Source organism: Novosphingobium sp. ZW T3_23, assembly GCF_044987305.1.
Classification (GTDB): Bacteria; Pseudomonadota; Alphaproteobacteria; order Sphingomonadales; family Sphingomonadaceae; genus Novosphingobium.
Genome location: NZ_JBJDRF010000026.1, coordinates 1 through 55972 on the forward strand (window position 1 = coordinate 1; position 55972 = coordinate 55972).

Annotated in this window: 55 protein-coding genes and 3 tRNA genes; 27 read left to right on the forward strand and 31 right to left on the reverse strand. The window is 65.2% G+C overall.

Annotated features, from left to right (window positions below; genetic code table 11):
• Both ACI3K3_RS14135 and ACI3K3_RS14140 read left to right on the forward strand, forming a co-directional pair.
• Window positions 1-1272 (forward strand): hypothetical protein (locus tag ACI3K3_RS14135; RefSeq protein ID WP_404914712.1); only part of this gene is annotated, 1272 nt, incomplete at its 5' end.
• A gap of 122 nt (window positions 1273-1394) precedes the next feature.
• Window positions 1395-1470 (forward strand) — tRNA-Thr (locus ACI3K3_RS14140).
• A 20-nt stretch (window positions 1471-1490) separates the two neighbouring features.
• Here ACI3K3_RS14140 and ACI3K3_RS14145 read toward each other — a convergent pair.
• From ACI3K3_RS14145 to ACI3K3_RS14155, 3 genes are all read right to left on the reverse strand, one after another.
• Window positions 1491-2126: a glutathione S-transferase gene (locus ACI3K3_RS14145; RefSeq protein ID WP_404914714.1), complete on the reverse strand. Its 636-nt coding sequence runs from the start codon at window positions 2124-2126 to the stop codon at window positions 1491-1493.
• Entirely contained in the window at window positions 2116-3114 is a 999-nt protein-coding gene (locus ACI3K3_RS14150) for a rhodanese-related sulfurtransferase (RefSeq protein ID WP_404914834.1), read from the reverse strand. The genes ACI3K3_RS14145 and ACI3K3_RS14150 overlap by 11 nt, the downstream gene beginning before the upstream one ends.
• A gap of 148 nt (window positions 3115-3262) precedes the next feature.
• Window positions 3263-5176 (reverse strand): ribonucleoside-diphosphate reductase subunit alpha, encoded by a 1914-nt coding sequence (locus tag ACI3K3_RS14155; protein WP_404914836.1) that lies wholly within the window; start codon window positions 5174-5176, stop codon window positions 3263-3265.
• Between the two features lie 1088 nt (window positions 5177-6264).
• Between ACI3K3_RS14155 and ACI3K3_RS14160 the strand changes: the two genes are divergently transcribed.
• The 3 genes from ACI3K3_RS14160 to ACI3K3_RS14170 all read left to right on the forward strand — a co-directional run bounded on the left by ACI3K3_RS14160 (window position 6265) and on the right by ACI3K3_RS14170 (window position 6983).
• A complete protein-coding gene (locus tag ACI3K3_RS14160; protein WP_404914716.1) occupies window positions 6265-6510 on the forward strand; it encodes a GlsB/YeaQ/YmgE family stress response membrane protein in 246 nt (81 codons plus the stop codon).
• A 72-nt stretch (window positions 6511-6582) separates the two neighbouring features.
• Complete coding sequence (locus ACI3K3_RS14165; protein ID WP_404914718.1) at window positions 6583-6777, forward strand: DUF4169 family protein; 195 nt, start codon at window positions 6583-6585, stop codon at window positions 6775-6777.
• Complete coding sequence (locus ACI3K3_RS14170) at window positions 6777-6983, forward strand: hypothetical protein (RefSeq protein ID WP_404914720.1); 207 nt, start codon at window positions 6777-6779, stop codon at window positions 6981-6983. Before ACI3K3_RS14165 ends, ACI3K3_RS14170 begins: the two co-directional genes overlap by 1 nt.
• Window positions 6984-7178: 195 nt before the next feature.
• Here the strand turns inward: ACI3K3_RS14170 and ACI3K3_RS14175 are convergent, their stop codons facing one another.
• Window positions 7179-7679 (reverse strand): hypothetical protein, encoded by a 501-nt coding sequence (locus tag ACI3K3_RS14175; protein WP_404914722.1) that lies wholly within the window; start codon window positions 7677-7679, stop codon window positions 7179-7181.
• Between the two features lie 116 nt (window positions 7680-7795).
• Window positions 7796-8872, reverse strand: coding sequence for a L,D-transpeptidase family protein (locus ACI3K3_RS14180; RefSeq protein ID WP_404914724.1), 1077 nt, complete (start codon window positions 8870-8872; stop codon window positions 7796-7798).
• A 143-nt stretch (window positions 8873-9015) separates the two neighbouring features.
• On the opposite strand from ACI3K3_RS14180, the gene ACI3K3_RS14185 reads away from it, so the two are divergent.
• The 5 genes from ACI3K3_RS14185 to ACI3K3_RS14205 are packed head-to-tail and all read left to right on the forward strand — an operon-like array spanning window position 9016 to window position 13463.
• On the forward strand, window positions 9016-10179 hold the full coding sequence (locus ACI3K3_RS14185; RefSeq protein WP_404914726.1) for an aminotransferase class I/II-fold pyridoxal phosphate-dependent enzyme: 1164 nt from the start codon (window positions 9016-9018) through the stop codon (window positions 10177-10179).
• Window positions 10176-10796 (forward strand): alpha/beta fold hydrolase, encoded by a 621-nt coding sequence (locus tag ACI3K3_RS14190; RefSeq protein WP_404914728.1) that lies wholly within the window; start codon window positions 10176-10178, stop codon window positions 10794-10796. The genes ACI3K3_RS14185 and ACI3K3_RS14190 overlap by 4 nt, the downstream gene beginning before the upstream one ends.
• On the forward strand, window positions 10793-11557 hold the full coding sequence (locus tag ACI3K3_RS14195; RefSeq protein WP_404914730.1) for a methyltransferase domain-containing protein: 765 nt from the start codon (window positions 10793-10795) through the stop codon (window positions 11555-11557). Before ACI3K3_RS14190 ends, ACI3K3_RS14195 begins: the two co-directional genes overlap by 4 nt.
• Window positions 11554-12213: a dethiobiotin synthase gene (gene bioD, locus ACI3K3_RS14200; protein WP_404914732.1), complete on the forward strand. Its 660-nt coding sequence runs from the start codon at window positions 11554-11556 to the stop codon at window positions 12211-12213. Before ACI3K3_RS14195 ends, bioD begins: the two co-directional genes overlap by 4 nt.
• Window positions 12210-13463, forward strand: a complete 1254-nt coding sequence (locus ACI3K3_RS14205; protein WP_404914734.1) for an adenosylmethionine--8-amino-7-oxononanoate transaminase — start codon at window positions 12210-12212, stop codon at window positions 13461-13463. The genes bioD and ACI3K3_RS14205 overlap by 4 nt, the downstream gene beginning before the upstream one ends.
• Window positions 13464-13597: 134 nt before the next feature.
• On the opposite strand, the gene ACI3K3_RS14210 is transcribed toward ACI3K3_RS14205, so the two are convergent.
• The 3 genes from ACI3K3_RS14210 to ACI3K3_RS14220 all read right to left on the reverse strand — a co-directional run bounded on the left by ACI3K3_RS14210 (window position 13598) and on the right by ACI3K3_RS14220 (window position 16172).
• Window positions 13598-15823 carry a tetratricopeptide repeat protein gene (locus ACI3K3_RS14210; RefSeq protein WP_404914736.1) on the reverse strand — a complete coding sequence of 742 codons (2226 nt, stop codon included), beginning with the start codon at window positions 15821-15823 and terminating at the stop codon, window positions 13598-13600.
• A 151-nt stretch (window positions 15824-15974) separates the two neighbouring features.
• Window positions 15975-16049, reverse strand: a tRNA-Gly gene (locus ACI3K3_RS14215).
• 48 nt (window positions 16050-16097) lie between these two features.
• A tRNA-Gly gene (locus ACI3K3_RS14220) sits at window positions 16098-16172 on the reverse strand.
• Between the two features lie 213 nt (window positions 16173-16385).
• Here ACI3K3_RS14220 and trxA point away from each other — a divergent pair.
• A complete protein-coding gene (gene trxA / locus ACI3K3_RS14225; protein ID WP_404914838.1) occupies window positions 16386-17288 on the forward strand; it encodes a thioredoxin in 903 nt (300 codons plus the stop codon).
• A gap of 2 nt (window positions 17289-17290) precedes the next feature.
• A complete protein-coding gene (locus tag ACI3K3_RS14230) occupies window positions 17291-17905 on the forward strand; it encodes an LON peptidase substrate-binding domain-containing protein (RefSeq protein WP_404914738.1) in 615 nt (204 codons plus the stop codon).
• Window positions 17906-18053: 148 nt separating this feature from the next.
• Here the strand turns inward: ACI3K3_RS14230 and ACI3K3_RS14235 are convergent, their stop codons facing one another.
• The 8 genes from ACI3K3_RS14235 to ACI3K3_RS14270 all read right to left on the reverse strand — a co-directional run bounded on the left by ACI3K3_RS14235 (window position 18054) and on the right by ACI3K3_RS14270 (window position 23585).
• Window positions 18054-18425: a hypothetical protein gene (locus tag ACI3K3_RS14235; RefSeq protein ID WP_404914740.1), complete on the reverse strand. Its 372-nt coding sequence runs from the start codon at window positions 18423-18425 to the stop codon at window positions 18054-18056.
• A 69-nt stretch (window positions 18426-18494) separates the two neighbouring features.
• Window positions 18495-19130, reverse strand: coding sequence for a MarC family protein (locus ACI3K3_RS14240; RefSeq protein ID WP_404914742.1), 636 nt, complete (start codon window positions 19128-19130; stop codon window positions 18495-18497).
• A gap of 5 nt (window positions 19131-19135) precedes the next feature.
• On the reverse strand, window positions 19136-19858 hold the full coding sequence (locus tag ACI3K3_RS14245) for a hypothetical protein (protein WP_404914744.1): 723 nt from the start codon (window positions 19856-19858) through the stop codon (window positions 19136-19138).
• Window positions 19855-20751: a bifunctional methylenetetrahydrofolate dehydrogenase/methenyltetrahydrofolate cyclohydrolase FolD gene (gene folD, locus ACI3K3_RS14250; protein ID WP_404914746.1), complete on the reverse strand. Its 897-nt coding sequence runs from the start codon at window positions 20749-20751 to the stop codon at window positions 19855-19857. Before folD ends, ACI3K3_RS14245 begins: the two co-directional genes overlap by 4 nt.
• A gap of 1 nt (window position 20752) precedes the next feature.
• Entirely contained in the window at window positions 20753-21037 is a 285-nt protein-coding gene (locus tag ACI3K3_RS14255) for a YggT family protein (RefSeq protein ID WP_313434016.1), read from the reverse strand.
• A 307-nt stretch (window positions 21038-21344) separates the two neighbouring features.
• On the reverse strand, window positions 21345-21896 hold the full coding sequence (locus tag ACI3K3_RS14260; RefSeq protein ID WP_404914748.1) for a hypothetical protein: 552 nt from the start codon (window positions 21894-21896) through the stop codon (window positions 21345-21347).
• A 47-nt stretch (window positions 21897-21943) separates the two neighbouring features.
• Window positions 21944-22843, reverse strand: a complete 900-nt coding sequence (gene argB, locus ACI3K3_RS14265; RefSeq protein WP_404914750.1) for an acetylglutamate kinase — start codon at window positions 22841-22843, stop codon at window positions 21944-21946.
• Window positions 22844-22907: 64 nt separating this feature from the next.
• A complete protein-coding gene (locus ACI3K3_RS14270; RefSeq protein WP_404914752.1) occupies window positions 22908-23585 on the reverse strand; it encodes a queuosine precursor transporter in 678 nt (225 codons plus the stop codon).
• A 103-nt stretch (window positions 23586-23688) separates the two neighbouring features.
• Here ACI3K3_RS14270 and ACI3K3_RS14275 point away from each other — a divergent pair, with 103 nt between their 5' ends.
• From ACI3K3_RS14275 to ACI3K3_RS14290, 4 genes are all read left to right on the forward strand, one after another.
• Entirely contained in the window at window positions 23689-25014 is a 1326-nt protein-coding gene (locus ACI3K3_RS14275) for a NupC/NupG family nucleoside CNT transporter (protein ID WP_404914754.1), read from the forward strand.
• 96 nt (window positions 25015-25110) lie between these two features.
• Window positions 25111-26529 (forward strand): metalloprotease TldD, encoded by a 1419-nt coding sequence (gene tldD, locus ACI3K3_RS14280; RefSeq protein WP_404914756.1) that lies wholly within the window; start codon window positions 25111-25113, stop codon window positions 26527-26529.
• Window positions 26530-26649: 120 nt separating this feature from the next.
• Complete coding sequence (locus ACI3K3_RS14285) at window positions 26650-27060, forward strand: hypothetical protein (RefSeq protein WP_404914758.1); 411 nt, start codon at window positions 26650-26652, stop codon at window positions 27058-27060.
• Between the two features lie 121 nt (window positions 27061-27181).
• Window positions 27182-27652: a methylated-DNA--[protein]-cysteine S-methyltransferase gene (locus ACI3K3_RS14290; RefSeq protein WP_404914760.1), complete on the forward strand. Its 471-nt coding sequence runs from the start codon at window positions 27182-27184 to the stop codon at window positions 27650-27652.
• 62 nt (window positions 27653-27714) lie between these two features.
• On the opposite strand, the gene guaA is transcribed toward ACI3K3_RS14290, so the two are convergent.
• On the reverse strand, window positions 27715-29295 hold the full coding sequence (guaA, locus tag ACI3K3_RS14295; RefSeq protein ID WP_404914762.1) for a glutamine-hydrolyzing GMP synthase: 1581 nt from the start codon (window positions 29293-29295) through the stop codon (window positions 27715-27717).
• Between the two features lie 531 nt (window positions 29296-29826).
• Between guaA and gyrB the strand changes: the two genes are divergently transcribed.
• Together gyrB and ACI3K3_RS14305 are read left to right on the forward strand one after the other, a co-directional pair.
• Window positions 29827-32391 (forward strand): DNA topoisomerase (ATP-hydrolyzing) subunit B, encoded by a 2565-nt coding sequence (gene gyrB / locus ACI3K3_RS14300; RefSeq protein ID WP_404914764.1) that lies wholly within the window; start codon window positions 29827-29829, stop codon window positions 32389-32391.
• A 252-nt stretch (window positions 32392-32643) separates the two neighbouring features.
• Window positions 32644-33231, forward strand: coding sequence for a lysozyme (locus tag ACI3K3_RS14305; protein ID WP_404914766.1), 588 nt, complete (start codon window positions 32644-32646; stop codon window positions 33229-33231).
• 13 nt (window positions 33232-33244) lie between these two features.
• Here ACI3K3_RS14305 and ACI3K3_RS14310 read toward each other — a convergent pair whose 3' ends face one another.
• Together ACI3K3_RS14310 and ACI3K3_RS14315 are read right to left on the reverse strand one after the other, a co-directional pair.
• Window positions 33245-34084 carry an arginyltransferase gene (locus tag ACI3K3_RS14310; protein ID WP_404914768.1) on the reverse strand — a complete coding sequence of 280 codons (840 nt, stop codon included), beginning with the start codon at window positions 34082-34084 and terminating at the stop codon, window positions 33245-33247.
• A gap of 349 nt (window positions 34085-34433) precedes the next feature.
• Complete coding sequence (locus tag ACI3K3_RS14315) at window positions 34434-35687, reverse strand: threonine ammonia-lyase (protein WP_404914770.1); 1254 nt, start codon at window positions 35685-35687, stop codon at window positions 34434-34436.
• Between the two features lie 211 nt (window positions 35688-35898).
• Here ACI3K3_RS14315 and ACI3K3_RS14320 point away from each other — a divergent pair, with 211 nt between their 5' ends.
• The gene (locus ACI3K3_RS14320; protein WP_313434044.1) at window positions 35899-36795 is read left to right on the forward strand and encodes an NAD(P)-dependent oxidoreductase; all 897 of its coding nucleotides are present in this window, start codon (window positions 35899-35901) and stop codon (window positions 36793-36795) included.
• Window positions 36796-36842: 47 nt separating this feature from the next.
• The gene (locus ACI3K3_RS14325) at window positions 36843-38513 is read left to right on the forward strand and encodes an amidohydrolase (RefSeq protein ID WP_404914840.1); all 1671 of its coding nucleotides are present in this window, start codon (window positions 36843-36845) and stop codon (window positions 38511-38513) included.
• Window positions 38514-38559: 46 nt separating this feature from the next.
• On the opposite strand, the gene tatC is transcribed toward ACI3K3_RS14325, so the two are convergent.
• The 9 genes from tatC to ACI3K3_RS14370 all read right to left on the reverse strand — a co-directional run bounded on the left by tatC (window position 38560) and on the right by ACI3K3_RS14370 (window position 46944).
• Window positions 38560-39378: a twin-arginine translocase subunit TatC gene (gene tatC / locus ACI3K3_RS14330; RefSeq protein ID WP_404914772.1), complete on the reverse strand. Its 819-nt coding sequence runs from the start codon at window positions 39376-39378 to the stop codon at window positions 38560-38562.
• Window positions 39379-39411: 33 nt separating this feature from the next.
• Complete coding sequence (gene tatB, locus ACI3K3_RS14335; protein WP_404914774.1) at window positions 39412-39846, reverse strand: Sec-independent protein translocase protein TatB; 435 nt, start codon at window positions 39844-39846, stop codon at window positions 39412-39414.
• A gap of 24 nt (window positions 39847-39870) precedes the next feature.
• A complete protein-coding gene (locus ACI3K3_RS14340) occupies window positions 39871-40110 on the reverse strand; it encodes a twin-arginine translocase TatA/TatE family subunit (protein WP_404914776.1) in 240 nt (79 codons plus the stop codon).
• A gap of 50 nt (window positions 40111-40160) precedes the next feature.
• A complete protein-coding gene (scpB, locus tag ACI3K3_RS14345; RefSeq protein ID WP_404914778.1) occupies window positions 40161-40868 on the reverse strand; it encodes an SMC-Scp complex subunit ScpB in 708 nt (235 codons plus the stop codon).
• A 1-nt stretch (window position 40869) separates the two neighbouring features.
• Complete coding sequence (locus ACI3K3_RS14350) at window positions 40870-41682, reverse strand: segregation and condensation protein A (protein WP_404914780.1); 813 nt, start codon at window positions 41680-41682, stop codon at window positions 40870-40872.
• Between the two features lie 2 nt (window positions 41683-41684).
• A complete protein-coding gene (gene nagZ / locus ACI3K3_RS14355) occupies window positions 41685-42695 on the reverse strand; it encodes a beta-N-acetylhexosaminidase (RefSeq protein WP_404914782.1) in 1011 nt (336 codons plus the stop codon).
• Window positions 42696-42948: 253 nt separating this feature from the next.
• Complete coding sequence (locus tag ACI3K3_RS14360; protein WP_404914784.1) at window positions 42949-43707, reverse strand: SPOR domain-containing protein; 759 nt, start codon at window positions 43705-43707, stop codon at window positions 42949-42951.
• A 3-nt stretch (window positions 43708-43710) separates the two neighbouring features.
• The gene (gene argS, locus ACI3K3_RS14365; RefSeq protein ID WP_404914786.1) at window positions 43711-45459 is read right to left on the reverse strand and encodes an arginine--tRNA ligase; all 1749 of its coding nucleotides are present in this window, start codon (window positions 45457-45459) and stop codon (window positions 43711-43713) included.
• A 57-nt stretch (window positions 45460-45516) separates the two neighbouring features.
• The gene (locus tag ACI3K3_RS14370; protein ID WP_404914788.1) at window positions 45517-46944 is read right to left on the reverse strand and encodes a hypothetical protein; all 1428 of its coding nucleotides are present in this window, start codon (window positions 46942-46944) and stop codon (window positions 45517-45519) included.
• Between the two features lie 230 nt (window positions 46945-47174).
• Between ACI3K3_RS14370 and miaB the strand changes: the two genes are divergently transcribed.
• The gene (miaB, locus tag ACI3K3_RS14375) at window positions 47175-48521 is read left to right on the forward strand and encodes a tRNA (N6-isopentenyl adenosine(37)-C2)-methylthiotransferase MiaB (protein ID WP_404914790.1); all 1347 of its coding nucleotides are present in this window, start codon (window positions 47175-47177) and stop codon (window positions 48519-48521) included.
• Entirely contained in the window at window positions 48518-49219 is a 702-nt protein-coding gene (locus ACI3K3_RS14380) for an alpha/beta fold hydrolase (RefSeq protein ID WP_404914792.1), read from the forward strand. The genes miaB and ACI3K3_RS14380 overlap by 4 nt, the downstream gene beginning before the upstream one ends.
• 162 nt (window positions 49220-49381) lie before the next feature.
• On the opposite strand, the gene ACI3K3_RS14385 is transcribed toward ACI3K3_RS14380, so the two are convergent.
• Together ACI3K3_RS14385 and ACI3K3_RS14390 are read right to left on the reverse strand one after the other, a co-directional pair.
• Entirely contained in the window at window positions 49382-49966 is a 585-nt protein-coding gene (locus ACI3K3_RS14385; RefSeq protein ID WP_404914794.1) for a hypothetical protein, read from the reverse strand.
• A gap of 158 nt (window positions 49967-50124) precedes the next feature.
• Window positions 50125-50616 carry an RcnB family protein gene (locus ACI3K3_RS14390; RefSeq protein ID WP_404914796.1) on the reverse strand — a complete coding sequence of 164 codons (492 nt, stop codon included), beginning with the start codon at window positions 50614-50616 and terminating at the stop codon, window positions 50125-50127.
• A 278-nt stretch (window positions 50617-50894) separates the two neighbouring features.
• Between ACI3K3_RS14390 and ACI3K3_RS14395 the strand changes: the two genes are divergently transcribed.
• From ACI3K3_RS14395 to ACI3K3_RS14415, 5 genes are all read left to right on the forward strand, one after another.
• On the forward strand, window positions 50895-51953 hold the full coding sequence (locus ACI3K3_RS14395) for a PhoH family protein (protein WP_404914798.1): 1059 nt from the start codon (window positions 50895-50897) through the stop codon (window positions 51951-51953).
• A gap of 32 nt (window positions 51954-51985) precedes the next feature.
• Window positions 51986-52477, forward strand: a complete 492-nt coding sequence (gene ybeY / locus ACI3K3_RS14400) for an rRNA maturation RNase YbeY (RefSeq protein ID WP_404914800.1) — start codon at window positions 51986-51988, stop codon at window positions 52475-52477.
• Window positions 52478-52500: 23 nt separating this feature from the next.
• Window positions 52501-53424, forward strand: coding sequence for a hemolysin family protein (locus ACI3K3_RS14405; RefSeq protein ID WP_313434066.1), 924 nt, complete (start codon window positions 52501-52503; stop codon window positions 53422-53424).
• A 52-nt stretch (window positions 53425-53476) separates the two neighbouring features.
• On the forward strand, window positions 53477-54361 hold the full coding sequence (locus ACI3K3_RS14410; RefSeq protein WP_021233926.1) for a LysR substrate-binding domain-containing protein: 885 nt from the start codon (window positions 53477-53479) through the stop codon (window positions 54359-54361).
• A gap of 129 nt (window positions 54362-54490) precedes the next feature.
• Window positions 54491-55246: a DUF2059 domain-containing protein gene (locus ACI3K3_RS14415; RefSeq protein WP_404914803.1), complete on the forward strand. Its 756-nt coding sequence runs from the start codon at window positions 54491-54493 to the stop codon at window positions 55244-55246.
• A gap of 202 nt (window positions 55247-55448) precedes the next feature.
• Here ACI3K3_RS14415 and ACI3K3_RS14420 read toward each other — a convergent pair whose 3' ends face one another.
• A complete protein-coding gene (locus ACI3K3_RS14420; RefSeq protein ID WP_404914805.1) occupies window positions 55449-55919 on the reverse strand; it encodes a peptidylprolyl isomerase in 471 nt (156 codons plus the stop codon).
• Between the last annotated feature and the right edge of the window lie 53 nt (window positions 55920-55972).

Here is a 55972-nt window from a genome sequence, read left to right on the forward strand (position 1 = left end):
TCTCCGACCTCCTCACCCGATTGGGAGCCTGACACGATGGCCTATGGCGACGGAACCGACGACGCTGCTCTCAAGACCGCGTGGGACAGCTTCTGCGAGCAGTTGAAGCACGCCGGAATGTCCGCCTTCAAGGACGCCAATCCATCGAACCCAGTCCAGCGCGCCGATGCCTTCCGCTTTCTGACGCAGAACCTCGGCCAGGCCTTCGACCTCGCACTGGAAACGCGCGATCCCGCCTTCCCGCAAATCCACCGCTTCACCACGCCCACCATGAAGCTCGGCGGCGACCTGGCCGACTTCACCTACCGTCAGGCCTGGATTTCCGGCGATCACGTCTACCGCCTCATCGGCAAACGCGGCACGGCCCGCTGGCTCAACATCACGGTGCAAGGCCCTCGCCCGGAAAAAATTCCCGGCACCCAGTGGCCCAGCCTCCACGAACCCTTCGGCGACATTCCCGAAGCCAACCTGTTCGGCCACCAGATCGAAGCCGACGCGGATGGCCGCTTCGAAGTGACCATCGGGGGGCCCGCTCAAGGGAAGAACTGGCTTCCCACCACCCCGGAAACGCGCAAACTGTTCATCCGCGAAGCCTTCGACGCCTTTGGCGAGACGCCCACGACGCTCACGATCGAACGGATCGGCATGGCCGCCCCGCGCCCCCTGCCCTCGCCCGCGCAGATGGCCAAGGCGATGGACTGGGCCGGGGCGTTCGTCACCGGCCTGATGCGCGACTGGCCCGAACACGCCTGGCTCACCTCGCGTGGGGTCTGCGATCCGGCCAGCCTCAACATGTTCCCGCCGGACAAGGCCGCCAACGACGCCAGCGATGCCAAGCGCGGACGCATGGCCGCGCACATGGTCTGGCACCTCGAACCCGACGAAGCGCTGATCGTCGAGATGGATTGGCATGAAGGCTTCTGGCTGTTCGGCATGGGCGGCGCGCTGATGGGATCGATGGACTTCCTCCATCGCCCCGTCAGCTACACGCCGGCCCGAACGAAAGTGGATGAAGACGGCGTGGTCCGCCTCGTTCTTTCCCATCGGGATCCCGGCGTGCACAACTGGCTCGACACGCAGGGCTTTTCGGACGGCAACCTGACCTACCGCAACCTGATGAGCCAGCAGCCGGCGACGTTCCGCACGCGGCGGGTGAAGGCCGCCGACCTGTCGAACCACCTGCCCGCCACGACCGCCAAAGTAACGCCCGACGAACGCGCCGCCCTGCTGCTGGAACGATATCGCGCCATCAAACTGCGCTTCGGCCTATGACGGGCTAGAAATCCAAAAAAGATGATCGTGACTGGGCGCAAAGCCCCTTGCGCGATCTCGCCGCGCTCGGTAAAGGCGCCCCCTGCCCCGGCACGGTATTCACCCCGAACCGATCAAGGCAAGCCGCTTTAGCTCAGTTGGTAGAGCACATCATTCGTAATGATGGGGTCACAGGTTCGAATCCTGTAAGCGGCACCACTTCCTCACATCCTGAAGTTTCAGAGCGTTTCGGCGAAGCGGATTTGCTCGTCTCCCGGTTGCCACGGGGCTAGTCGGAGCATCGCTGCCGCGAACAGGGGCGATGCCAGGTGATCGCCTAGCCACTTGTGCAGGAAGGGCAGAGGCTGGGCCGCGAACCAGTCGGGATCGGTTGCGGCGAACTGGCGGACGAAGGGCATGATCGCCGCGTCGGCCAACCCCCGAGCTTCGCCGCAGAGCTGGCCGCCTTGTTCCAGGCGCGCGTCGAGTTCGCGCAGGAACGTGAGGCCGCTTTCGCGGTGTGCCAGGGCATCGCTTCCGAGGCGTTCGGGATATTTGTAGCGGTCGAGGTCGTGCTTGAACGGGCCGTCGTTGCCCGCGATCAGCGCTGCGTCGTCGCGCGCGAGCCAGCCCTCCGGATCGTTGCGCTGCAAGGCCCAGCGCATGATGTCGAGGCTCTGGTCGATCACCGTGCCGTCGGGAAGGACGAGGACCGGCACCGTGCCCTTCGGAGAGACTTCCAGCATCGCCGCCGGCTTGGCGGAGAGCTTCACTTCCCGCAACGCGCAGGCCGCACCGCTGACCAGCAGCGCCAGCCTTGCCCGCATCGCGTAAGGACAGCGACGGAAGCTGTAGAGAACGGGATCAGCCGGCATCGGGCTCCGTCTCGCTACCGGCCCTGCGCACCGCGCCGACGTGAAGTTCGCCGCGTTCGGCGGCCAGCGCTTCCTGGCGGTGACGTTCGCGGTAGGACGCGCGCTGCTCGTCGCTGCGCTCGTGGTGGCAGGCGGGGCAGCTCACCCCTTCCTCGTAGAGCGGCGAGGACTGGTCCTGGGCGTTTACCGGGCGGCGGCAGGCGTGGCACAGGGCATGGCTGCCCTGCACCAGTCCATGGCCGATGGTGACGCGCTGGTCGAACACGAAGCATTCGCCCTGCCACAGGCTCTCCTCCTCGGGCACCGTCTCCAGATACTTGAGAATGCCTCCCTTCAGGTGGAAGACGTCCTCCACGCCCTCCTGCTTGAGGAAGGCGGTGGACTTCTCGCAACGGATGCCGCCGGTGCAGAACATCGCGACCTTGGGCGGCTTGCCGCTGTCGCCCCTTGCCGCGAGCAGCTTGTCGCGCTCGGCACGGAACCACTCGGGAAAGTCCCGGAAGGTGGCGGTGCGCGGATCGATGGCGCCTGCGAAAGTGCCGACCGCGACTTCGTAGTCGTTGCGGGTATCGATCACGATCGTGTCGGGATCGGCGATCAGCGCGTTCCAGTCCTGCGGCTCGACATAAGTGCCGACGATGGACAGCGGGTCGATGTCGGGCTGCCCCATCGTCACGATCTCCCGCTTGAGGCGCACCTTCATGCGGTGGAACGGCATCTCGTCCGCGCCCGAAAGCTTCACGTCGACATCCGCGCAGCCCGGCAAGGCCCGTACATGAGCCAGCACGCGGGCGATGCCTTCGTGGCTGCCGGCGATCGTGCCGTTGATGCCTTCGGCCGCGAGCAGCAACGTGCCCTTGATGCCCTCCTCCTCGCAGAGCGCCAGCAGTGGAAGGCGCAGCGCGGCGAAATCCGCAAAGCGGGCGAACTGATAGAGCGCCGCCACGCAAATCGGTGCGCGGTCGGGATTCTCGCTGGGCGGGGTCATTGGGGCATGGCCATTCTGCATGGCGCGGCCCTTAGCGCGGAACTGCGCAAAAATGAATGCCACGCCGACACGAAGACGCCCCGGCAAGCTGGACTTGCCGGGGCGTCTGAAAAATCGCCAATGCAATCAGATTATTGGCAGGCCTGGATTATTGACAGGCAAGACACTCGTCGTAGTCGGTCGTCTCGCCGATCTCGAACTTCGGCGCTTCGGGCGTATTGTCCGCCTCGACGCCGCCACCGCCCGCGAAGCCGGCGCGCTGCACCGACTTCGAGCGCAAGTAATAGAGCGACTTGATGCCCTTCTCCCAGGCCTGGAAGTGCAGCATCATCAGATCCCACTTGTCGACATCGGCCGGGATGAACAGGTTCAGCGACTGCGCCTGGTCGATATAGGGCGTGCGATCGGCCGCGAATTCGAGCAGCCAGCGCTGGTCGATTTCGAAGCTGGTCTTGTAGACCGCCTTTTCGTCCGGCGTCAGGAAGTCGAGGTGCTGGACCGAGCCGCCGTGCTCCAGGATCGAATTCCACACATTGTTGGAATCCTTGCTCTTCGTGGCGAGCAGCTTCTGGAGATAGGGGTTCTTCACCACGAACGAGCCCGAGAGCGTCTTGTGCGTGTAGATGTTCGCCGGGATCGGCTCGATGCAGGCGGAGGTGCCGCCGCAGATGATCGAGATCGACGCGGTGGGCGCGATCGCCATCTTGCAGCTGAAGCGCTGCATCACGCCCATGTCGGCAGCATCCGGGCACGGGCCGCGCTCGTTGGCGAGCAGCAGCGAGGCCTCGTCCGCCTTGGCGGCGATGTGCTGGAACATCTGCATGTTCAGCGCCTTGGCCATCGCGCTCTCGAAGGCGATGCCGCGCTTCTGGAGGTACGAGTGATAGCCCATGACGCCCATGCCGACCGAGCGTTCGCGCGCCGCCGAATAACGGGCGCGGGCCATCTCGTCCGGGGCGCGGTCGATGTAGTCCTGGAGGACGTTGTCGAGGAAACGCAGCACGTCTTCCACGAAGCGCTTCTCGCCCTTCCACTCTTCCCAGGTTTCCAGGTTGAGCGAGGAGAGGCAGCAGACGGCCGTACGGTCGTTGCCCAAGTGGTCGCGGCCGGTGGGCAGCGTGATTTCCGAGCAGAGGTTCGAAGTCGAAACCTTGAGACCGAGATCGCGGTGATGCTTGGGCATCGTGCGGTTCACGGTATCGGAGAACACCAGATAGGGCTCACCGGTGGCGAGGCGAACCTCGACCAGCTTCTGGAACAGCGAACGCGCGTTGACGGTGCCGCGCACCGAGCCGTCCTTGGGGCTCTTGAGATCGAAATCGCGGCCGTCGCGCACGGCTTCCATGAAGTCGTCGGTCAGCAGCACGCCGTGGTGCAGGTTCAGCGCCTTGCGGTTGAAGTCGCCGGAGGTCTTGCGGATCTCCAGGAACTCCTCGATCTCGGGGTGCGAGACGTCGAGATAGCAGGCGGCCGAGCCGCGGCGCAGCGAACCCTGCGAGATCGCCAGGGTCAGCGAATCCATCACGCGGACGAAGGGGATGATGCCGCTGGTCTTGCCGTTGAGGCCCACCGGCTCGCCGATGCCGCGCACGTTGCCCCAGTAGGTGCCGATGCCGCCGCCGCGCGAGGCGAGCCAGACGTTCTCGTTCCAGGTGGAAACGATGCCTTCAAGGCTGTCGTCCACCGAATTGAGGTAGCACGAGATCGGCAGGCCCCGGCCGGTGCCGCCGTTCGAGAGAACGGGGGTGGCAGGCATGAACCACAGCTTCGAGATGTAGTCGTAGAGGCGCTGGGCGTGGTCCTGGTCGTCCGCATAGGCATCGGCCACGCGGGCGAACAGGTCCTGGTACTTCTCGCCGGGCAGCAGGTAGCGGTCGTCCAGCGTTTCCTTGCCGAAGTCGGTCAGCAGCGCGTCGCGCGAATCATCGGTGACGATGACGAAGCGGCGGGCATTGATCGTCTTCGAATCCGGACGCGCCTTCGCGGTTTCCGGAGCGGCAGCAGCGGCCGCCAGCATGGCGTCGGCCACAAGAGCGGCCGTAGCGGTATCGGTCTTGTCCATCGCGATTGCCGGGCTCTCGCCCGCCTCCATTTCTTTTTTCGCCGCAGCCTTCTTCACCGGCCGGGCGGCTTCAGACTTCATCCGCTCCAGCTTCACCGGCGCGGGTTGAACCTCTTCGCGGGCCGCTTCGACCTTGGGAGCCGGAGCCGTTGGGGCCGGAGCCTTCGGGGCCGAAGCCTTGGGGGAAAGCTCGAAACCGGGCATTTCAACCTGCCCATCATCCTGAATCATATCTGCCTGCACTAAGTCGGAGCTGTTCACGTCAGCGTCGCTTCCGTTCCTGAAATCCAATTGTCGCCCCCGTTCGTTCAGGCCGGCCGGTTCGGGCCGTCCAAAAATTTCGACGGCCTGCCGAGCCGCACTCTTTCGATCATCACGATCGAACTAATCCGATATCGACCGTTCCGATCGAACCAACGTCATCGAAGCGCCAAGAAGCGCGTTCAGCATTGCACCGGAGCCGGCTCGAAGCCTTCGCGATTCGCCAGAGGGCCAGGGGCCGACCGGGATATCACGAACAAGCACAAACAGGGAACGAATTCCCTGTTTACTCTGGGCCGACTCTGGCGCGCGCTTTTCGCGAAAAGCCCTGGACACCGGAAAACCGCCTTTCGGGGCACCTGACTGCCCAAGGACGATTTTCTCTAGGTCTAGATGCCCCGCGATCGACGCGCCACAACCCATAGTGCCTGTTCTGCATTCTGACGCAAGGGGGCAGGCTCTGTGGGTAAGCTGGGCAGAGCCTCCCTCTTTACAAGGGAGGGGGCGGTGCGACGCGTGAGAACTCCTTCATCGGGCGTTGGTGCAAGGGGCTATTTCAACGCTCCGGGTAAAAATTTTTCCACATAAAACGGGCGGCGAAACGAATCCCGCTTGCGATGAAACGAGTGCCCGTTTTCGGAGATTTCCCTCTTGTGGAAGAACTTGGGCAAAATGGCCCCATCTCTTGGGATCATGCCGGGCCATAGACGAGCCTTCCCTAACATTTCGACGGTTCGAATCCGCCCTCTGCCGGAATCCTTTTGCAACCGTCGCGCACTTCGCGACTTCTAGGCCCAAAGTCGGTCTTTCGAAGGATTTCGCGAATCATGATCAACATCATCGGCGCCATCATCAGCGGCCTCGTCATCGGCGTGCTGGCGCGGTTCTTCTACCCCGGCGCCGTGGAGATGGGCTGGATCGCGACGATCCTGCTGGGTATCGGCGGCTCGCTGATCGCAGGCCTGGTGACGACCCGCGGCAGCGCCGACTTTCAGCGCGCCGGTTGCCTCGCCTCGGTGATCGGCGCGATCGTGCTGATCTTCCTCGGCCGGCTCCTGAACATCTCGTTCTGATACGCCACAGCTGATCCCAGAGCGCAGCGCGGGGCCTTCCACCGAAAGGGTCCGCGCTGTAAAAGGCCGTCCATGGCCCAGATCATCAATCTCCGCATGGCTCGCAAGGCCAGGACACGCGACGCCGCGCAACAGCAGGCGCAGGCCAGCCGCGCCCGCCACGGCCGCACCAAGTCCGAGCGCGATGCCGCCGAAGCCGAAACGGCGCGCCTCGATCGCGTCGTGGACGGAGCGAAACGCGAGCGGCCCGAGGACGGCTCCAACTGATGCGCACGACTTATCTCGAAGCCAGCGTGCGCCTTTACCACCTGGATTCCGGGTCGGAAGGCGGCGCTGCCAGCACGCTGTTCTACGGCTCGCTGACCGAAGCCATGAACCTCGCCGCGCAGCAGAGCGAGGATGTTCAGGAAGGCCTGTTCATCGCCACCGACAACGATGTGGTGGCCTACCTCGATCTCGTCGAAGGCTGGTAGCCTTCGAATGCAAGCTCGTCGGCAGGCCACTCGTATCCGTCAGAGAGCGTTGGAAATTCGCTGAAAGCGAATTTTGCGGCACCAGCCCACGCCCCCACCCTACCACCCGCAGGATACTACCGTTGGGTGGTAGGGTGGGGGCGTAGGCTGGTGCCGCAACGAAAATGCCCTCTCGGGCATTTTCCGAACAGACTCTTAGAACCGCGCTTGCAGGCCGGCTGCCAGATAGTGATCGCCGAAATTGCCCTTCACGTCGATCCGGGGCAGGATCGGCATGGAAACGGTGCCATAAGCGCGCAGATCGTCACCGATCAGGCGAGCGCCCACGCCGAAGCCCAGAGCCATCGGCAGGCGATACATGGCTTCCACCTTGCCGAAGAACCTGGTGCCGGAATTGTCGCACTTGCCGTCCGACACGCGGTCGCCGCTGTCCCGGCTGAAGCACTGCGAATCGTCGTTGAAATAGCCGGGATGGTCGCGGTGGTGGAAGAACACGCCGGCGGCGGGCGTGATGCTGAAGCCGCCGTCCGAGATCACCGGCATGCCCACCGCAAGCTCGCCGCCCCAGTCGCCTTCCGAACGCGCCACATTGGCCTCGGCGGTCACTCCAGCCGCGGCAGGCGTTGCGACCAGAGCGGCACCGGTCGCGGCAAGTGTGGCGATGGCGCTGAGGAAGGCGGCGGGACGGAATTTCATGGCAGGTCCTTGATCTGAAAACGTAAGCATTCTCCGGAGAGGCCTAGGATTCCAGCCTGCCGGCGCGCAAGGCGGGGGGATTCGATCCACCCCGGCCCAGGCTCCGTCCATCCCGCTCAGGCCTGGAACACGACCTTCGTGCCTGCCGAGACCATCTGCGCCAGCCGCGCCGCATCCCAGTTGGTCAGGCGCACGCAGCCATGGCTCTCGGTCTTGCCGATGTTCTGCGGTTCCGGCGTGCCGTGGATGCCGTAATGCTCCTTGGACAAGTCGAGCCAGACCACGCCCACCGGCCCGTTCGGCCCCGGGGGCAGCAGCTTGTCCTTGGCATTCTTTTTCGCATCCCAGAACAGGTCCGGGTTGAAGTGATAGTCCGGGTTGCGCGCCTCGCCCACGATCTTCCAGGTGCCGAGCGGCAGCGGATCATGCCCACTGCCGGTAGTGACCGGGAACTGGGCGACCAGCTTGTTCGCCGCATCGTAGACCCGCAGCGCGCCATCGGACTTGTCGACCACGATATGATCGGCCTTCAGCTGCTCGCCCTGAACGCCCAGACTCTGCAGGGTCTTGGCCCAGCCGGTCTTGTCGTCCGGGATTTGCGCCAGTGCGGCGTCGGGAATGTCGGGCACGCGGATCGTCCGCCCGGCGCCGAGCACGGTGCCGGGGCCGTTGAGCGCCAGCAATGTCTCGGGCGTCGTGTGGAAGCGCTCTGCCAGGGCCTCGGACATGGCGCGATAGCCAAGATGGTCGAACTTCGCCTGTCCGGCCATGTCCTTCGGCAGGTCAGGGAAGAACGGGCCGCGCGCAAAGTCCCTGGGAATAACGACATTGCGGGTGGCGCCCTGATTGCCCGAGAGCAGTGCCTGCTGCGTGGCCGGGTCGAGCTTTCCGCTTGCCGGAAGGCCGCGTGCCTCCTGGAAGCTTCTCAGGGCAAGTGCGTAGGAACCGCTCTCCGCACCGTCGATCACGCCGGGCGAGAAGCCGGCGCGATCGAGCGCTACCTGGGCGCGCATGGCTAGGCTGTCCGCCGCCTCGGTCGCGCCGCCGCCGGGGGCATCGGCAAAGGCCATGGGATCGCCCGAGCGGGCCGCTTCCTGCCCGCCCCGGTCGCCGCGATCTTCCGAATGGCAGGCGGATAGCAGGAGAATGGCGGCAAATGAAAGCGATGCAATGGAGAGCGGCAGGGTTCGCATCAGGCGGGTATCCTTTGTTTTTCTCTTGCCCATTGCAACGCACGAGGAACGCTACGGCTTCCACCCCCGCGCGCCCTTACCTCAACACTTGCCCCAACACTTGCCATTGTGCGGAAGGCTCGCTTGCCATACCGGCTAGGCCGATGAGCAGGCTCGATTCCTTCTTTGCCGCGGCGCTCGACCGGATCGACCGGGCCGGACAGCGCCGAACCTTGCGGCCCGCCGCGCTAGACGACCACGGCCGCATCCGGCGCGACGGACGCGAACTGATCGATTTCTCCAGCAACGATTATCTCGGCCTCGCCCGCCACCCGCTGCTGATCGAGCGCGCCCGCGTCTGGACCGAGGCCCACGGCACCGGCTCCGGAGCCTCGCGGCTGGTGACGGGAACCGGCGAGCCGCATCTGGCGATCGAAGCCCGCATCGCCCGCTTCAAACATGCCGAAGCGGCGCTTGTATTCGCCAGCGGCTGGCAGGCCAACGCAGCGGTCATCCCCGCGCTGCTCGCCGCCGTGCCCGGCGCGGCGGTGTTCACCGACCGGCTGATCCACGCATCGATGCACGCGGGCCTCGCCATTTCCGGCACCCGGCAGCACCGCTTCCGCCACAACGACCTCGACCACCTGGAGGAACTGCTCTCCAGCAAGGGCGCCCAGGCACCGGCGCGGCTGATCCTTACCGAAAGCGTGTTCTCGATGGACGGCGACCGGGCGGACATTGCCCGGCTCGCCGCGATCGCCGCCCGCCATCAGGCCTTCCTGTTCGTGGACGAGGCCCACGCCACCGGCGTTCTCGGCCCCGGCGGCGCCGGCCTTTCGGCGGAAGCACCCGGCGCCATCGACCTGATTATGGGCACTTTCAGCAAGGCCTTGGGCGGCTTCGGCGCTTATGTCGCGGGTTCTCGGGTGATGATCGACTACCTCGTCAACACCGCGAGCGGCTTCATCTTCACCACCGCGCCGCCGCCAGCCGTGCTGGGCGCGATAGACGCCGCGCTCGATCTCGTGCCCGGCATGGAGGCGGAGCGCGCACACCTTGCAGCGCTCGGCGATCGCCTGCGTTCCGGCCTCGCCACGCTGGGCATCGATCACGGCGCGTCGAGCACGCAGATCGTGCCTGCCGTGATCGGTGCCGAAACCGCCGCGCTCGACATCTCGCGCAAGCTAGAGGAAAGCGGGCTGCTGGCCTCGGCAATCCGGCCGCCCACGGTCCCGCCCGGCACCAGTCGCCTGCGGCTGGCGCTGCGCGCCACGCACGCGGAGAGCGACGTCGACACCCTGCTGAATGCGATCGAGGCCTCCCGGTGAAACTGCTCTTCGCCCACGGCTGGGGCTTCGACGGCTCGGTCTGGACGCCGCTGGCCCGCCTTCTGGCAGACCTTCCGCAGGCCATCGACGATCGGGGCTACTTCGGCAGCCCCCGGATCATAACCGTGGATGGCCCGTCCCTCGCCGTCACACATTCCTTCGGCGCGATGCGCGTGCTGGCCGCGCCTCCGCCGGGCCTCGTCGGCATCGTCGCCATCAACGGCTTCGATCGGTTTTCGGCCCGGCCGGACCGCCCCGGCGTGCCGATCCGCGTGATCGACCGCATGGTGCGACGCTTCGGCGAAGACCCGCGCGCCGTACTCGGGGAATTCCGCCGCCAATGCGGCGCGGAAGCGCATTTCGACGAGATCGATGCCACCCTCCTGCATGGCGACCTCCTTCGCCTGCGAGACGAGGAGGCTGCTCTGCCGACCGTGCCGATCCTGTCGCTTCAGGGCGGACATGACCCCATCCTGCCGGAAGCGATGCGGGCGCAGGTTTTCCCGCAAGCGGCCGTGCGCCGGATCGAATGCGAAGCGGGCGGTCACCTCCTGCCGCTGGAAGCCCCGGAATTCTGCGCGGAGATCGTGCGCGAAGCGATGGGAGCGCTGGCATGAACGTTCCGCGTGAACGTGTCGGCCGCGCCTTCGCCGCCGCGCCCGACTACGACGGCAATGCCCGCATCCAGCGCGAGGTCGCGCAGGCACTGGCGGACCGGATCGCCGCGCTAGACCTGCCGCAGAACTCGCGCGTGCTGGAGATCGGATGCGGCACCGGCTTTCTCACGCAAGCGCTCGCCGCGCGTGGCGGCGACTGGCTCGTCACCGATCTTTCGCCCGAGATGCTGGAACGCTGTCGTAGCCGCCTGGGCGCCGGCGGCAGGCATCGCTTCGCCGTGCTGGACGGAGAATACGGCGCGCCCGAAGGCGGACCTTTCGACCTGATCTGCTCCAGCCTGGCAGTGCAATGGTTCGACGATGCCCCGGCCGCGCTGTCGCGCATGGCGGGCTGGCTGGCGCCTGGGGGGCACCTGATGATCACCACGCTCGGCCCCGGCAGCTTCGCGGAATGGCGCAAGGCGCATGAGGCGGAAGGGCTGGTGCCCGGCACGCCCCGCTTCGCAAGCGTCGCGGCTTTCGGCGATCTGGTCGATGAGGTTCGCGATCACGTCGATCATCATGCCGATCCGCTGGCATTCCTCCACGCGCTCAAGGCGATCGGCGCCCAGACCGCCGATGCCGGCCACCGCCCCCTGTCGCCGGGCCAGCTTCGCCGCGTCATGGCAAGGTTCGCGCAAGGCGGATGCCCCCAAAACGGATGCAGTGTGACTTACGAAGTCGTGACCTGCCACTTACACCGGAAACCGATTTCTTCATGAGACCTCTTATCGTCACCGGAACCGATACCGAGATCGGCAAGACCGTGTTCGCCGCCGCGCTGGCGGGGGCGCTAGGCGCGCATTACTGGAAGCCGGTCCAGGCCGGCCTTGAGGAAGACGGCGGCGATGGAGACCGCGTCGCGCGTCTCTCCGGCCTGCCCGCGGGCCATATTCTGCCCGAAGCCTATCGGCTTGCGACGCCGTGCTCGCCGCACCTCGCCGCCGAGATCGACGGCGTGGAGATCGATCCCGAACGTCTTGCCCTGCCTCGGGTCGACGGGCCGCTGGTGGTAGAGGGCGCCGGCGGGGTCATGGTTCCCCTCACGCGCACGTCCACTTATGCCGATCAGTTCGCACGATGGAAGGCCCCGGTGGTGCTGGTGGCACGCACGGTGCTGGGCACGATCAACCATTCGCTGCTCTCGATCGAGGCCCTTCGCGCACGCGGCGTGGACGTGCTGGGCGTGGCCTTCGTCGGCGATCCGGTGGAGGATAGCGAGGCGACGATCTGCGCCATGGCGCAAGTCCGCCGGCTCGGCCGCCTGCCCCGTCTGGCCTCGCTGACCCCGGAGAACCTGGCCCAGGCCTTCTCCGAAAACTTCCTCGTCGAGGATTTCAGGCGCGTCGAGGATTTCAGGGAGGACTTCAGAGCATGACATCGTCGGTCTGGCACCCTTTCACGCAACACGGCCTGGAGGAACCGGTCCCGCTCGTCACCCATGCCGAGGGCGCACTGCTCCATACCTCGGACGGCCGGTCGGTGGTGGATGCCGTGTCGTCATGGTGGGTGACCACGCACGGTCATTCCCATCCGCGTATCAAGGCCGCGATCGCGGAACAGGCGGGTAAGCTGGACCAGATCATCTTCGCCGGATGGACTCACGAGCCCGCCGAGCAGGTAGCGGCCGGGCTTCGCGCCATCATGCCGGAAAGCCTGACGCGGGTTTTCTTCTCCGATTCGGGATCTACCAGCGTGGAAGTCGCGCTGAAGATGGCGCTCGGCTACTGGCACTGGCGCGGCGAGAACCGCCACCGCATCGTGGTGATGGAAAACTCCTATCACGGCGACACCATCGGCGCGATGTCGGTGGGTGAACGGGGCGTCTTCAACCAGCCCTACGAGCCGTTGCTGTTCGACGTCGGCCGTATTCCCTTCCCCGCCGCCGGAGCCGAACAGGCAACGCTGGACGCATTGGAAGCGATCTGCCGCCAGCCGGATACCGCCGCCCTGATCGTCGAGCCGCTGATCCTCGGCGCGGGCGGCATGCTGGTCTATGCCCCGGCTACGCTGGCGGCGATGCACGCGATCTGCGCGCGGCACGGCGTGCTCTTCATCGCCGATGAGGTGATGACCGCCTGGGGCCGCACCGGCACCCTGCTCGCCTGCGAGCAGGCCGGGATCGTCCCCGATATCCTCTGCCTCTCGAAAGGGCTCACCGGCGGCGCGGTGCCGCTTGCGGTGACGATGGCCAGCGAACCGATCTTCGAGGCGCACTATTCCACCGACCGCGCCCGGATGTTCTTCCATTCCTCCAGCTACACCGCAAACCCAATCGCCTGCGCCGCCGCCGCCGCCAACCTGGCGCTCTGGCGCAAGGAACCGGTGCTGGACCGCATCGCCGCACTTGCGGGCAAGCAGGCCGCCTGGATCGAAAAGCTCGGCCAGTTCTGCCATTTCGACAATCCGCGCACGATCGGCACCATTGCCGCGCTCGACCTCAAGACCTCGGGCACCAGCGGCTACATGAGCGACCTGGCGCCGCGCCTCATGGCCTTCTTCCGCGAGCGGAACGTGCTGCTGAGGCCGCTGGGGAACACCGTCTACGTCATGCCGCCCTACTGCATTACGGACGATCAGCTTGCGCAGGTGTGGGATGCCATCGGGGAAGCGGTGATTTCGTTTTGAGGTAACGTCGTCCCGGACTTGATCCGGGACCGCTGCCAGTTCTTCAGGCGATAGCTTTCGAAAAAGCGCCCTGCCGAGAGGTGAGCTGTTCACGGCCAGCGGTCCCGGATCAAGTCCGGGACGACGATATCCCTCTAAGCCACCTCGAAATGATCCGGCGAAAGCCCCGCCAACCGCCGCCGGTGCATCTCATCGAACGCCGCCTCCACCCCCCGTGTATAATCGGCGGTGCGGAACAGCGGCGACGTCAGCCGATGGGCGGCGAGACGCTCGCGGATATCCCTCAGGCCCCTTGGATCATGCGCCAGGGCAAGCGCCGTTGCCTCGTAGCTGTCCCGGTCCGGCGCCGCCAGTTCCGGCAAACCCACCGCATGGACAAGGCTCGTCGCCACCCGCGCGGCAAACTGGTGTCCCGTCATCGTCAACACCGGCAAACCGCTCCAGAGCGCGTCGCTGGCGGTCGTATGGGCACCCACGGCGAACGTGTCGAGGAACAGGTCGGCCAGCGCCAAGCGTCCCAGGTGCTCGCCGTGCGGAACCCCGGCGGAAAACACCAACCGCGCAGGATCGACGCCGCGTGCCATGGCTTCGCGCCGCAGGTTATCCTCCGCCCAACCGTTCGAGCGCAGGAGCCAGAGCACGCTCCCCTCGATCTGGCCAAGCAGCCGCATCCAGATATCGAACGCATCCGGGCAGATCTTGTAGGTGTGGTTGAAGCAGCAGAATACGAAGCTGCGCTCCGGCAGGCCCCAGCCCCGGCGCCCGCGCCTGTCCGGGACGATGATGCGACGATCGTCGTTGGCCTGATAGCAATGAGGCAGCCGAACGATCTTCTCGGTGAACCAGGCCTCGCCGCCCGCCGGCAGGGAAACGGCGTCGCCGATGAAATAGTCCATGCAGGGATGGCCGATCGTACCCGGGTAGCCCATGTAGCTGACTTGCACCGGTGCGAGCCGCTGGCCGAACAGCGCGGTGCGGGTGCCGCGCGTATAGCCCTTGAGGTCGACGGCGATATCCAGCCCGTCGGCCCTGGCACGATCGACCACTTCGGCGTCCGTCAGGTGCCCGATCTCGGTAAACGCATCGGCATGACCGCGCAGTGCCCGGCGCGAGGGATCGCCATCGCAACGCGGCCCATAGCTGTAGAAGCGGATGTCGAAGCGGCTCCGGTCATGTTCGCGGAACAGGCCGCTCATCAAGTACATCGTCGCGTGGTCGTGAAAGTCAGCCGAGAAGTAGCCGATTCGGATGCGTCCATCGGCGGATGGCGCGGAACTGGGCAGGCATTGCGGCGGCGCTCCGAACTTCACGCCCGCGCAGGCCAGCGAGCGGCGATACTGGTGCGCCGGATCGTCCACGAACGGCAGCGCCGCGAAGGGCTGCACGGCGGCGGCGGAAGGACCATCCGTCAACCCGAACTGCGCGCGGTTGCTCCAGTCGCAGACGTGCGCCTCTTCGAACAGCGCCTGGAGCAGAGCCGAACGATCGGCCGGATCCAGCGCCCAGGCCTTGCGAAAGGCCGCGATCGCTTCGGGAAGATCGCCCTTGAGCACGAGCGCCTTGCCGCGATTGACCATGGCCTGCGTATTGACCGGATCGGCGGCCAGCGCCTTTGCATAAGCGTCAAGGGCCGCATCCAGCCGATCGAGCAGCAGGAGTTCGCCGCCCATGTTGTTCCAGGCGAGCGCATGGTCCGGCTTCAGCGCGACGGCGCGTTCATAGGCCTCGACCGCCTCCTCACGCCTCCCGCGTTTCGCCAGCAGATTTCCGAGGTTATAGTGCGCCTCTGTATAGGCCGGATCGAGCGCCACGGCTTTCGCGAAACCCTGTTCCGCTTCCGCCCAGCGCTGTTGTGCGTCGAGCAGGTTCGCCAGATTGAACCGTGCCTCCGCATAGTCGGGATTCCGGGCGATAACGTCGCGGTAGATGTCCTCGGCCTCTGCGAAGCGATTCTGGCGCCGCAAGGTAACGGCCAGGTTGTTCCGGCAGGCCGCCGCATCGGGATCGGCCTCGATGGCGCGGCGAAAGGCTGCCTCGGCCGCTGGGAGCACCCCAAGCGCCAGCAAGGCCGCGCCCTGCAGGTTATGGACGGTGAAGCTCTGCGGAAATTCCGCGGCCAGCCGGGCGCCTTCCCGCGCGGCCTCCTCCATGCGCCCGGACCGATAGGCACCGAGCATCGCATCGAGCCGGGTCGATGGCGGATTCGCATTCGCGGCGTCGAGTGCTTCCAAGGCCGCGAGAGCCCGGCCGTTACGCGGAAACCGGCCCAGCGCCTCTCGATAAAGCGTGCGCGCCATATCGGCATCGCCCCGCTTCGCCGCGCCCCTGGCCTTGATCAGCAGCGCTTCCAGTCCGCTCACGCACCCCTCCGCGATAGGTCGTCGCCGAGGTAGGCGAACGAGGTTCACGGCAGGTGAGCGCACGGATCAGGACGTTCGCGTATTGCGACCGATCAAACTATGAAGATGCCTGGCAGGCTATGAGGATGTCTGGATTTCCACGGAAGGAAACTGGAGCGGGCGAAGGGATTCGAACCCTCGACCCCAACCTTGGCAAGGTTGTGCTCTACCCCTGAGCTACGCCCGCTCGGCGTTTCGGAAATCTTCCGGCGAACCGGAAAATCCCTATATGAACTGGAGCGGGCGAAGGGATTCGAACCCTCGACCCCAACCTTGGCAAGGTTGTGCTCTACCCCTGAGCTACGCCCGCTCTGACGTTCAAGACCTGCTGGAAAGTCCGGCAGGTCCGGGGTGGAGGCGCGCCACTAGCAGTGCCTTTCGGGGTCGGCAAGAGGAAAATCGAAAGAATTTTCAAAACCCCCTCCCCGCGCCATCCAATCCGACAAGAACCCTTCACAAATCCCTTCCGAGGGACGATCTAGGGGTCCATTCGATTTTCACGGGAGCACGTACCTTGGCCAGCATGGGTCTCAACCTCGACGAACAGAAGGCGGTCGACCGGTTCCGCAAGACGGTGGCCGAACCGTCGATGACGAAGCTGGTGATCCTCGATTTCTGGGCCGAATGGTGCGGCCCCTGCAAGGCGCTGACGCCGGTGCTGGAAAAGGTGGCCGAAGACTATGCCGACAAGGGCGTGGTCCTGGCCAAGGTCAATGTCGATGAAGAACAGTTCATCGCCTCGCAGTTCCAGGTGCGCTCGATCCCCACGGTCTATGCGATCTTCCAGGGTCAGCCGGTGGCGGACCTGACCAATGCCCGCACCGAATCGCAGCTCAAGCAGACGCTGGACCAGCTGCTTTCCCAGCTTCCGATCCAGCCTGACGGCGCCGAAGCCCAGCCGGACCTCGCACCGCTGATCGCCATGGGCGAGGAAGCACTGGCCGAGGGCGACGGTGAGCGCGCGGCGTCGATCTTCATGCAGATCCTCGAACTTGCGCCGGAGAACGCCGAAGTCATCGCCGGCTTCGTGCGCGCACTCGTGCTCGCGGGCCGCGTCGAGGAAGCCGAACAGGTGCTCGCCAGCCTCGAACCCGCGCTTGCCGCGGACCCGCTGGTGGAACGCGCTCGTTCCGCACTCGCGCTCGCCAAGGACAAGCCCGAGGACAGCGAGCTGGCCGCCCTACGCGCCGCTGCTGCCGAGCGTCCGGCCGACATGGACGCGCAGTTCGCCTTCGCCAACGCGGCTTTCGCTGCGGGTGAGCGCGATGCCGCCGCCGACACGCTGCTGCGCATGGTCGCCGCCGACCGTGAATGGAACGATGGCGCCGCACGCGCCAAGCTGCTCCAGATCTTCGAAGCCACCGGCCTCGAAGATCTCTGGGTCGCTGCAACGCGCCGCAAACTCTCCACCGTATTGTTCGGCTGACGGTGACGCGAATCACCATCTTCCCGCTTCCGGGCGCGGTGCTCTATCCGGGGCTGCAATTGCCGCTCCACATCTTCGAGCCCCGCTACCGGGCAATGGTGAGCGACGCACTCGCCCGCGACCGGCGCATCGGCATGATCCAGCCGCAGCGCCCGGTCGAGGGCGCGCGGCTCTATTCCATCGGCTGCCTGGGCCGCATCGGCGACGTGGAAGCGCTGGAGGACGGACGCTTCAACATCGTGCTCACCGGCGAATCGCGATTCCGCCTGCTGCACGAACTCGACGTGACCACGCCGTTCCGCCAGATAGAGGCGGAACTTCTGCCGGAGCGCGATGACGAAGTGCTCGCCCCCATCGAACGCGCCAGTTTCGAACGCGAGGCCAAGCGATTCGCCGATGCCCAAGGCTATGCCGTGGACTGGGACCAGGTCGGCCGGCTCGACGATCAGTCATTGATCAACGGCGTATCCCAGATCGCGCCTTTCGACGCCGCCGCCAAACAGGCCCTGCTCGAAGCGGACACCCTGCCGGTGCGTTGCGAACTGCTGGTGCAGCTGATGCAGTTCTTCAGCCGCCATTCGGACGATGATGACGATGGCGGCGTGACGCTGCAATAAGTGCTTCTGAGGCACATTCGTCCCTGCACCCTCGACGTCACTCCCCGTCGTCCTGAACCAAGTTCAGGATGACGGGAGCGATTGAGCCAGAAGGCTGAGGTAAGCGGCTGGTCGGAATTGGAGCCGCGCCAAAGCGCCTAACCAAACCTCAGAGCTTGCCCTTGCCGGGCAGTCGCGCCTGACTCTCCAGCACGCGTTCGCGCATGTAGAGTTCTTCCGCTTCGCGCGGCGACATTCCGTCCTCGCCATAGCGCTGCGCCAGAGATCCGATCTGCTCCCGCTCCCGGCGCAGCTCCTTGACGTCCTGCTTGGAGAGCCGCCCGGTCTCTCGTCCCTCGCGAATGACTTTGTCCACCTTGCGAAGATCGAGGCGATAGCGCGCTTCGTCGTCCTTCTGCCGGGCGTCGCCATAAGGCGGACTGCTCGGCCGAGGTGCGGGAGGACCGACGATATGCGCATTCACCCCGGATGCCGCCAGCAGCAGAGGCACAATGCAAGCGGCAGTCAGCAGGCGGAGCATCGCACTCTCCTGGGCAAGCAGAGGCATCAGACTGCCGCAAGCCGCTGAACGCCCGCTGAATTTCGCTCTTTACTGCAAAAGGACCGTCTTCACCCCATCGATCACATATTGTGCCGCAAGCGCTGCCAGGAGCACGCCCAGCAGCCGGGTGATGACGGCTTCCACCTTGTCGCCCAGGATCCGCATCAGCGGTCCCGCCGCGGCAAGCGCCGCGAAGCTGAGCGCCATGACCGCCATCATCGCCGCCAGCACCGCTACGGTCTGCTCCATGCCATGCGCGCGCGAGGTCAGCAGCATGATCGTCGCGATCGAGCCGGGGCCGGCCAGCATCGGCATCGCCATGGGGAACACCGAAACGTCGTCGATCTGGGGCGTCTCGGCATTGTGGGCGATGATCTTCTCGGCCCGTTCCTCGCGGCGCTGGGTGCGCTTTTCGAAGACCATGTCGATCGCGATCATGAACAGCATGATGCCGCCCGCGATGCGGAAGGCATTGAGTTCGATATGCAGCGCGCCCAGCAGCCGCGCGCCGAACAGGGCGAAGACCACCAGGATGGCCGTGGCGATCAGGCACGCGCGGGCCGCCATCGAGATCGCCTGCGAGCGCGTGGCGTCGGCTGACAGCCCCGCATAGATCGGTGCGCAGCCCGGCGGATCGATCACCACGAAGAGCGTGACGAAGGCGCTGAGGAAAAGTTCGTACATTCGGTCTATGGCCCCTTGGGCGCGGCTACGTCGCTGCGCAGCACTTCGGTCATGGCGCCGTTCTTCAGCAGCGAAACCTGAAGCCAGCGCGATTTGTCGGGATCGACGTGATACCGCCACGTCAGCGTGCCATCCTTGGAACGGCCACGACCATCCATACCGGGGACACCATTCTCCCTGTCCCGCTCGACCAAAAGTTCGTCGCCGCCCGGACCGCGCGCGCAATCGGCCACCGAAGCGGACAGCATCTGAGGCTCCTTGAGCGGCTGTTCCAGATCGTCGCCCTGATCCAGAACCCAGCGATAATCGCCTTTCTTGCGCTTCTGCCAGATCGTCGTGAAATAGCCGACCGACCCGTCAGGGCGCTGCCAAGCGCCCTTGGTGACGCCCATCGTGCCGTCGCAGCTCATCCAGACCTGATGGGGCTGCCACTGCAACGGCGCCGCCGGTTCCTTGCGGCCGCTGAGCCAATCCTTCGCGCGGACGGGATCGGGCACGAACATGACGGCATCGTCATCGGCGAATTCGCCGAACGCCTTCCATTGCCCCTTCTCCCGCGCCGTCCGCGCAAAGGCGATCTCCGCCGCGACAAGGGCGCTCGGGTTGGCCGTGCCCGCGCCGGGCGCATATTCGGGCCGTCTGCGGGCATCGGCCGGAACGGCGAAGGCCGCCAGCAAGGCGACCCCTGCCACCAGAGCCGCCTGCACCGAGCGCGGCGCCGGGTTCAAAGCGCGCTCTCGTCCAGCGTGAGACCCGCGTTGCGATGGGCAGCGACGATCGTGTTGCGCAGCAGGACGGCGATGGTCATCGGCCCTACCCCGCCCGGCACCGGGGTAATGGCGCCGGCCACCGGTGCGGCGGAAGCGAAATCGACGTCGCCCACCAGCCGGGTCTTGCCTTCCTCGGCGCCCGGAACGCGGTTGATGCCCACGTCGATCACGGTCGCACCCGGCTTGAGCCAGTCGCCCTTGACCATTTCCGGACGGCCGACGGCGGCGACCACGATGTCGGCGCGGCGTACCACGTCCGGCAGGTCTTTCGTACGGCTATGCGCGACAGTCACCGTGCAGCTTTCCGCGATGAGCAACTGCGCCATCGGCTTGCCGACGATGTTCGAGCGGCCGATCACCACGGCGTCGAGCCCGGAAAGCGAACCCAGCCGGTCCTTCAGCAGCATCACGCAGCCCAGCGGCGTGCAGGGAACGAAGCCCGGCAGGCCGGTGGCGAGACGCCCGACGTTGACGACATGGAAGCCGTCCACATCCTTGTCGGGATTGATCGTGGCAATGACCTTCTGCTCGTTCATCTGCGCGGGCAGCGGCAGCTGGACGAGGATGCCGTCCACCGCCGGATCGGCGTTGAGCCGCTCGACCACCGAAAGCAGTTCCGCTTCCGAGGCATCGGCGGGCAGCTTGTGCTCGAAGCTCTCCATGCCCGCGGCCACGGTCTGCTTGCCCTTGCTGCGGACGTAAACCTGGCTGGCCGGATCCTCTCCCACGAGCACGACCGCAAGGCCCGCCTTGCGGCCGGCCTTTGCCTCGAAATCGGCGGCGACGACGGCGATGCGGGTGCGCAGGCCTTCGGCAAAGGCCTTGCCGTCGATGATGTTCGAAGCGGTCATGTCAGGCATAGGCCATCGGCTGGAGGATCATGATGAGCACGTTGAGGCCGATGATCAGCACCATCGGCGAAAAGTCGATCCCGCCAGTATTCGGCATGATCCGGCGGATCGGGCCGAGGATCGGCTCCAGCAGGGCATTGAGCGCGCGCCAGACCGCCTCGACGAACCGATTTTGCAGGTTCACCACGTTGAAGGCGATCAGCAGGCCCAGCACGAACTGGACGAGCACGAGGGTCGTCAGGATCTGGACGAGGTAGATAAGGGCGTTGATCACACCGCCGAGCATGGGCGTGGGGCCTTTCTGAGGAATGAAGCGCCCGCCTGATAGCCGAGGCAGGGGGCGGGGAGCAAGCGCGGGAGCGGGCCTTGGGGGGCCGAGCAATGCTCGCTTACAGAGTTTTCGGGATGGCTGCTGTTCGGAGGCCCGCATGGGCTGAATACCCACGTGCCCTGGGGCGGATCGACATTCAGGTCAGGTGGAGCCGAGAAGCGTGATTTTCGAGCATCGGAGCGCAGCGGACTTTCGGTCCGTGAGCACCGAAGCGCAGGAAATCGCGCTTCGCAGGCCCGCATGACCTGAATGTCGATCCGTCCTAGCGGGTGACCGTGGACATCCGCTCTATCCGCCAGTTGAGCTGCTGCTCGCTGGCGCCCGGCACGTCGTTGACGCGGCGCAGGACGATCGTGCCCCGGCGCGAGGAGCGGCCGTCGGAAAAGTCGAGCACCACGGGCGCCTCGTAGAACAGGGTACCCGCCGCATTGCTGCTGTCGCCCCGGCCCAGCGCGATTCGCGGACCGGCATCACCGCCGAATTCTTCGGCCAGCCGGTTCGGCGTCATCTGGGCGTCGAGGGTCCAGGCCCTGGCGGCATCCTCCCAATCGCCGATGCGCAGGGCATTGATGTAGAAGCGCAGCAGGCGCTCGGGATCGCGGCGTTCGCCCAGTGCGCTCTGATCGAGCTGCGCGGCAAGGCCGCTGTCCGCGCCCTGCGAGGCGTCGACGACCGGCTCTTCGGAAGCAGCGATAGCCTCGCTGGCGAAGACAGTCGCATCGCCGGTGGGCTCGACGGACGGCTCCCTGTTGCAGGCGGCAAGCAGGAGAGAGATGGCCGACAGGGCACTGGCGATGACGACGGTATTACGCATGGGGCTTCGAAGCGCCTTTCAGCCGGATAGTTCCTCTTGCAGTTCGATCAGCCCGCCCGGATCAGCGTGCCTGCACCTTCCTGCGTGAAAATTTCCAGCAACATGGCATGGGAAACCCGCCCGTCAAGCACGACGGCGGCCTCGCACCCGGCTTCCACCGCGTGGATGCAGGTTTCCAGCTTGGGGATCATGCCTCCGGAGATCGTGCCGTCGCGCTGGAGGTGGACGATGTCCGCGGGCGTCAGATCGGTCAGCAGTTCGCCCTCCTTGTCCAGCACGCCGCGCACGTCGGTGAGCAGGAACAGGCGCGATGCCCCCAGCGCCGCGGCGACGGCACCGGCCATCGTATCGGCGTTGATGTTGTAGGTCTGGCCATCCTCGCCCGGCGCGATCGGCGCGATCACCGGGATCATGCCGGCGGCCGAGATCGTCTCGATCACGCCGATGTCGATCTTCGCCGGTTCGCCCACAAAGCCGAGATCGACCACGCGCTCGATATTGCTGTCCGGATCCTTGGCGGTGCGCTGCACCTTGCTGGCCGTGACGAGGCCGCCGTCCTTGCCGGAGATGCCCATGGCCCTGCCGCCGGCCTGCGCGATCCAGCCGACGATCTCCTTGTTGATCACGCCCGACAGGACCATTTCTGCCACTTGCGCAGTCTGCTTGTCGGTCACGCGGAGGCCGTCGACGAAGCGCGATTCGACGCCCATGGTCTTGAGCATGGCGCCGATCTGCGGACCGCCGCCGTGCACCACCACCGGGTTGATGCCCACTGCCTTGAGCAGGACCACGTCTTCCGCGAAATCGCGCGCCAATTCGGGATCGCCCATGGCATGGCCGCCGTATTTCACGACGAACGTGCGACCGGCATAACGCTGCAGGTAAGGCAGCGCATCGACGAGCGTCTCGGCTTTCGAGAGCATGGCGGGATCGTGCGGAATCGGCATGGCGGCGCTTTAATCCCCCTGCACAAAAATAAAACCCGTTTCCGTGCCCGAACGACCGTTTATTTCACTCTCCATCCAGCTTTCGACCCAGCTTGACGAACAGCCAGATGAACGGAGGCACCATGATCGTGGAGAGTACAAGCTTCGAGATGATCTGCCCGCCCATGATGTCCCACAGCGGAAGCACGCCCGCAAAGGAGATGGTGATGAAGATCAGCGTATCCACTACTTGCGACAGCAGGCTGGCGATCCAGGCGCGAAGCATCAGCATCCGCCCGTCTCGGCCGGCGGACAGGCGCGAGAACACCGTGACGTTGAGCGTCTGCGACACGCCGTAGGACACCAGACCGGCGAACTGCATGCGCGCGCCCTGGCCCAGCAGGCGTGCATAGGCCTCCTGGTCGTCCCAGAACGGGGCAGGCGGGACGACGTGGATCACCAGCGTCAGCAGCGACATAGACACGATCAGCGGGATGAATCCGAAGCGCACAAGGCGATTGGCCACGACCGTCCCATGGAGTTCGGCCACCGCGCTCGACAGCACGACGAGCAGCAGAAACGCGAAGATTCCCGATTCGACGGCGAGGTCTCCCAGCACCGGCCAATGGCCGAGCGAGGCGATCTTGATGCCCAGCACACCCGCCAGGACGACCAACCCGCCATAGAGTGTCGAGAACACGAACATGGAGCGGGGAATGGCGATGGCGCGGGATTGCGCGGTGGAGGGGGCTTGCGGTTCCATGGCGATGCTCTAACGGGCGCGGAACAATTGCACTAGCCGTCATGAATGCGCGCCTTTAGGTTTGCGCACAGATTCAGCACGTATTTTCGGAGAAACGGGGACGATGCACGTCGCCTACAGTCTGCTCGGCATCGTTCTCATCATGGCCGTCGCCTTCCTGCTCTCCACCAATCGCCGGGCAATCCGCCTGCGCGTGGTGGGGGCGGCCTTCGCCTTGCAGGCGGGCCTGGCGGCGCTCGTGCTCTACGTGCCGCTCGGCAAGGATCTGCTCGGCGGCGCGGCTTCCGGCGTGGAAAGCCTGCTGGGCTATGCCCATGCCGGCGTGGACTTCCTGTTCGGCCCCCTCGCCAGCCCCGAGATCGGCGGACGCAGCTTCGCCATCTCCGCGCTGCCGGTGATCATCTTCTTCGCCTCGCTGATCTCGATCCTCTACTACCTCAAGATCATGCCGCTGGTGGTGCGCTGGATCGGCGGCGGGCTGGAAAAGCTCACCGGCATCAGCAAGGTCGAGAGCCTCTGCGCCGCCTCGAACATCTTCGTAGGCCAGAGCGAGGCGCCGCTGGTGATCCGGCCCTACCTCGCCAGCCTCAATCCCTCGCAGCTGTTCTGCGTGATGAGCGTGGGCCTGGCAGGCGTGGCCGGCACGATCCTGGCAGCCTACGCCTCGATGGGCATCCGCATCGACTACCTCGTAGCCGCCGCCTTCATGTCGGCACCGGGCGGTATCTTCATGGCGAAGCTGATCATGCCCGATCCGCGTCCCGTGGCAGGCGAAGAGCCCGACGTGCATGAGAGCACCCTGCCTCCCGCCGGTGCCGCTGCCGCCGCATTGAACCGCGCCGACGTGACCCATCTCCCCGGCGTCCACGTCGACGAGCCGGAAGCCGTCGAGCACGAGGAAGAGAAGCCCGCCAACATCATCATGGCCGCCTCGCAAGGCGCGCAGACCGGCGTGAAGCTGGCCGTCGCCGTTGGCGCCATGGTGCTGGCCTTCGTGGCGCTGATCGCGCTCGCCAATGGCATGGTCGGCTGGATCGGCGGCCTGTTCGGCTTTAGCGGCGTGACCTTCCAGGGCCTGCTCGGCTATATCTTCGCCCCGATCTTCTACCTGCTCGCCACGCCGGACTGGAACGAGGCGATGCAGGCCGGCAGCCTGTTCGGCAGCAAGATCGTGCTCAACGAATTCGTCGCCTTCATCGATCTCGGCCAGATGAGCGCGCTGTCCCCGCGCACGGTGGCGGTGGTGACTTTCGCGCTCTGCGGCTTCGCGAACTTCTCGTCGATCGCCATCCAGATGGCCGTGACCGGCAGCCTTGCGCCCAACCAGCGCCCGATCATCGCCAAGCTCGGCGTGCGCGCCCTCTGCGCCGGCAGCCTGTCGAACCTGATGAGCGCCGCGCTGGCCGGGCTGTTCCTGGGACTTGCCTGATTGGGCCTAGTGCCGGGCGCACAGCGATACGCTGGAACACGCGCCCGGCCCCAAGGCCTTTATTGCCTCTTGCCACGCGGCGCCTATATCGGGGGCATGACCATCACCGATCCGCGCTCGCTCCTCTACCGCCAGCTTTCGCCCGAGGACGCCCAGGCGCTCGCCGCCGAAACCTTGCGTAATTGCGAGGACGGCGAACTCTATATGCAGTTCATGGCTACCGAGGCTTTCGGCTTCGATGACGGCCGCCTGAAAACGGCGGACTATTCGCGCGACGCGGGCTTCGGCCTGCGCGGCGTCACCGGCGAGATGACCGGCTTCGCCCATGCCAACGAGATTTCCCCCGCCGCCATCCGCCGCGCGGGCGAGACCCTGCAATTGCTCGATCCGGCAGGCGCCGTGCGCGCCGCCCCGCCGCAGAAGAGCAACCTCCACCTCTACACTCATGTCTCGCCGCTCGATCTGGTGCCCTTCGAGGAGAAGGTGAAGCTGCTGGAGACTATCGACGCCGCCGCACGCGCCCGCGACCCGCGCGTCTCGCAAGTCAGCGCCAGCCTGACCGGGCAATGGTCGGTGATCGAGATCGTGCGGCCGGACGGCTTCATCGCCACCGACGTGCGCCCGCTGGTGCGCCTCAGCGTCTCGATCGTCGCGGAAAGCAACGGCCGCCGCGAAACCGGCTCGTTCGGCATGGGGGGCCGCCATCTCTACGATTCGCTGTTCGATCCCGCCAACTGGAACCGCGCGATCGACACCGCGCTGAACCAGGCGCTCGTAAACCTCGAAAGCGTGGACGCTCCGGCCGGCGAGATGACCGTCCTGCTCGCCCCCGGCTGGCCCGGCGTGATCCTGCACGAAGCCGTGGGCCACGGCCTCGAAGGCGACTTCAACCGCAAGGGCACTTCCGCGTTCGCAGGCCGCATCGGCGAGCGCGTGGCCGCACCCGGCGTCACCATCGTCGACGACGGTTCGATCGCCGATCGTCGCGGCTCTCTGTCGATCGACGACGAGGGCACGCCCACGCAGGAAACCGTGCTGATCGAGGACGGCATCCTCAAGGGCTACATGCAGGACCGGATGAACGCGCGCCTCATGGGCGTCCAGTCCACCGGCAATGGCCGCCGCGAAAACTACGCCCACGCCCCGCAGGTCCGCATGACCAATACGTTCATGAAGGCCGGCCAGGACGATCCCGCGGAATTGCTCTCACGCATGAAGAACGGCATCTTCGTGAAGTCGATGGGCGGCGGCCAGGTCGACATCGTCTCGGGGAAGTTCGTGTTCTCGTGCAACGAGGCCTACAAGGTCGAGAACGGAAAGCTCGGCGCCCCGATCAAGGGCGCCACGCTGATCGGAGACGGCCCCTCGGTGCTCACCCGCGTGACCGGCATCGGCAACGACCTGGAACTCGACCGCGGCGTCGGCGTCTGCGGCAAGGGCGGCCAAAGCATCCCCGCCGGGGTCGGCCAACCTACCCTGCTGATCGAAGGCATCACCGTCGGCGGCACTGCGTAAGGTCGGCAGCAGAGGTTTTTCCAAAGGAAACCGCGGGGAAACCACCATGGCACTTCAGCCCGCGTTAAGCCGAACTGTGCCATACCCACGGCCTAGGGTTGGGAAAGTGAGGTATTGACCATGTCACTGAAGCATGTCGTCGGCGCCACGCTGATCGCGGGCAGTCTGTTTGCCGCGCCCACCGTGAACGCAAAACAGAAACTGACCGGCGAAGAGCAACTCGCCAAGATCCTCGACGGCCGGGTGGCCGGCAAGCCGGTGAACTGCATTTCGCTCAACCAGGCCCAGAATACCCAGATCGTCGACAAGACGGCGATCGTCTATCGCGTTGGCAGCACCTATTACGTGAACCGGCCCGCCAACGCCGAAACGCTTGATTCCGACAACATTCTGGTGACGAAACTATACTCAAGCCAGCTTTGTCGGCTCGACACCATCCAGCTACGCGATCGCACGACCCCGAGTATGTGGAACGGCTTCGTCTCGCTGCAAGAATTCGTCCCTTATACCCGACCTAAAGCTGCCAAATAAGCGTTAGGACAGGGGGCCCGCTCAGAAGGCCCCCTCTTCCTTTTGTAGGCTGTGCGAGAATGCACACATCGCTTAGCCCCTCGCACCAAGGACGATCCCGGTGGCTCTCGCCCGCAGCAAAATGCCTTCTCCCGTCGGTGAATTGACCCTGATCGCCAGCGACACCGGACTGGTCGCGGTACTATGGGAGAACGACGATCCGCTGCGCGTGCGACTGGGCGACGTGCAGGACGATGCGGACCACCCGGTGCTCGTCGCCGCCCGAGCGCAACTGATGGAGTACTTCGCAGGCCAACGCCGCGCCTTCGATCTGCCGCTCGACTTTCGTGGAACGGATTTTCAGAAGAGCGTCTGGAAGCAGCTTCTTGCCATCCCATTCGGCGAGACCCGCAGCTATGGCGAGATCGCTGTCGCTCTCGGCAGCCCTACCGCCAGTCGCGCGGTCGGAGCCGCCAACGGACGCAACCCCATTTCAATCATCGCGCCATGCCACCGCGTCGTCGGCACTAGCGGCGCACTAACCGGATTCGCCGGAGGCCTGCAAGCCAAGGCCTTCCTGCTACGACACGAAGGCCCCGATCTCCTCCTCTGAACACCGAAAAAGCCGACCTCCCCATGGAGACCGGCTTTTTGGAATTCATCGATGAGCGAAGATCATTCCCACTCGATCGTGCCCGGCGGCTTCGAGGTGTAATCGTAGACCACGCGGTTGATGCCCTTGACCTCGTTGATGATACGAGTGGCGACGCGTGACAGGAAAGTGGCGTCGAAGGGGTAGATATCGGCGGTCATGCCGTCGGTCGAAGTGACGGCACGGAGCGCGCAGACGCTGTCGTAAGTGCGGCCGTCGCCCATGACGCCCACGGTCTTTACCGGCAACAGCACTGCGAAGGCCTGCCAGATCGCGTCGTAGAGGCCCGCGTTGCGGATTTCTTCGAGGTAGATCGCATCCGCTTTGCGCAGGATGTCGCAGCGTTCGCGCGTTACCTCGCCGGGGATGCGGATCGCCAGGCCCGGTCCGGGGAACGGGTGGCGGCCCACGAAGATTTCGGGCAGGCCGAGTTCACGACCGAGCACGCGAACTTCGTCCTTGAACAGTTCGCGAAGCGGCTCGACGAGCTTCATGTTCATGCGCTCGGGCAGGCCACCGACGTTGTGGTGGCTCTTGATCGTCACCGAAGGACCGCCGGTGAACGAGACCGATTCGATCACGTCCGGATAGAGCGTGCCCTGCGCCAGGAATTCGGCCCCGCCGATCTTCTTCGCTTCGTCCTCGAAGACGTCGATGAAGGTCTTGCCGATGAACTTGCGCTTGGCCTCGGGGTCGGTGACACCAGCCAGGCCGTTCAGGAACAGCGTCGACGCATCGACGTGGACCAACGGAATGTTGTAGTGCCCGCGGAACAGGCTGACGACCTGCTCGGCCTCGCCCATGCGCAGCACACCGCCGTCCACGAAGACGCACGTGAGCTGATCGCCGATCGCTTCGTGGATCAGCAGCGCGGCTACCGCCGAATCGACACCGCCCGACAGGCCGCAGATCACCCGCTTGTTGCCGACCTGGGCGCGGATCTCATCGACCTTGGTCTTGCGGAACTCGGCCATGGTCCAGTCGCCGGCGAGTCCGCAGACGTGGCGGACGAAGTTCTTCAGCAACTTTCCACCGTCGGGCGTGTGCACGACTTCGGGGTGGAACTGCATGGCATAGATGCGCTTCTCGTCGTTGGCGATCACCGCGAAAGGCGCGCCCTCGCTGGAGGCGACCGGGCGGAAGCCGGGGGCAAGGCTGGTCACCTTGTCGCCATGGCTCATCCACACCTGATGCCTCTCGCCCTTGGCCCAGAGCCCGTCGAACAGCGCGCAATCGTCGCCGATTTCGATGAAGGCGCGGCCGAATTCACCCGAATCGCCGGAGAGCACTTCACCGCCGAGCTGATGCATCAGCGATTGCTGGCCATAGCAGATGCCCAGCATCGGCAGGCCGCTTTCGAGAATCTCGGCGGGAATGCGCGGTCCGCTTTCATCGAGCACCGAAGCCGGCGAGCCCGAGAGAATGACCCCGGCCGGTTTCATGCGGGCGAAGGCTTCCTTCGCGGCATTGAACGGGGCGATTTCGGAATAGACGCCGGCTTCGCGCACGCGGCGAGCAATAAGCTGCGTCACCTGACTGCCGAAGTCGACGATCAGGATGGAATCGGACGGCTGTGAGGTCTGGCCAGAAGTCTGATTAGTCATGGGCGGCCACTATAGCGGGATAGTTCGGGTGTCCAGTATTCGCGGGCGCGGACAAGCCATTTTCGCCCAAGGCACTCCCAGGAATACAATTGCAAAACGTGCAAGCAATATTGTTACTTTCGACATTGCGATAATTCCAAGCACGCCTATCTCGCACTTGCAGCATGGCGATGAGAAACGCCAGGCATGCGATAAAAACAAAACAATAAGTTTGCAGGAGCAATTCCATGACCATCGTCGAAAAGACGTTCGGTTTCGCCGCAGCGCTGGGTGTGAGCGCTCTGGCATTTGCCGTCACCCTCATCTGAGGATCGGCATTCCGACTAGACAGAAGGGCGGCCCATGTGGCCGCCTTTTTTGTTGCCTCGCGCACGGCAATGCCTCGCGCCTCTCGTGCGCGGCGCGCAACTTTTCGCAACTCGGCGCGGTCTGGCGGCAGAGCGGCGCAAGCGGCTCCGTCTCTTGTGGAAAAGACCCGTAGCGGAGCCGCTTTTGCTTGGGTTTATGACCGTCAAACCCTATATGCTCGCCATGGCAAGCACCGAAGACAACACGCCCGCGACCGCAGCCGACCGCGGCACCCTGGACAACCGCAAGAACCAGAACAGCTACGGCGCGGATTCGATCAAGGTCCTGAAGGGCCTAGACGCGGTCCGCAAGCGTCCCGGCATGTACATCGGCGATACCGACGATGGCTCGGGCCTGCATCACATGGTCTTCGAAGTCTCGGACAATGCCATCGACGAGGCACTGGCAGGTCATTGCGACCTCGTGCTCATCGAACTCAATGCCGACGGATCGGTCTCCGTTGAAGACAACGGCCGCGGCATTCCCACCGGCATCCATGCCGAGGAAGGCGTCTCCGCCGCAGAAGTCATCATGACCCAGCTCCACGCGGGCGGGAAGTTCGAGAACACTTCGGACGACAATGCCTACAAGGTGTCCGGCGGACTGCACGGCGTGGGCGTTTCGGTGGTCAACGCCCTGTCCGAATGGCTGGAACTCACGATCTGGCGCGAGGGCAAGGAACACTGGATGAAGTTCGCCCATGGCGATGCCGTGGCCCCGCTGGAAGTGCGCGGCCCGGCCCCCAAGGTGAGCGACAATCCGGACGACAACGGCTTCAAGAAAGGCACCCGCGTCACCTTCCTTGCCTCGACCGAGACTTTCAAGAACGTCACCGAGTTCGATTTCGACAAGCTGGAACACCGCTATCGCGAACTCGCGTTCCTCAATTCGGGCGTGCGCATAAAGCTGCGCGACAAGCGCCATGAGGAAGCCGTCGAGCACGACCTCTACTACGAAGGCGGCATCGGCGCTTTCGTGAAGTATCTCGACCGCAACAAGCAGGCCCTCATGCCCGAACCGATCGCGATCGGCGCGGACAAGGACGGCATCGGCATGGAAGTCGCCCTCGAATGGAACGATTCCTATTACGAGAACGTGCTCTGCTTCACAAACAACATCCCGCAGCGTGACGGCGGCACCCACCTCGCCGCGTTCCGCGCCGCGCTGACGCGCACGCTCAACGGCTATGCCGAGCGTTCGGGCCTGCTCAAGAAGGAAAAGGTCTCGCTTTCGGGCGACGACATGCGCGAAGGCCTGACCGCGATCGTCTCGGTCAAGCTGCCCGATCCCAAGTTCTCGTCGCAAACCAAGGACAAGCTGGTCAGCTCGGAAGTGCGCCAGCCGCTCGAATCGCTGATGGCCGACAAGATGAGCGAATGGCTGGAGGAAAACCCCGGCCACGCCAAGACCATCATCCAGAAGGTGATCGACGCCGCCGCCGCGCGCGAAGCCGCCAAGCGCGCGCGTGAACTCACGCGCCGCAAGGGCGCGATGGACATCGCCTCGCTGCCGGGCAAGCTGGCCGACTGCCAGGAGCGCGACCCCAGCAAGTGCGAACTGTTCCTGGTCGAGGGCGATTCGGCAGGCGGCTCCGCCAAGCAGGGCCGCGACCGCAAGACCCAGGCGATCCTGCCGCTCAAGGGCAAGATCCTCAACGTGGAACGCGCGCGGTTCGACCGCATCATTTCCTCGAAGGAAGTCGGCACGCTGATCCAGGCCATGGGCACGGGCATTCGCGACGATTTCAACCTGGAAAAGCTGCGCTACCACAAGATCGTCATCATGACCGACGCCGACGTCGACGGCGCGCATATCCGCACGCTGCTGCTGACCTTCTTCCATCGCCAGATGCCCGACATCATCCGCTCGGGACACCTCTTCATCGCCCAGCCGCCGCTCTACAAGGTCGCGAAGGGGCGTTCGGAAGTCTACCTCAAGGACAACCCCGCGCTCGACCGCTATCTGGTGGAGGCCGGCCTTTCGGGCCGCGTCCTGGAAACCGAAGGCGGCGCCCGCACCGGGGCAGACCTTGAGGCGCTGGTCGAACATGCGATCCGCATGCGCAACATCATGGGCTTCGTGCCGCGCCGCTTCGACCCCGTCATCATCGAAGCCCTGGCCATCGCCGGCGCCTTCGCGCCCGATCTTTCCGCCGCGGACCGCACTTCGGCGCTGAACCGCGCGACCAAGTGGCTCGACCTGGGCGACCCCGAAGCGCGGTGGTCGGCCCGCCTCACCGAGGCCGGTAACCTTGAGATCGAACGTCTCTGGCGCGGCGTCACCGATCATCACAAGATCGAGGCCGGCTTCCTCGCCAGCGCGGAAGCGCGCAAGCTCGCCAAGCTCGCAGTGGAAAATTCGGAAGTCTATTCCGCCACCGCCCGTTTCGTCCGCGCCACTGCGGCAGCCGTGGAAGCGGAAGCGACCGATGGCGACGACGAAGCACCGGCAACCCGTCCCACCGCCGGTGGCGACATCATCAGCCGCCCGTCGCAACTGCTCGAAGCCGTGTTGGCCGCGGGTCGCAAGGGCCTTTCGATCCAGCGCTACAAGGGCCTGGGCGAAATGAATGCCGAGCAGCTCTGGGAAACCACGCTCGATCCGGAAAACCGCGCCCTGCTTCAGGTCAAGGTCGAGGATGCCGACGTAACCGACGAGATCTTCACCCGGCTAATGGGCGACGTGGTCGAACCGCGCCGCGACTTCATCCAGGAAAACGCACTCAACGTCGCCAATCTCGACGTCTGAGAGTCTGTTTTGAAAATGCCCAAGAGGGCATTTTCGGAGCGGCACCGGCCCGCGCCCCCACCCTACCACCCAACGTTAGTATCCTGCGGGTGGTAGCGTGGGGGTGTGGGCCGGTGCCGCGAAATTCGCCTTCAGCGAATTTCCAAACGGGCTCTGATGAACGGGAAAACGGTTTCGCCACGAGAAACCGTTTTCCTACACCCCCCAATCCGGCTTACTTGATCCGCCTTTTCCTCAAGCAAGGAGAGGCCGATGCTCTACCGCAAGCCGATTTTCGATAAAGTACGCCTTCTGCTCGGGCGCGGTTTCACCACCGCCGAAATCGCTGCCCTCGATCATGCAATCGATAAGGCCCTCGGCGACGTTACAGCCCCCGCCTTGGAGCTGGGAGACGCTGGACAAGCCTTGATCCGCAAATGGGAAGGCTGTGCACGGCGGCGCCCCGATGGCATGATCGAAGCCTATCCCGACCCCGGCAGCTGGGACGGCACGCCATGGACGATAGGCTGGGGCTCCACCGGGCCGGATGTCGGCCCAGGAACGGTCTGGTCGCAGGCGCAATGCGATGCGCGACTTGATGCCGCGCTCGTCCGCTATGCCCGGGAAGTCGCCGCCGCCCTGGGCGACGCGGCGACGTCGCAAGGCCAGTTCGATGCGCTGGTTTCGTTTCACTACAATACGGGCGCTATCGCGAAGGCGACCCTCACGAAGCTGCATCGGCAAGGCCGCCATGCCGAAGCGGCGGCGCAATTCGGCAAGTGGATCTACAACGACGGCAAAGTCATGGAAGGCCTGAAGCGGCGCCGTGCCGAAGAAGCAGCGCTCTACGCCGCTGCATAGGCATATTGCCGGCTTATCGGGTGATCGAGGGAACTCCGTCCTTGCGGGCGCCCTCGTTCACTTCTTCCCGGCTGCGCGGATTGGCGACGGCGGCGGCGATCAGCTGGTCGTGCTCGGCTGGAGAAATGCGCTCCCACCCTGCCCGGCCCAGCTTTTCCATGGGCCGGAAGCGGACCTTGTACTGCATACGCGCCGCACCCTCTACCCAGTAGCCGAGGTAGACATAGGCCAGGGCCATCTCGGCAGCGCGGCGGATGTGATCGAGAATGACGTAAGTGCCCAGCCCCTGACGACCTTCATGGTGAGGATCGTAGAAGCTGTAGATCATCGACAATCCGTCGCACTGGCGGTCGGTCAGGCAAGCGGCCACCAGGCGGCCGGGGGTTACCCCGTCGTCGGAAGGCTCACGATATTCGATGACGTAGCTGGTGACGGGCGTGTGTTCCACCATGTCGGCGAAATCCACCTCGTCCATGGACGTCATACCGCCTTCGGGATGACGGACGGAAAGGTAGCGCTGAAGCAGATCGAACTGCTCGCTGGTGGACCACGGGCGGCAGATCGTGGCAACCAGATCGCCGTTGCGCTTCAGCAGGCGTTTCTGCGTGCCGGACGGCGCGAATTCATTCGCCACCACGCGCACCGAGACGCAAGCGTTGCAATCAAGACAGGAGGGGCGATAGGCCACGGTCTGGCTGCGGCGGAAGCCGATACGCCCCAACGCATCGTTGAGCGAATCGGCGTGCGGCCCCTTCAGTTCGGTGAAGACCTTACGCTCGCTGCGTCCCGGCAAGTAGGGGCACGGAGCCGGGCTGGTCACGAAGAACCGGGGAAAGCGAACGGGTGCCGTCACGGACGAAAGTGATCCTCTAGCCTGATGGGGGCCGCCGCCATGCCGACAGTGCCTCCTGTTAGCCCTGAATATGCCCAGCCGATACGCCGGTTGAAAGCGTTTTAACCACGAAACGAGCCCGACCCGTATCAAAATCGAGACCAACGGGGCGCTGATTCCGCCCGGTTGTCCCGCTTTGGTTCTTTTTCCGGGTCGGAGGTTAGCGGATTGCATGCATACAGTTAACGCCTGAACGCGCGCCGATCCCATTCCTCCATGCGGATTCGCAAAGACGGGGGACAACCGATGCTGCCCCCCGCCTTATTGTAGATGGCTTTCACGCGATTCGCGTGGGCCGGTTCAATTCAGGCTATTCCGTCTCGACCTGCTTCACCTCGTAACCTTCGCGGCGCAGCGCGGCGACGAGCGCATCGAGCTGATTCTTGTCGCGCGCTTCGCATTCGATCTCGGTGACCAGACCCTTGGCCGGAAGGTGAGTGAAGATGCGCTGGTGGAAGACCTCGATGATGTTCACGTTGTGCTCGTGGAACACCTTGGCCACCTTGAACAGCGCGCCCGCGCGATCCTGGAGGCCGATCCGCAACCGCGCAAGACGGCCGGATCGTGCCAGGTCGCGAAGCAGGACATTGGCCAGGAGGCGCGTGTCGATATTGCCGCCCGACAGCACGATGCCCACCTTGCGGCCCGTGAACAGCTCCGGATTGGCCATGACGGCCGCAAGGCCCGTGGCGCCCGCACCTTCGACCAGCGTCTTTTCGATCTGGAGCAGCAGGGCCAGAGCGCTCTCGATACCCGGTTCGCTGACGAGCAGGAACTCATCGAGCAATTCGCGCAGCACCGAGGACGTGAACTGGCCCGGCGCGAAGACCGCGATGCCTTCTGCCAGAGTGTCGCCGCCGATCGGCAGGCTGGTACCCTTGAGCAGGTTGTACATCGAGGGATAGAGCTGCGCCTCCACACCGACGAGGCGGATGTCCGGATTGATCGCGCGCGCCGCCGTGCCCATGCCGGTGGCGAGGCCGCCGCCGCCGATCGGCAGCACCAGCGTGTCGAGGTCCGGCACGTCCTCCAGCATTTCCAGTGCGACGGTGCCCTGCCCCGCCGCGACGTGCGGATGATCGAACGGGTGGATGAAAGTCAGCCCCAGTTCGGTTTCCAGCTTGCGGGCATGGGCATAGGCCTCATCGAAGCTTTCGCCTTCGAGCACGACTTTGCCGCCGACGCTTTCGGTCTGCATCACTTTCACGGTCGGCGTGGTGCGCGGCATCACGATCGTCACCGGCACGCCAAGCCGGGTGCCGTGATACGACAGTCCCTGCGCGTGGTTTCCGGCCGAAGCGGCGATCACGCCGCGCGATTTGCGTTCTTCATCCAGAAGCAGAAGGGCATTGAGCGCGCCGCGTTCCTTGTAGGCGGCAGTGAACTGAAGGTTTTCGAACTTGAGCCAGATATCCGCGCCGGTGATCGCGCTGAGCGTGGTGGAATGAAGTGTGGGGGTGCGAACGACCTTGCCGATAATCCGCTCCGCCGCCGCACGAACGTCTTCGACAGTCAGCGTGGCCTGTTCGGGCTCCGCAGCGATCTTGAGCAATGGCTGTTCCATGATGGCCGCGCCTAAAGGAAAGCGTGCCGAATGGAAAGCATCGCGTTAGGAAAAATTCCCTTCGCGGTTTCGCGCTGTAATATTGTTGTTCGAATTCCGGCATAAGGAAGCCGCCCTCCGTCGCCCGACGCAGCGAAGACTGCGCCGAAACGAACAGATTTCGCTGCTTCTTGCGGTTTGCTTTCGTGCAAAAACCGCTAGAACGCTTGCCATGAGCGAAAAACGCAAGGTTTCCTTCATCGGCCTGGGTGTCATGGGCGGTGCCATCGCGCGGCATATCGCGCTGGCCGGTCACGAACTCACCATCTTCAATCGCTCGCCCGAGCGGGCCCACAAATGGTCGCAGGACAATCCCGGCCTTGCCCATCGCATCGCCGCGAATCCGGCACATGCGGCGCAGGACGCGGACGTCGTGATCACCTGCGTCGGCAACGACGATGATCTTTCCGAAGTCGTGCTCGGCCCGAACGGCGTGTTCCGCATGCTGAAGAAGGGCGGCGTCTTCATCGACCACACCACCGTTTCGGCGCGCATCGCCCGCCAGATCTCGGTCGAGGCGCGGGACTTGCGCATCCACTGCGTCGATGCGCCGATGACGGGATCGCAGATCGGTGCCGAAAAGGGCACGCTCACCCTGATGTGCGGCGGCCGGGACGAGGCGATCGAGGCTGCGCACCCGGTGATGGAGGCCTACTCCAGCCGCATCGTCCACGTCGGCAAGGCAGGCTCAGGCCAGATCGCCAAGATGGCCAACCAGATCTGCATCGCCGGCAACGTCGCCGCCCTGGCCGAAGCCGTGCGCTTCGCGCAGGCCTCCCACCTCGACATGGACAAGGTCTACGAGGCGATCTCTGGCGGCGCCGCCCAGTCCTGGCAGATGGACAACCGCTGGCAGACGATGAACGAGGACAAGTTCGACTTCGGCTTCGCGATCGACTGGATGCGCAAGGATCTCGGCCTCAGCCTCGATGAAGGGCGCGGCCTGGGCGTATCGCTGCCCGTCGCCGCGCTGATCGACCAGTTCTTTGCCGATATCCAGGCGCAGGGCGGCGGCCGCCTCGACACCAGCGCCATCATCAAACGGCTCCCGAAGAAGGGTATCAAGTGAATTCCAGGACAGGCGCAGCCATCGCGCTGCTGCTCGCTTCCACCGCCATCGCGGCTGGCCCCGCACTGGCGCCAAGCGCTTTGGCCGACGTTCTCGTGGACAATGTCGATGGCGTGACGGCAGACGGCAAGGGCGGGGTTGAGCGCTTCGAAGGCTTCCTGATCGACGGCGAAGGGCGCATCGCGGACGTCTACAAGCACGGCGACAAGCGGCCCAAGAAGGTCGACTATCAGGTTGACGGCAAGGGCCGCGCGGTCGTGCCCGGCATGATCGATGCCCACGGCCACGTCATGGGCACCGGCTTCGCGAAGATGACGCTGGACCTGTCCATGGCCAAGTCGCTCGACGAGGCGCTTTCGCGAATCTCCGCCTGGGCAGCCGCCCATCCGGACGCGCCGTGGATCCTCGGCAGCGGCTGGAACCAGGTGCAGTGGGGGCTCGACCGCATGCCCACCGCCGCCGAACTGGACGGCGCGACCGGCGGCAAGCCGGCCTGGCTCACCCGTGTCGACGGCCACGCGGGCTGGGCGAACTCCGCCGCGGTCTCTGCGGCTGGGGTCACCGCTGCAACCGCCAACCCGGCGGGAGGAGAAATCCTGCGCGCGGCGGGTGGCAAGCAGCCTTCCGGCGTCTTCGTGGACGGCGCCATGGCGCTGGTCGAGGCGAAGATGCCCAAGCCCCGGCCCGAGGATCGCGATACCGCTCTGGGCGAGGCGCAACTTGCATTGCTGGCGCAGGGCGTCACCGCCATTGCCGACATGGGCACCTCGATCGAGGACTGGCAATCGATGCGCCGCACCGCCGACGCTGGCCGCCTGCGTATCCGCATCGTCGCTTATGCCGACGGCATCGACAACATGACGCTGATCGGCGGCCCCCGCCCCACGCCGTGGCTCTATGAAGACCGGCTCAAGATGAACGGGGTGAAGCTCTATCTCGACGGCGCGCTGGGTTCGCGCGGAGCCTGGCTAAAGCAGCCCTACGCCGATGCCGCCGGCACGACCGGCCTGCCGCGCATGAACGAGACGCAGCTCAACAACCTCATGAGCCGCGCCGCGATGGACAACTATCAGGTCGCGGTTCACGCCATCGGCGACAAAGCCAACGCCACCGTCCTCGATTCGATCGAGGAGCTTTCGGCTACCTACAAGGGCGATCGCCGCTGGCGCATTGAACATGCGCAGATCGTCGACCCCGCCGACCTGCCGCGCTTCGGCAGGTTCGGCACGATCGCCTCGATGCAGCCGCAGCACCAGGCTTCGGACCGGACGATGGCCGAAGCCCGCCTGGGGCCGAGCCGGCTCGCCGGTGCCTATGCGTGGAAATCGATCGCCGCCACCGGCGCCAAGCTGGCCTTCGGCTCGGACACGCCAGTGGAGCCCGCGAAGCCCTTCGTCGGCCTTGCCGTCGCCATCACCCGCCAGGGTGCCGATGGCCAGCCCTTCAACGGATGGCAGCCGCAGGAAGCGTTGAGCCGCGAAGCCGCGCTCAATGCCTATACCACCGGTGCGGCCTATGCGATGTTCGCGGAGGATCGCCTCGGCCGCATCGCCAAGGGCTATCGCGCGGACTTCCTGTTCGTCGATGCCGATCCGATGCTCGCAACGCCCGACAAGCTGCGCACCACGCAAGTTCTCGAAACCTGGATCGGTGGGAAGCTGGCCTGGTCGTCGTCCAAGGATCGGGTGGTCCCCGTCAAGGATACCGCAGGCCGCTAGGAGACGATGGGGAGCGGCGACGCGCTCCCCCGTCCCGCACGTCAGGTCACGCGGTGGGCGTACCGCTTTCGACTGCAGCCTGAGTTTCCTCGGCCACCTTGTCGCGCGCATCGCGCTTTTCGGTGAACCACATGAACAGCAGCGTGCCCTCGTAAAGCGCCAGCAGCGGCACCGCGAGGAGAAGCTGCGAGATCACGTCCGGCGGCGTCGCGACGGCGGCGATGATGAAGATGCCGACGATGGCATAGCGCCGCGCGGCGACGCACTGCGCGCGTGTGATGATACCGGCGCGGTTGAGCAGCATCAGCAACACCGGCAGCAGAAAGCTGATTCCGAAAGCCAGGATGAACTGCATCACCAGCGCCAGGTAATCGCCGGTGCCCGGCAGCGCTTCCAGCTTGAGCCCGCCCTTCTGCCCCTCGAAACCGAGGAAGAAGTGGAAGGCCGTAGGCATGACCACGTAGTAGGCCAAAGCCGCGCCCATCGTGAACAGCACCGGAGTCGCGACCAGGAACGGCAGGAAGGCCTTCTTTTCCTTGGCGTAGAGCCCCGGCGCCACGAAGGCCCAGATCTGGTTAGCGATGACCGGGAAGCTGATGAAGAAGGCCGCGAAGAGCGCGATCTTCACTTCCACGAAGAAGGCTTCGTAGAGCTTGGTGTAGATCAGCTTGCCCTGGCCAGGTGGAAACGCCTCGGTCAGCGGACGCACCAGGAAGGCGAAGATGTCGCCGGAGAAATAGAAGCAGATCCCGAAGGCCACCGCGAAAGCCAGGAAGGCCCGCACGAGGCGGGCGCGCAGTTCGATCAGATGGTCGAGCAGCGGCGCCTGCGAATCGTCGATGTCTGAAATGCGGAAGGGCTGCATGGTGCGGCTTCTAACAGAGGAACGGGGCTGAAATCAGGGCGGCGGAGGCGGAAGATGCAGCTCTGCCTGCCCGGACGGCTTCGCTTCGGCGGAACGAGCTGCCCCGGACCCTGCCGTCTGCGGGTTGGCCTCGGGCTGGACCGCCGGCGCATCCACCGTATCCACGGCCGGATGCGATTCGGCGAGCTTCGGCGAATCCGTGGGCGCAGACATCTGGTCAAGGTCGGGCAGAACCGGGTTGGCCTTCATGATGGCCTCGTTCTGCTCACGCCATTTGCGTTCCATTTCTTCCAGTTCGGCCTCGCGCACCATGGCGTCGATGCCGGAGCGGAAGTGACCGGAGATCTTGCGCATCTTGCCGATCCATCGCCCGGCCGTGCGCATCGCCAAAGGCATGTCCTTCGGTCCGATGACGACGACCGCCACGATAACGATCATCAGAAGTTCTGAAGCACCGATGTCGAACATCGCGAGCGCGGGTCCGTCGCGTTCTTACGACTGTTCGGTCTTGTTTTCGGCCTTCGCCGGACTCACAGGAGCATCGCCCTGCTGGGCGGTGATCTGCGGGGCGGTCGTGGACGAGGACTTGTTCTCTTCCTCGTTCATGCCCTGCTTGAAGCTCTTGATGCCCTTGCCGAAGTCACCCATGATTTCCGACACGCGGCCGCGTCCGAACAGCACGAGCACGATCACCAGGACGATCATCCAGTGCCAGATCGAGAAGCTACCCATAACCTCAACTCCAAAAACCCTGCGACCGATTCCGATCGCATAGTGCCCATCTAGGCACTTTCCCCCGAACTTGCCAGCCTGTCATTGTTCTGACCAGCCACGGTAGTGCGGTCGTCATCTTCGTCGAACAGGTCGCGATCCTCAAGGCTTTCGGCGTCCTCCCCGTCGGATTCCTCGTCTTCGCCGGGCACCTTTCCGGGACGCAGGCCGGTCTGGATCATCTCGTCATCCACAGGATCGAGCAGACCCGCCGCGCGCAGTTCCTCCAGCCCCGGCAGTTCGCGCAGCGAGCCGAGTCCGAAATGGGCCAGGAAATCGGGCGTCGTGGCGTAGATCACCGGGCGGCCCGGCACCTCGCGGCGCCCGGCGACGCGCACCCAGCCGGCCTCCATCAGCACGTCGAGCGTACCCTTGGCGGTCTGCACGCCGCGGATCGCCTCGATCTCCGCGCGGCTGACCGGCTCATGATAGGCGACGATCGCCAGAACCTCGGTCGCGGCGCGCGAAAGGCGTCGCACGTCTTCCTTCTCGCGGCGCAGCAGGTGCGCAAGGTCGGGCGCGGTTTCGAAGTGCCAGCGCTTGCCACGCTCCACCAGCAGCACGCCGCGCCCTTCGTAATCCGCCTGCAAGCGGGCGAGCGCCGGGCGCACGTCAGCCTGGCCGAGGTGGCCGGAAATCTGTTCGACCGTGAGCGGCTGCTCGGCCGCGAAAAGCGTCGCCTCCACGGCGCGCGTCAGGTCATCCATCGATTGCTGCATCTTACTTACAGGCCTTGAGGCGAAGCGGACCGAAAGTCTGCTCCTGCGCGATCTCGGCCTTGCCGGTACGCGCGAGTTCGAGGGCGGCAACGAAGCTGGAGGCCAGCGCCGAGCGGCGCAATTGCGGATTGGCCCAGCTGTCGCTAGCGGTGGGAAGGAAATCGCGAAGGTCCATCCAGTCCAGCGAGACGCCGAGCATGGAGGATACGCGGGCGATGGCGCTGTCCAGGGTCATGACCATGCGTTCGCGGACCATGTGGACCACCGGCTGGCTGCGCACTTTCACGTCGCCATAGGCACGCACCAGGTCGTACCACGAGCATTGCCAGGCCGACTTGCGCTCAACCCGAAGGCCTTCCGGTGCGCCGCGCAGGAAGACGTCGCGGCCCAGCCGGTCGCGCGCCATGAGCCGCGCCGCCGCCTCGCGCATGGCGCCGAGGCGTTGCAGGCGCAATTGCAGGCGCAGCGCCAGTTCCTCGGGGCTGGGATCGGCCTGCTCGTCCTTGGGCAGCAGCAGCGCCGATTTCAGGTAGGCGAGCCACGCCGCCATCACCAGGTAGTCCGCCGCCAGTTCCAGCCGCAGCGCCTCGGCCTGCTCGATATAGTCGAGATAGGCCGCCACCAGTTCGAGGATGGATATCCGGCGCAAGTCCACCTTCTGCCGCCGCGCAAGGTCCAGCAGCAAGTCGAGCGGCCCTTCCCAGCCGTCGATTTCCAGATAGAGCGCTTCCTTGCGGGCTTCGGCTCGATCCTCGCCGTCCCAGGCGGCATCGGAGCCGGGCAGGCCCAGCGGAAGTTCGGAAGCCGTCGCCACGTTCAGGCCACCAGCGCCAGCAGGGCATCGCGCCGCGCCAGCAGGTCCGCGTGGGTGCCGGTACCTTGCGCGCCCGCAACCGAGCCGAGCGCAAGCTCCAGCTTGTCGACCGTCTGCGCGCTCATCGCTGGCAGCCGTGCGGCAATGCCGACCATGTCGTCCATCTTCGCCCAGCAGTTCAGCGCGAGGTCGCAGCCAGCCGCGATAGCGCGCTCCGCCAGTTCGGGCACGCTGCCGGACAAGGCCTGCATGTCGAGATCGTCGCTCATCAGCAGGCCGGTGAAGCCGATGCGCTCGCGGATGATCTCGCGGATCACGAAGGGCGAGAGGGTAGCGGGGTTCTCCGCATCCCATGCGGTGTAACGCACATGCGCGGTCATGCCGAAAGGCGCGTCCCTGAGCGTGCGGAACGGCTCGATATCGCGCTCAAGCTCTTCCTCGCCCGCCTCGACCGTGGGCAGTTCCTTGTGACTGTCCGCCATGGCGCGGCCGTGGCCGGGAATATGCTTCACGCAGCCGACGATCCCCGCGCGCGCCAGTCCTTGGAGCGTTGCGCGGCCCAGCGCCGCCACGCGCATCGGGTCGGCGCCGAAGGAACGGTCCCCGACGATGTCGTGCGCCCCGGGATGGCGCACGTCGAGCGGCGGATGGCAGTCGGCGGTCACACCCACTTCCGCAAGGTCCAGCCCGAGCGCCTCGGCATTGTCCCGTGCCGCCTCGATCGCGCTGGCGGGAGCAAGGTCGTAGAGCTTGTCGAAGGCCTCCCCCGGCGGATAGGCGCACCACACCGGCGGCTTCATCCGCGCGACGCGGCCGCCCTCCTGGTCGATGGTGATATAGAGCCGGTCACGACCGTGGATGGACCGCAAATCGTCGGTAAGGGCCCGAAGTTGCTCGCGGTCCTGCACGTTGCGGCCGAACAGGATATAGCCGGCCGGATCGGCATCGCGGAAGAACGCGCGCTCGTCGGCGCTGAGGGTCAGCCCGGAAAGGCCGAAGATGGCGGGTGTCATAATCGCGGTTGGTCGCAGGATTCTGCGATTTTCGCAAGATTTTGCAAGTTGGGAAGTGTGGAAAGGGGGAAGACCTGGGGGATGATCCCCCAGACCCTCGGAATGTCAGCGCCGCGCGCTACCTACGCGTAGTGCGCTCCCTGCGGCGCAGCCATTATGTCTTCCGACGCCACCATGGGCGCGCGACGTGGTTGGTCCGCGTGACCTGGACGGTAATGGGGGTGCAGGGGGGCTATGCTCCCCTGCTCTTTTCTTACTGCTTCACCTGACAGCTCAGCCCGGCCGACCGCATCCCGCTGCACAGCGCACGCGCCGCAGCGAGGTCGCCTGGGACCGCCTGAAGACGATAGACCTTGCCGATGTCGGCCTGTCCTTCGACGATGCGATGGTTCACGCCGGAAAGCGCGGGATACTGGACCTTTAGCGCACCCCAGCCCGCTTCGGCGGTGGACTTCGAGGTATAGGCGCCGACTTGTACGCCGACACCGTTCACCACCGGCTCCGGCTTCGCGCTAGCCGTAGCCGAGGGCTTCGCTTCCGGAGAAGGTTGAGTAACCGGCGGAACGGCCGCTGCCGGCGCAGGCACGTCGCGCTGGTCGATCCGTGGCACGCGGCTCTGCCCTTCGGCGACCGCATAGCTGGTGTCGCCGGTACCCGCCACGATATCGCCGCCGGGGTTCTCCGGACGCGTCTTGTAGGGCTCCTTGGGCGCCTCGATCACGCCGCCGCTGGCAACCAGCGGCTGCTCCGCGTTCTGGCGCGTGGCCCACCAGATGCCCCCGACGATCACGAGAATGGCAACGACCGCGAGCGCCACGAGCAGCAGGGTCTGGCCGGAAGCCCCGCCCTGCTGGTCTTCGAACTCCTCGTCCTCGCCCTCGAGCCAGGGCAGGCGCACGTCCCCATCACCGAGTTCGAGCTTGTTCGGAGCCTGCTCCGAATTCTCGAACCCTGCGGGGGAACGCGCCGCGCTCAAGTCCCCGGCTTCCTGATTCTGGCCCCAGTTCGCCATGAGTTACATTTCCTCCACCGCCTCGACGCCGAGCAGCGCCAGGCCATTGCGGACAAGCTGCCCGATCTGCGCGGCCAGGAAAAGCCGTGCGCCGGTCAGGTTAGCGTCGGCAGCGTTAACGAAGCGCTTTTCCACGCGGTCGTTGCCGAGGTTCCAGTAGCCGTGGAAGGCCGCAGCGACATCGCCCAGGAAGAAGGCGATGCGGTGCGGCTCGCGCGCGGCGGCGGCGGCTTCGACGATGCGGGGGAACTGCGCGGCCAGCTTGACCAGCTCCAGTTCCTCGTCGCCCAGCAGTTCGAGGTGCTCGCCCGAGGGGGTGAAACCGCCCTCGGCCAGACCCTTGCGCAAGGTCGAATGGACGCGGGCATTGGCATATTGCACGTAGAACACCGGGTTGTCCTTCGAGGCTTCCACCACCTTGGCGAAGTCGAAGTCCATCTGCGCTTCCGGCTTGCGGGTCAGCATGGTGAAGCGCACCACGTCCTTGCCCACTTCGGTGACAACTTCGGCGAGGGTCACGAAGTTGCCCGAGCGCTTGGACATCTTCACCGGCTCGCCGTCGCGGAGCAACTGCACCATCTGGACGAGCTTGATCTCGAACGGCGTGGGCTCACCATCGGCGCCGGTCATGGCGGCGACGGCAGCCTTGATGCGCTTGACGGTGCCCGCGTGGTCCGCGCCCCAGATGTCCACCAGTGCGTCGGCGGTCTGGGCCTTCTGGAAGTGGTAGGCGAGGTCGGCGCCGAAGTAGGTCCAGGTGCCGTCCGACTTCTTGATCGGGCGGTCCTGATCGTCGCCGAACTGGGTGGAGCGGAACAGCGGCAGTTCCACCGCTTCCCAATCCTCAAGCGTCTTGCCCTTGGGCGCTTCGAGGACGCCGTCGTAGACCAGACCCTTCGAACGCAGCCACGCTTCCGCTTCGTCCGGCTTGCCCGACGCCTGAAGCTCGGCTTCCGAAGAGAACAGGTCGTGGTGGATGCCCAGCAGCGCGAGATCCTGCTTGATCATCACCAGCATCGCGGCGACGGCCTTTTCGCGGAACAGCGTCAGCCATTCCGACTCGGGGGCGGCCACGTACCTGGTTCCAAACTCCGTGGCGAGCTGCTGGCCTACCGGGACCAGGTAATCGCCCGGATAGAGCCCTTCGGGAATCGCGCCCACGGCTTCACCGAGCGCCTCGCGGTAGCGGACGTGCGCCGAACGGGCGAGCACCTGCACCTGCGCGCCGGCGTCGTTGACGTAGTATTCCTTGATGACCTTGTGCCCGGCGAATTCGAGCAGTGTCGCCAGTGCATCGCCGACGACGGCGCCGCGACAGTGGCCCATGTGCATCGGGCCGGTCGGGTTGGCCGAGACGTACTCGATGTTGACGGTGGTGCCGCCGCCGACGGTCGAGCGGCCGTAGTCGGCACCCTGCGCGGCGATGGCGCGCAGTTCGGCCAGCCAGGTGGCCGGCGAGAGGCGCAAGTTGATGAAGCCGGGCCCGGCGATCTCGGCAGAGGTCACCGAATCGAGCTTCGACAGTTCCACCACCAGCGCCTCGGCCAGATCGCGCGGCTTCAGGCCGGCGGGCTTGGACAGGACCATCGCCGCATTGGTCGAAAGGTCGCCGTGCGAGGCATCGCGCGGCGGCTCGACCGTGATCGCGCTTCGCTTCAGGCCGCCGGGCAGCGTGCCTGCTGCTTCGAGCGCATCGAGCGCGGCGTTGAGGTGGCCTGCGAAGGCGGCGTAAAGGGTCTGGTTATCGCTCATGACGCGCGCGGATAGCGTAAGTGCGGGCAAAGGGGAACAGGCTGCACCGAACCCGGATCAGGACTGCGGGGGAAGCACGGCTATCCAGCCTCCGCCGATATGCCGCAAATCGAGCGCAGGCATCGGCGGCCAACCTTCCGCTTCCAGCCGCTGGCGGGTTCCGGACAAGGTGACGCGGCGACTCGTATCGTGCTCTCCCCAGAAGATCGTCGGACAGCGTTGCCCCATCCGTTTCGCCCCCTTGGGCTCAAGCCGGAAATCCAGCCGATCGGCCACATAGCGGTAGGAATAGGGCACGACATGAGCATTGTCGTGAGGCAGCATGGCGAGGAGATCGTCGTTCCATATCTCTCCCGTGTGGACCACGCTCCCAGGGCACTGCCGCACCATCGCCGCGACCGCGCGGCCGCTGGAGAACCAGTTGTCCTCTGTCGCGGCATCGCGGGCGTTCTGGAGCAGAGCGGGCACGCTCACCCCTGCGGCAAGGATGAAAAGGACGGTTCGCGCTCTCGGCCCGAGGGCGCTCAAGAGCCGGGAAAAGGCGAGCGCCATTCCCATCATGATCGCCGCTATCAGGGCCATCAGGTACTTTTCGACGACTATGGGCCGCATCAGGTGCAATGCCACCAGACCAGCGATCGACGCGAACACGCCAAGAACCAGCAGGGCCAGCGCCCCGGCTTCTCCCGAAGGCCTGCGCTGCCACAAGACATCGCGCGCCAGCAGCACGCCCCCTGCCAGGGCACCCGCCAGAAGCACGGGATTGGCGACGAGCGTGCGCAGGATCAGCATTTCCAAGGTCCACCGCGCCGCGTGAAATCCGCCCGTGATCCAGAACACCGTCGTGTTGTTAAGCCAGATCGGCAACTGCACGGCCGTGATCGCCGTGAAGATCGCACCGGCGACAAGCGGAGCCAAGGCGATTGCGCGCGCTTCCCGCCAGTCTCGCCGCACCAGAGCAGCGAGCAGGAAGACGCCGACCAGTACCGCCGAAGTCAGCGACGTTACGATATGCGTATTGAAGGCCAGCATCGCCGCGATCCAGTAGACCGCCTGCCTTGCGTGGGAGCCTGCGGTGCCGGTCATCCTGATCGCGCAAAGCCCCAGAGCCAGCACGCCCCCGGCGCAGAGCGACAGGAAATAGGAGCGCAGTTCGCTGCCCGCCGTCATCGTCCACTGGTTTGCCCCTATCGCCAGCACCAGCGTCGCGGCGGCAGGACCGAGGCGCGGCACTTCGCGTACCACGAACAGGCCACCAGCCGCCGCCGCCGCGCCGATCAGGAGGTTGAGCAGACGATGGGTATCGATGCCCCCCATCCAGGCAGTGGCACGAGCCAGAGCATAGAAAAGAGGCGGATGGTTGTCGACGATCCAGCTCTCCCGCAGAGCAACGTGCCATGGCACATCGGCGCGCGAGACGAACTGCGTGTAGAATTCGTCGTACCACGCACCCCGCGTCCAGCAGGACCATACGATCGCCGCCATGATAGCTGCCAACATGAGTGCCGTGACGATCCGGCAAGGCATCCGGGCGGCGTCGGAGGCGACGATATTCGAAGGCAATGAAAAGCTCCACGGCAATTGCCTCCGATCCGGGAGGCTCCGCGCGCCTATCCCACGAAAGAAACCAACCGAAAGTTAACTTGACCCGTCTCGCACGGCAGGATTTCGCCGCCTCTGTCCAACCTTGCGGTTTTCCGGTAACGGGCCGCCTCATGGCTACCACCCAGATTCCCAAAACCTACCGGGTCAAGAGCTTCGGCTGCCAGATGAACGTCTACGACGGCGAGCGCATGGCCGAACTGCTGGCCGAGCAGGGCATCGCGGCCGCACCGGAAGGCGAAGAGGCCGACCTGGTCGTGCTCAACACCTGCCACATCCGCGAAAGAGCGGCGGAAAAGGTCTATTCGGATATCGGCCGCCTGAAACGCCAGGATGGCTCCACGCCGCTGATCGCGGTTGCCGGCTGCGTGGCGCAGGCCGAAGGCAACGAGATCATGAAGCGCTCGCCCGCGGTGAAGATGGTGGTCGGCCCGCAGGCCTATCATCGCCTGCCCGAGATGATCCGCGTGGCTAGCGAAGGCAAGCGCGTCACCGATACCGACATGCCGGCGGAGACGAAGTTCGGCGCCCTTCCCCCCCGAGGACAGGGCCGGCGTCGTTCCGGGCCGACCGCCTTCCTCACCGTGCAGGAAGGCTGCGACAAGTTCTGCACCTATTGCGTGGTGCCCTATACGCGCGGCGCCGAAGCCTCCCGCCCCCATGCCGACCTGATCGACGAGGCGAAGCGGCTGGTCGATGCCGGCGCGCGCGAGATCATGCTGCTCGGCCAGAACGTGAACGCCTGGTACGGCGAAGATGCGAAGGGACGGAAGGTCGGGCTCGCCGGACTGATCCGCGAACTGGCCGGGATTCCCGATCTAGCCCGCATCCGCTATACCACCAGCCACCCCAACGACATGACCGACGCGCTGATCGCCGTGCATGCCGATGTGGCGAAGCTGATGCCGTTCCTCCACCTGCCGGTTCAGGCGGGGAACGACCGCGTGCTCAAGGCGATGAACCGCAGCCACACGGCCGAAAGCTATCTGGAGATTCTCGACCGCGTGCGCGCCGTGCGGCCCGACATCGCGCTTTCGGGCGACTTCATCGTCGGTTTCCCCGGCGAGACCGATGCCGAGTTCGAGGATACGCTCAAGCTGGTCGATGCGGTGGGCTATGCCCAGTGCTTCAGCTTCAAGTATTCGCCGCGCGCGGGCACGCCTGCCGCGACGATGGACGATCAGATCGCGCCCGCCGTCATGGACGAGCGGCTCCAGCGGCTTCAGGCCGCGCTCAACCGCGACCAGTATGCCTTCAACAAGGCCTCGGTGGGCCGGACCTGCGAAGTCCTGGTGGAGCGCCAGGGCAAATTTCCCGGCCAGTGGCTGGGCAAGTCGCCCTGGCTGCAATCGGTCCACTTCATCGGTGAGGCCTCGGTGGGCGATGTCGTAACCGTGGAACTGATCGAAGCGGGCGGGAACTCGCTTTCCGCCAAAGTGCTGAGCAGCGTTCCCGCGTGACCGAGAAGCAAGCGCTGGTTCTCGTTCCGGGGCTCTCCTGCGACCGCCAAGTCTGGCAGGCGCAGACGAACACGCTTTCGGACATCGCCGATATCTCCATCGGCGACACGCTGAAGGACGATTCGATCGCGCTCATGGCCAGCCGCGTGCTGGACGCCGCGCCGGAACGCTTCGCGATCGCAGGCTTCTCGATGGGCGGCTACGTGGCGATGGAGATCTGGCGCCGCGCACCGGAGCGTGTCACCCGACTCGCCCTGGTAGATACCAATGCCCGCGCCGATACCGGGGAACAGGCCGCGCTGCGCCGTGCCGCCATCGCGACGGCCCGTTCGCGCGGGTTCGAACATGTGCTGCGCGGCTCGCTGCGCCAGCTGGTCGCGCCCGGCTGTCCAGAGGCGCTGTTCGAGGACGTCGTGCAGATGGCCCTGCGCGTGGGCTTCGGCACCTACATGGACCAGCAGGCGGCGATCATCGACCGCGCGGATTCGCTGGAGACGCTCGGCACGGTAACGGTTCCGGCCATGGTCATAGTGGGTGAGGCCGATGCCCTCACCCCGCCCCGTCTTGCCGAGGAAATGGTGCAGGCATTGCCGGGTGCAGTCTATGAAGTGATCGCCGATGCCGGTCACATGGCCCCGATGGAGCAGCCCGATGCAGTCAACGCCGCTTTCCGTCGGTGGCTCGGTTCTCCCGTCTGACAGACTCTCTCGTTCCGCAAACCTCGTCATCCTGAACTTGTTTCAGGATTCATCGTGCCGATAGACCGGCGGCTGATGGCCAGGAATGGATCCTGAAACAAGTTCAGGATGACGATGCGTATGGCAGAGCGCTCAGCCCAAACACCCCCGGTCAGCCCCTGCTCAATCCAGCGGCTTCAGCGCATCCTCCGCGATCAACGGCTTGCTGATCGGTGCCGCATCTGCGCTCACTTCCGCGCTGGCATTGGCGGGATAGCCGCGTCCGGTGAAGCGCAGGCGCGATACGCCTTCCCTCATGCCGCCGCCCGAAACGCTGACCGCAAGGTCGCGCCAGCCATGCGACTTGCTGTCCAGTACGCCGACCGGAAGCTGGACCACGGTGGTCTCGCTCACCTGGATGAGGTCGCCATCCTGGCGCTTGAGCACCACGAGATTGCAGCCGCCCGTGCCGCAGAACATCGGACCGCCCAGATAGACCAGCACCTCGGGCGTGCCGTCGCCGTCGAGATCGGTTTCCGCCGTGGCATATTGCAGTTTGCCAAGGTCGGTCGAGAGCGCGTCCTTGTGATTGGCGCGGATCCAGTCCTCGGCGCTCATCGGCGCGGCCTCGGCGGCGGCTTCGCTGACCTCGGCGCTGGCGGTCGCCTCGGGCGGGGCGGCGTCCTTCTTGCAGCCAGCCACAGTCAGGCCCAAAGCAAGGAGCGGTGCGAATGCCAGAGCCGTTCTGGCGGAAGTGGTCCTTCTCATCCGACAAAGCTAGCCGCGCGCCCGCCCTGCCCGCAAGAGCGCTCATCGCATCGGCGCAACGCTCCAGAGAACGCGCCGCAAAGGAAAAGAGCCCCCGGCTTGCACCGGAGGCTCTTCGCGACCCGCCTGGGACTCGGCGGTTGTAAGGGGATGAAGGCTTACCAGAAGAAGCCGTTGTGAACGTTCACGACCCGGCCCGACCGCATGTTCACCATGGCCACGTCGTTGCCGTAGCGGATCCAGCGGTGACCGGCACGCGGCGCCGGCAGGCGGTAGCGGCCATAGTCGTTCACCCAGTAGCGGCTGCCGTAGTAGGCCGGCTGGAAGCGGTAGCCGACGGCGACCGGGCGATAGTGGTAGCCGCGCGGGCCCTGGTAGGCGGGACGGCGGAAGTCGCCGCGATGGCTCTGGCGATAGTCGCGCCAGTCCTCGCGCAGTTCGCGGCGGGAATCGTTCAGGTCACGGCGGGCGTCGCGGACGTCGCGGCGATCGCCGTAGCGCTGGGCCTGACGCAGGTCATGCTGGTCGCGGCGCACGTCGCGGGCGCTGTCGCGGACTTCGCGTTGGCTCTGGGCCGACGCCATCGTCGGAACGGCCATCGTGGGGATGATGACGCTTGCTGCCAGGGCGGCCATGATGATCTTGCGCATTGTTGCTTCTCCTTGAACCGATCGACACTGGCCTTTCGAAGGGCTCTTGTCGGTCTGTGGGTTCAGGTTTGCACCTTGCAAGATGAACGGACCTAAAATGTTGTTTGCAGGAAAATTTCAGGTTTGTCTTAGTCTTGCGACAATTCCGCCACTGCGCGCCGAAACGCGCGGTTATCCCCGATGAAGCGAGCAATTTTCGCGTAGATGCCGCTTGCAGGACGCGACGCGCGGAGCCATCTTCGAGGCAGAACGAAAGCATGCTCATCTGAAAGGAGCACATGGCCCGCAAAGCAGCACGTGCCGGTGAAACGGCGCAGTTCAGGCCCGAAGCACACCGCCGGGCACGTGTCGAAGTCGAGTTCGACGAACAGACTTTGCTGGGGGCCCTGTTCGGCCAGTTCGATTCAAACCTCGTACAGGTCGAAAACAGGCTCGGCGTCTACATTGCCGCACGCGGCAACAAGATCCAGATCGAGGGCCCCGAAGACGCCGTCGCCCGCGCGCGGGACACGCTCAAGGGCATGTATCACCGGCTGGAGCAGGGTCAGGCGCTGGATGCAGGCGCCGTCGAATCGCTGATTTCGATGTCGGCCGAACCGACGCTGGAAGGCATCATCTCCGGCGACACCGGCGCGCCGCCGATCATGATCCGCACCCGCCGCAAGACGATCGTGCCGCGCTCTGCCACGCAGATCGAATATATGCGCGCGCTCGCCCGTTCGGACGTGATCTTCGCGCTCGGCCCGGCAGGCACCGGCAAGACCTACCTCGCCGTGGCGCAGGCCGTCAGCCAGCTCATGACCGGATCGGTCCAGCGCCTGATCCTCTCGCGCCCTGCCGTGGAAGCGGGCGAGAAGCTGGGCTTCCTGCCCGGCGACATGAAGGACAAGGTCGATCCGTACCTGCGCCCGCTCTACGACGCGCTCTATGATTGCATGCCGCCCGAACAGGTGGAACGCCGTCTCGCCAGTGGAGAGATCGAGATCGCGCCGATCGCCTTCATGCGCGGCCGCACGCTGGCCGATGCCTTCGTCATCCTCGACGAAGCGCAGAACACCACGCGCGAGCAGATGAAGATGTTCCTCACCCGCTTCGGCCAGAACAGCCGCATGGTCGTCTGCGGCGATCCGCGGCAGATCGACATTCCCGGCGGCGAACGCATGAGCGGCCTGGCCGACGCGGTAAGCAAGCTCGAAGGCGTGGACGGTATCGACGTCACCCGCTTCACCGTTCAGGACGTGGTGCGCCACCCGATCGTCGGCCGGATCGTCGAGGCTTATGAAGGGCCTTATGTCGATCCTTCTGTCCAAAAGCCCGAACCGGCCCAGAGCGAGTAGCTTATCGGATAGAATTGCGCCAAGGGGCCAGGATGGATCTCGAAATCGATATCGAAACACCCTGGCCCGGCAGCACGGACTGGGCAGACCTTGCCGAAGCCGCGCTCGAAGCGCTGGTGCAGGTGGCACCGGAACTCGACAATCCCCGCCTTCTGGCCAGCCTGCTGTTCACCTCGGACGAGGAAGTCCACGTCCTCAACCGCGAATGGCGGGCCAAGGACAAGCCGACCAACGTGCTGTCCTTCCCCATGCTCGAACGCGCCGACCTGCTCGATCTCGCGCCCGACGGGCCGCCCGAGATGCTGGGCGACCTTGCCCTCGCTTTCGAAACCTGCGCGCGCGAGGCTGCGGAGAAGGGCGTGCCGGTGGAGCACCACGCCAGCCACCTGATCGTCCACGGCCTGCTCCACCTCGCCGGTCTGGACCACGAGATTTCGGACGACGATGCCGAGGCGATGGAGGCCCTTGAAACAAAGGCTCTTGCCCTCATCGGCATTGCCGACCCATATGGCGACAGAACTTAACCTTACAGGGGTAATACAGGACGATGGCCGACAATGGCCGCCACACCGAGTCCGGCTCGGGAGACGGGGACAGTACCGGCACGCTTTGGCGTGTATTTCGGAGGCTTTTCCAGAACGACGGCGATCAGTCGCTTCGCGCGCAGATCGAAGGCGTCATCAACGAACATGAAGGCGACGGCGAGGACGAGGCCCGCGCGCGGGGCGACCTTTCCCCGATCGAGCGGCAGATGCTGCGCAATCTGCTCCACTTCAGCGAGCACGATGCGGACGATATCGCCGTGCCCCGCAGCGAAATCGTGGCAATCCCCGCCTCGGCCAGCTGGGCCGAAGTGGTCGAGGCCTTTGCCGAGCACGGCCACAGCCGCATGCCCGTCCACGGCGACTCGCTCGATGCCATCAAGGGCATGATTCACATCAAGGACGTCTTCCCGATCCTGGCGCGCGGAGAGCAGCCGCCCGAGGACTGGTCGAGCCTGCTGCGCCAGCCGCTCTACGTGCCCCAATCTCGCGGCGCGCTCGACGTGCTGGCCGACATGCGTGCCCAGCGCACCCATCTGGCCGTGGTGATCGACGAATACAGCGGCACCGACGGGATCATCACGATCGAGGATCTCGTCGAGGAAATCGTGGGTAACATCGAGGACGAGCACGACGACGCCCCCGAAGAGTTGCTAATTTCGCAAGAGAACGGTATCTGGGACGCCGACGCCCGCGTCGAGCTTGATGATGTGGCAGAACGGATCGACCCGCGCCTCGCCGAAGTCGAGGAAGCGGTGGACACCCTGGGCGGCCTCGCCTTCGTGCTGGCCGGGCAGGTTCCCGCGGTCGGCACCGTCCTTGACCATGACAGCGGCTGGCGCATCGAAGTCACCGACGGTGACGAGCGCCGCGTCACGCGGCTTCGTCTCCATCCTCCGGTCACGGAAATGGCCGAAGAGACCGATTAACCCATGGCGCCGCCTTCCGGCGGCGCCGGACCCCGAGTGAAAAGACGAGACATTGCCAGTACGCCGACTCCCCCCCCTGCGCGCGCTTGAAGCCTTCGTTCGCGTCGTCCGCCTCGGTTCGGCCAAGGCCGCTGCCAACGAGCTGGCCCTCTCGCCTTCCGCACTGTCGCGCCGTGTCGCCGCGCTGGAAGACTTCACCGGCAAGCGCCTGTTCACCCGCCAGCACCAGTCGATGAAGCTGACCGACGAAGGCCAGGCCTTCTACAACGTGGTCGGCCCGAAGCTGGAAGAACTGGCAGAAGCGGTGGAATCGCAGATCGATCGCGGCCAGGTGCTGCGTCTACATCTCGGCGTGCCCTCGCTGTTCGGCGGCCAGCGCCTTTTCCCGCGCCTGCCGGAACTGCGCAAGCTGCACCCGCGCCTGCATATCGACATCGATACTGGCGCCCACCTGGAAGACCGCGTGGGCGACACGCTGGACGCGGCGATCATCCTCTCGCCCGAGCCGGACCCGGCCTACTATCGCATCCAGCTGGATCACAACAAGGTCTACGCCATCACCTCGCAGGAGATGGCGCGCGAGATCGGCACCGTCCCCGACGAGGCGATCCTCTCCAAGCAGACGTTCCTGATCCACCAGGACCTGCCGCAGAGCCTTGACGCCTGGAAAAGCGCGATCGGGCTCGAAAAGCTGGAACCGGCCTCGGTCGACCGCTTCGACTCCGGCCAGCTCGTTCTGGAAGCCGCCGCCCAGGGCCTGGGCATCGCGATCATGCACGACGACCACTTCCGTCGCAGCCACGACAACCGACTAGCGCGGCTGTTCGACATCGACGTCGAAAGCCCCTACCGCTACTGGTTCGTCTGCAAGCCCAAGGCGCTGGAATCGCGTCCCGTGCGCATTTTCCACGAGTGGCTGCTGCAAGCAGGGCTCTAACTCGGCCCCGGCTGCCGTCCTTGCGTAGGCGGGGACGGCGCTTTTGCAACATAACGGGCGATTTCATTCCCCTGACAGGCACTTCGCGATATGATCGCGCGAATTTTCCGACTGTCCGGGGGCTCCGCCATGCGTTTCGTTTTCTTTTCAGCCGCCGTTGCGGCCTCCTTTGCCTCGGCCATGCCGGTCCTTGCCGCCGAGCCCGCCCAGAAGGCCCCGGCGATCGCGGCGCCCGTCACCGATCCCGCACGGATCGCAGCGGCGCGCCAGACGGTGGATTACGTATTTCCGCTCGGCACTTACGCCCGGCTGATGAACGGCACCCTCGACAAGATGATGGACTCCATCATGGATTCCACCATGAAACTGCCGCTCAAGCAGCTTGCCGGCCTCAGCGGGGTGAACACCGAGAAGCTGGGTGAGGCCTCGATGGAAGAGATTATGCAGATCTACGATCCGGCGTTCAAGCAGCGCATGCAGATCTCCACCCGCACGATGATGAACGAGATGATCCCGCTGATGACCCAGGTGGAGCCGGGCATCCGCGAGGGGCTGACGCAGGCCTACGCCGGCCGCTACACCACCGCGCAGCTGGGCGAACTGAACACCTTCTTCGCGACGCCTACCGGCAAGGCCTATGCCGCCGATTCCTATCTGGTCATGATGTCGCCGGAAGTCATGGCGAAGATGCAGGGATTCGTGCCCAAGCTGATGGAGCAGATGCCCGCCATCGTGGAAAAAGTGAAGGCCGCCAGCGCCACCCTCCCCGAGCCGCGCGCCTACGCCGATCTTTCCAAGAGCGAGAGGGCCCGCCTCGCCAAGCTGCTCGGCGTTTCCGAGGCACAGCTGGAGAAGGACGAGAAAGCCAAGGCGGAAGCGGAATAGGTCAATCCACCCCGTCGTCCCGGACTTGATCCGGGACCGCTGGCAATGAACAGCCCACCTCGAAACAGGGCGCCCTGACGCCAGCTTGCGCCTAAAGGACTGACAGCGGTCCCGGATCAGGTCCGGGACGACGATGAAGCCAAACAAAAAAAGGCGGCTCCTCACGGAGCCGCCTCTTCTCATTTCAGGCGTTCGGAAAGGATCAGCCTTCCGAGATCGTCGCCTTGACGATCTTGCCGGGCTCGCGCGGCGGCTCGCCCTTGGGCAGCGCGTCCACGAGTTCCATGCCTTCGACGACCTGGCCCCAGACGGTGTACTGGTTGTCCAGGAAGCGGGCATCGTCGAAGCAGATGAAGAACTGGCTGTTGGCCGAGTGCGGCGCGCTGGTGCGGGCCATCGAGCACACGCCGCGCACATGCGGCTCGGCATTGAATTCGGCCTTGAGGTCCGGCTTGTCCGAACCGCCCATGCCGGTGCCGTTGGGGCAGCCGCCCTGCGCCATGAAGCCGGGGATCACGCGGTGGAACTTGATGCCGTCGTAGAAGCCTTCGCCGGTCAGTTCCTTGATACGCTCTACGTGGCCGGGGGCCAGGTCGGAACGCAGCTTGATCTTCACGTCGCCGCCTTCACCGTTGCCGGTGTCGAGCGTGAAAGTCAGGTATTCGTCAGCCATTGCAGTCTCCTTCTGCCGGCGCGGATCGGCGCCGGTGGGGCATCGCCGCCCGA

Coding starts and splice junctions, on each gene's coding strand:
- miaB (WP_404914790.1), top strand. CDS start 47,175: ATGGCTACCACCCAGATTCCCAAAACCTACCGGGTCAAGAGCTTCGGC.
- nagZ (WP_404914782.1), bottom strand. CDS start 42,695: ATGACACCCGCCATCTTCGGCCTTTCCGGGCTGACCCTCAGCGCCGAC.
- tldD (WP_404914756.1), top strand. CDS start 25,111: ATGACCATCACCGATCCGCGCTCGCTCCTCTACCGCCAGCTTTCGCCC.
- ACI3K3_RS14415 (WP_404914803.1), top strand. CDS start 54,491: ATGCGTTTCGTTTTCTTTTCAGCCGCCGTTGCGGCCTCCTTTGCCTCG.
- bioD (WP_404914732.1), top strand. CDS start 11,554: ATGAGACCTCTTATCGTCACCGGAACCGATACCGAGATCGGCAAGACC.
- ACI3K3_RS14420 (WP_404914805.1), bottom strand. CDS start 55,919: ATGGCTGACGAATACCTGACTTTCACGCTCGACACCGGCAACGGTGAA.
- ACI3K3_RS14255 (WP_313434016.1), bottom strand. CDS start 21,037: ATGCTCGGCGGTGTGATCAACGCCCTTATCTACCTCGTCCAGATCCTG.
- ACI3K3_RS14385 (WP_404914794.1), bottom strand. CDS start 49,966: ATGAGAAGGACCACTTCCGCCAGAACGGCTCTGGCATTCGCACCGCTC.
- ACI3K3_RS14195 (WP_404914730.1), top strand. CDS start 10,793: ATGAACGTTCCGCGTGAACGTGTCGGCCGCGCCTTCGCCGCCGCGCCC.
- ACI3K3_RS14155 (WP_404914836.1), bottom strand. CDS start 5,176: ATGGACAAGACCGATACCGCTACGGCCGCTCTTGTGGCCGACGCCATG.
- ACI3K3_RS14175 (WP_404914722.1), bottom strand. CDS start 7,679: ATGAAATTCCGTCCCGCCGCCTTCCTCAGCGCCATCGCCACACTTGCC.
- ACI3K3_RS14340 (WP_404914776.1), bottom strand. CDS start 40,110: ATGGGTAGCTTCTCGATCTGGCACTGGATGATCGTCCTGGTGATCGTG.
- ACI3K3_RS14315 (WP_404914770.1), bottom strand. CDS start 35,687: ATGGAACAGCCATTGCTCAAGATCGCTGCGGAGCCCGAACAGGCCACG.
- guaA (WP_404914762.1), bottom strand. CDS start 29,295: ATGACTAATCAGACTTCTGGCCAGACCTCACAGCCGTCCGATTCCATC.
- ACI3K3_RS14145 (WP_404914714.1), bottom strand. CDS start 2,126: ATGCCGGCTGATCCCGTTCTCTACAGCTTCCGTCGCTGTCCTTACGCG.
- ACI3K3_RS14395 (WP_404914798.1), top strand. CDS start 50,895: ATGGCCCGCAAAGCAGCACGTGCCGGTGAAACGGCGCAGTTCAGGCCC.
- trxA (WP_404914838.1), top strand. CDS start 16,386: ATGGGTCTCAACCTCGACGAACAGAAGGCGGTCGACCGGTTCCGCAAG.
- ACI3K3_RS14235 (WP_404914740.1), bottom strand. CDS start 18,425: ATGCTCCGCCTGCTGACTGCCGCTTGCATTGTGCCTCTGCTGCTGGCG.
- tatC (WP_404914772.1), bottom strand. CDS start 39,378: ATGCAGCCCTTCCGCATTTCAGACATCGACGATTCGCAGGCGCCGCTG.
- ACI3K3_RS14405 (WP_313434066.1), top strand. CDS start 52,501: ATGGCCGACAATGGCCGCCACACCGAGTCCGGCTCGGGAGACGGGGAC.
- ACI3K3_RS14305 (WP_404914766.1), top strand. CDS start 32,644: ATGCTCTACCGCAAGCCGATTTTCGATAAAGTACGCCTTCTGCTCGGG.
- gyrB (WP_404914764.1), top strand. CDS start 29,827: ATGGCAAGCACCGAAGACAACACGCCCGCGACCGCAGCCGACCGCGGC.
- tatB (WP_404914774.1), bottom strand. CDS start 39,846: ATGTTCGACATCGGTGCTTCAGAACTTCTGATGATCGTTATCGTGGCG.
- ACI3K3_RS14180 (WP_404914724.1), bottom strand. CDS start 8,872: ATGCGAACCCTGCCGCTCTCCATTGCATCGCTTTCATTTGCCGCCATT.
- ACI3K3_RS14165 (WP_404914718.1), top strand. CDS start 6,583: ATGGCCCAGATCATCAATCTCCGCATGGCTCGCAAGGCCAGGACACGC.
- folD (WP_404914746.1), bottom strand. CDS start 20,751: ATGACCGCTTCGAACATCATCGACGGCAAGGCCTTTGCCGAAGGCCTG.
- ACI3K3_RS14320 (WP_313434044.1), top strand. CDS start 35,899: ATGAGCGAAAAACGCAAGGTTTCCTTCATCGGCCTGGGTGTCATGGGC.
- ACI3K3_RS14390 (WP_404914796.1), bottom strand. CDS start 50,616: ATGCGCAAGATCATCATGGCCGCCCTGGCAGCAAGCGTCATCATCCCC.
- ACI3K3_RS14290 (WP_404914760.1), top strand. CDS start 27,182: ATGCCTTCTCCCGTCGGTGAATTGACCCTGATCGCCAGCGACACCGGA.
- ACI3K3_RS14185 (WP_404914726.1), top strand. CDS start 9,016: ATGAGCAGGCTCGATTCCTTCTTTGCCGCGGCGCTCGACCGGATCGAC.
- ACI3K3_RS14370 (WP_404914788.1), bottom strand. CDS start 46,944: ATGGCGGCGATCGTATGGTCCTGCTGGACGCGGGGTGCGTGGTACGAC.
- scpB (WP_404914778.1), bottom strand. CDS start 40,868: ATGCAGCAATCGATGGATGACCTGACGCGCGCCGTGGAGGCGACGCTT.
- argS (WP_404914786.1), bottom strand. CDS start 45,459: ATGAGCGATAACCAGACCCTTTACGCCGCCTTCGCAGGCCACCTCAAC.
- ACI3K3_RS14240 (WP_404914742.1), bottom strand. CDS start 19,130: ATGTACGAACTTTTCCTCAGCGCCTTCGTCACGCTCTTCGTGGTGATC.
- ACI3K3_RS14150 (WP_404914834.1), bottom strand. CDS start 3,114: ATGACCCCGCCCAGCGAGAATCCCGACCGCGCACCGATTTGCGTGGCG.
- ACI3K3_RS14285 (WP_404914758.1), top strand. CDS start 26,650: ATGTCACTGAAGCATGTCGTCGGCGCCACGCTGATCGCGGGCAGTCTG.
- ACI3K3_RS14270 (WP_404914752.1), bottom strand. CDS start 23,585: ATGGAACCGCAAGCCCCCTCCACCGCGCAATCCCGCGCCATCGCCATT.
- ACI3K3_RS14205 (WP_404914734.1), top strand. CDS start 12,210: ATGACATCGTCGGTCTGGCACCCTTTCACGCAACACGGCCTGGAGGAA.
- argB (WP_404914750.1), bottom strand. CDS start 22,843: ATGCCGATTCCGCACGATCCCGCCATGCTCTCGAAAGCCGAGACGCTC.
- ACI3K3_RS14260 (WP_404914748.1), bottom strand. CDS start 21,896: ATGCGTAATACCGTCGTCATCGCCAGTGCCCTGTCGGCCATCTCTCTC.
- ACI3K3_RS14275 (WP_404914754.1), top strand. CDS start 23,689: ATGCACGTCGCCTACAGTCTGCTCGGCATCGTTCTCATCATGGCCGTC.
- ACI3K3_RS14360 (WP_404914784.1), bottom strand. CDS start 43,707: ATGGCGAACTGGGGCCAGAATCAGGAAGCCGGGGACTTGAGCGCGGCG.
- ACI3K3_RS14170 (WP_404914720.1), top strand. CDS start 6,777: ATGCGCACGACTTATCTCGAAGCCAGCGTGCGCCTTTACCACCTGGAT.
- ybeY (WP_404914800.1), top strand. CDS start 51,986: ATGGATCTCGAAATCGATATCGAAACACCCTGGCCCGGCAGCACGGAC.
- ACI3K3_RS14160 (WP_404914716.1), top strand. CDS start 6,265: ATGATCAACATCATCGGCGCCATCATCAGCGGCCTCGTCATCGGCGTG.